The sequence below is a fragment of the Variovorax ginsengisoli genome (assembly GCF_030811835.1).
GTDB classification, from domain to species: Bacteria; Pseudomonadota; Gammaproteobacteria; order Burkholderiales; family Burkholderiaceae_C; genus Variovorax; species Variovorax ginsengisoli_C.
This window is the reverse complement of sequence record NZ_JAUSRO010000003.1, coordinates 57,349-112,807: the sequence shown is the minus strand read 5'-3', so window position 1 is coordinate 112,807 and position 55,459 is coordinate 57,349. Positions and strand designations below refer to the sequence as shown.

The 55,459-nt window shown below is 66.2% G+C and carries 57 protein-coding genes and 1 riboswitch (2 of these 58 running past the window's edge); of the genes, 20 read left to right on the top strand and 37 right to left on the bottom strand.

Translation table 11 applies throughout. The annotated features are described in order from the left end of the window. From J2W36_RS04820 to J2W36_RS04805, 4 genes are all read left to right on the top strand, one after another. A protein-coding gene (locus tag J2W36_RS04820; protein WP_307688546.1) for an ABC transporter substrate-binding protein crosses the window boundary here: on the top strand, positions 1-801 show its 3' portion. The gene continues 276 nt to the left of window position 1, outside the view; only the last 801 of its 1,077 coding nucleotides appear in the window; its start codon lies off the left edge, out of view; its stop codon occupies positions 799-801. Positions 802-813: 12 nt separating this feature from the next. After that, complete coding sequence (locus tag J2W36_RS04815) at positions 814-1,647, top strand: ABC transporter ATP-binding protein (RefSeq protein WP_307688545.1); 834 nt, start codon at positions 814-816, stop codon at positions 1,645-1,647. Between the two features lie 65 nt (positions 1,648-1,712). Next, a complete protein-coding gene (locus J2W36_RS04810; RefSeq protein WP_307688819.1) occupies positions 1,713-2,516 on the top strand; it encodes an ABC transporter permease in 804 nt (267 codons plus the stop codon). Between the two features lie 140 nt (positions 2,517-2,656). Beyond that, on the top strand, positions 2,657-3,478 hold the full coding sequence (locus J2W36_RS04805; protein ID WP_307688544.1) for a substrate-binding periplasmic protein: 822 nt from the start codon (positions 2,657-2,659) through the stop codon (positions 3,476-3,478). 48 nt (positions 3,479-3,526) lie between these two features. Here the strand turns inward: J2W36_RS04805 and J2W36_RS04800 are convergent, their stop codons facing one another. Beyond that, positions 3,527-4,111, bottom strand: a complete 585-nt coding sequence (locus tag J2W36_RS04800; RefSeq protein WP_307688543.1) for a beta-class carbonic anhydrase — start codon at positions 4,109-4,111, stop codon at positions 3,527-3,529. A 266-nt stretch (positions 4,112-4,377) separates the two neighbouring features. On the opposite strand from J2W36_RS04800, the gene J2W36_RS04795 reads away from it, so the two are divergent. Genes J2W36_RS04795 through J2W36_RS04785 form a run of 3 tightly spaced genes read left to right on the top strand, consistent with a single transcriptional unit; the run spans position 4,378 to position 7,252 of the window. Continuing rightward, positions 4,378-5,592 (top strand): acyl-CoA dehydrogenase family protein, encoded by a 1,215-nt coding sequence (locus tag J2W36_RS04795; protein ID WP_307688542.1) that lies wholly within the window; start codon positions 4,378-4,380, stop codon positions 5,590-5,592. Positions 5,593-5,632: 40 nt separating this feature from the next. Next, positions 5,633-5,977: a DUF3088 domain-containing protein gene (locus J2W36_RS04790; protein ID WP_307688541.1), complete on the top strand. Its 345-nt coding sequence runs from the start codon at positions 5,633-5,635 to the stop codon at positions 5,975-5,977. A gap of 27 nt (positions 5,978-6,004) precedes the next feature. Beyond that, positions 6,005-7,252, top strand: a complete 1,248-nt coding sequence (locus J2W36_RS04785; RefSeq protein ID WP_307688540.1) for an acyl-CoA dehydrogenase family protein — start codon at positions 6,005-6,007, stop codon at positions 7,250-7,252. Between the two features lie 34 nt (positions 7,253-7,286). Here J2W36_RS04785 and J2W36_RS04780 read toward each other — a convergent pair whose 3' ends face one another. From J2W36_RS04780 to J2W36_RS04760, 5 genes are all read right to left on the bottom strand, one after another. After that, positions 7,287-7,880 carry a cupin domain-containing protein gene (locus J2W36_RS04780; protein WP_307688539.1) on the bottom strand — a complete coding sequence of 198 codons (594 nt, stop codon included), beginning with the start codon at positions 7,878-7,880 and terminating at the stop codon, positions 7,287-7,289. A gap of 386 nt (positions 7,881-8,266) precedes the next feature. After that, positions 8,267-8,971, bottom strand: a complete 705-nt coding sequence (locus J2W36_RS04775) for a VIT1/CCC1 transporter family protein (protein WP_370869256.1) — start codon at positions 8,969-8,971, stop codon at positions 8,267-8,269. Next, positions 8,968-9,273 (bottom strand): hypothetical protein, encoded by a 306-nt coding sequence (locus tag J2W36_RS04770; protein ID WP_307688538.1) that lies wholly within the window; start codon positions 9,271-9,273, stop codon positions 8,968-8,970. Before J2W36_RS04770 ends, J2W36_RS04775 begins: the two co-directional genes overlap by 4 nt. A gap of 142 nt (positions 9,274-9,415) precedes the next feature. Further along, positions 9,416-9,604 carry a hypothetical protein gene (locus J2W36_RS04765; RefSeq protein WP_307688537.1) on the bottom strand — a complete coding sequence of 63 codons (189 nt, stop codon included), beginning with the start codon at positions 9,602-9,604 and terminating at the stop codon, positions 9,416-9,418. A 59-nt stretch (positions 9,605-9,663) separates the two neighbouring features. Continuing rightward, on the bottom strand, positions 9,664-10,248 hold the full coding sequence (locus J2W36_RS04760) for a hemerythrin domain-containing protein (RefSeq protein ID WP_307688536.1): 585 nt from the start codon (positions 10,246-10,248) through the stop codon (positions 9,664-9,666). Positions 10,249-10,370: 122 nt separating this feature from the next. On the opposite strand from J2W36_RS04760, the gene J2W36_RS04755 reads away from it, so the two are divergent. From J2W36_RS04755 to J2W36_RS04745, 3 genes are all read left to right on the top strand, one after another. Further along, entirely contained in the window at positions 10,371-10,877 is a 507-nt protein-coding gene (locus tag J2W36_RS04755; protein ID WP_307688535.1) for a universal stress protein, read from the top strand. A 132-nt stretch (positions 10,878-11,009) separates the two neighbouring features. Continuing rightward, positions 11,010-11,753 carry a winged helix-turn-helix domain-containing protein gene (locus tag J2W36_RS04750; protein WP_307688534.1) on the top strand — a complete coding sequence of 248 codons (744 nt, stop codon included), beginning with the start codon at positions 11,010-11,012 and terminating at the stop codon, positions 11,751-11,753. Then, positions 11,746-13,851 (top strand): PAS domain S-box protein, encoded by a 2,106-nt coding sequence (locus J2W36_RS04745; RefSeq protein WP_307688533.1) that lies wholly within the window; start codon positions 11,746-11,748, stop codon positions 13,849-13,851. The genes J2W36_RS04750 and J2W36_RS04745 overlap by 8 nt, the downstream gene beginning before the upstream one ends. 19 nt (positions 13,852-13,870) lie before the next feature. Here the strand turns inward: J2W36_RS04745 and J2W36_RS04740 are convergent, their stop codons facing one another. Then, on the bottom strand, positions 13,871-14,623 hold the full coding sequence (locus tag J2W36_RS04740; RefSeq protein ID WP_307688532.1) for a Crp/Fnr family transcriptional regulator: 753 nt from the start codon (positions 14,621-14,623) through the stop codon (positions 13,871-13,873). A 237-nt stretch (positions 14,624-14,860) separates the two neighbouring features. Between J2W36_RS04740 and J2W36_RS04735 the strand changes: the two genes are divergently transcribed. After that, complete coding sequence (locus J2W36_RS04735) at positions 14,861-15,364, top strand: Rossmann-fold NAD(P)-binding domain-containing protein (RefSeq protein WP_307688531.1); 504 nt, start codon at positions 14,861-14,863, stop codon at positions 15,362-15,364. Between the two features lie 16 nt (positions 15,365-15,380). On the opposite strand, the gene J2W36_RS04730 is transcribed toward J2W36_RS04735, so the two are convergent. The 9 genes from J2W36_RS04730 to J2W36_RS04690 all read right to left on the bottom strand — a co-directional run bounded on the left by J2W36_RS04730 (position 15,381) and on the right by J2W36_RS04690 (position 23,580). After that, the gene (locus J2W36_RS04730; RefSeq protein WP_307688530.1) at positions 15,381-16,079 is read right to left on the bottom strand and encodes a sulfite exporter TauE/SafE family protein; all 699 of its coding nucleotides are present in this window, start codon (positions 16,077-16,079) and stop codon (positions 15,381-15,383) included. A 46-nt stretch (positions 16,080-16,125) separates the two neighbouring features. Continuing rightward, positions 16,126-16,428 (bottom strand): FixH family protein, encoded by a 303-nt coding sequence (locus tag J2W36_RS04725; RefSeq protein WP_307688529.1) that lies wholly within the window; start codon positions 16,426-16,428, stop codon positions 16,126-16,128. Between the two features lie 9 nt (positions 16,429-16,437). Further along, a complete protein-coding gene (ccoG, locus tag J2W36_RS04720) occupies positions 16,438-17,850 on the bottom strand; it encodes a cytochrome c oxidase accessory protein CcoG (protein WP_307688528.1) in 1,413 nt (470 codons plus the stop codon). 12 nt (positions 17,851-17,862) lie between these two features. Next, positions 17,863-18,774 carry a cytochrome-c oxidase, cbb3-type subunit III gene (ccoP, locus tag J2W36_RS04715; protein WP_307688527.1) on the bottom strand — a complete coding sequence of 304 codons (912 nt, stop codon included), beginning with the start codon at positions 18,772-18,774 and terminating at the stop codon, positions 17,863-17,865. 15 nt (positions 18,775-18,789) lie between these two features. After that, positions 18,790-18,930, bottom strand: coding sequence for a cbb3-type cytochrome oxidase subunit 3 (locus J2W36_RS04710; protein WP_307688526.1), 141 nt, complete (start codon positions 18,928-18,930; stop codon positions 18,790-18,792). 14 nt (positions 18,931-18,944) lie between these two features. Further along, entirely contained in the window at positions 18,945-19,574 is a 630-nt protein-coding gene (gene ccoO / locus J2W36_RS04705; RefSeq protein ID WP_307688525.1) for a cytochrome-c oxidase, cbb3-type subunit II, read from the bottom strand. A 9-nt stretch (positions 19,575-19,583) separates the two neighbouring features. Continuing rightward, complete coding sequence (gene ccoN / locus J2W36_RS04700; protein WP_307688524.1) at positions 19,584-21,023, bottom strand: cytochrome-c oxidase, cbb3-type subunit I; 1,440 nt, start codon at positions 21,021-21,023, stop codon at positions 19,584-19,586. Positions 21,024-21,088: 65 nt separating this feature from the next. Continuing rightward, positions 21,089-21,226 (bottom strand): cbb3-type cytochrome oxidase assembly protein CcoS, encoded by a 138-nt coding sequence (gene ccoS / locus J2W36_RS04695; RefSeq protein WP_307688523.1) that lies wholly within the window; start codon positions 21,224-21,226, stop codon positions 21,089-21,091. Next, the gene (locus J2W36_RS04690) at positions 21,226-23,580 is read right to left on the bottom strand and encodes a heavy metal translocating P-type ATPase (protein WP_307688522.1); all 2,355 of its coding nucleotides are present in this window, start codon (positions 23,578-23,580) and stop codon (positions 21,226-21,228) included. The genes ccoS and J2W36_RS04690 overlap by 1 nt, the downstream gene beginning before the upstream one ends. 102 nt (positions 23,581-23,682) lie before the next feature. Between J2W36_RS04690 and J2W36_RS04685 the strand changes: the two genes are divergently transcribed. Beyond that, entirely contained in the window at positions 23,683-24,126 is a 444-nt protein-coding gene (locus tag J2W36_RS04685) for a universal stress protein (RefSeq protein ID WP_307688521.1), read from the top strand. A gap of 29 nt (positions 24,127-24,155) precedes the next feature. Here J2W36_RS04685 and J2W36_RS04680 read toward each other — a convergent pair whose 3' ends face one another. From J2W36_RS04680 to J2W36_RS04670, 3 genes are all read right to left on the bottom strand, one after another. Beyond that, a complete protein-coding gene (locus tag J2W36_RS04680; RefSeq protein ID WP_307688520.1) occupies positions 24,156-25,613 on the bottom strand; it encodes a PepSY domain-containing protein in 1,458 nt (485 codons plus the stop codon). A gap of 10 nt (positions 25,614-25,623) precedes the next feature. Further along, entirely contained in the window at positions 25,624-27,780 is a 2,157-nt protein-coding gene (locus tag J2W36_RS04675) for a TonB-dependent receptor (protein WP_307688519.1), read from the bottom strand. A gap of 85 nt (positions 27,781-27,865) precedes the next feature. Further along, a riboswitch (cobalamin riboswitch) is annotated at positions 27,866-28,087 on the bottom strand. Positions 28,088-28,101: 14 nt separating this feature from the next. Continuing rightward, the gene (locus J2W36_RS04670; protein ID WP_307688518.1) at positions 28,102-28,545 is read right to left on the bottom strand and encodes a winged helix-turn-helix transcriptional regulator; all 444 of its coding nucleotides are present in this window, start codon (positions 28,543-28,545) and stop codon (positions 28,102-28,104) included. Positions 28,546-28,680: 135 nt separating this feature from the next. Here J2W36_RS04670 and J2W36_RS04665 point away from each other — a divergent pair, with 135 nt between their 5' ends. Continuing rightward, on the top strand, positions 28,681-29,871 hold the full coding sequence (locus J2W36_RS04665; protein ID WP_307688517.1) for an MFS transporter: 1,191 nt from the start codon (positions 28,681-28,683) through the stop codon (positions 29,869-29,871). Here J2W36_RS04665 and J2W36_RS04660 read toward each other — a convergent pair. The 11 genes from J2W36_RS04660 to J2W36_RS04610 form a co-directional block, all read right to left on the bottom strand. Next, the gene (locus J2W36_RS04660) at positions 29,851-30,894 is read right to left on the bottom strand and encodes a branched-chain amino acid ABC transporter permease (protein ID WP_307688516.1); all 1,044 of its coding nucleotides are present in this window, start codon (positions 30,892-30,894) and stop codon (positions 29,851-29,853) included. The two genes, J2W36_RS04665 and J2W36_RS04660, sit on opposite strands and share 21 nt — an antisense overlap. Positions 30,895-30,898: 4 nt before the next feature. Beyond that, a complete protein-coding gene (locus J2W36_RS04655) occupies positions 30,899-31,759 on the bottom strand; it encodes a branched-chain amino acid ABC transporter permease (RefSeq protein ID WP_307688515.1) in 861 nt (286 codons plus the stop codon). 16 nt (positions 31,760-31,775) lie between these two features. Next, a complete protein-coding gene (locus J2W36_RS04650) occupies positions 31,776-32,477 on the bottom strand; it encodes an ABC transporter ATP-binding protein (protein WP_307688514.1) in 702 nt (233 codons plus the stop codon). Next, the gene (locus J2W36_RS04645) at positions 32,474-33,193 is read right to left on the bottom strand and encodes an ABC transporter ATP-binding protein (RefSeq protein ID WP_307688513.1); all 720 of its coding nucleotides are present in this window, start codon (positions 33,191-33,193) and stop codon (positions 32,474-32,476) included. Before J2W36_RS04645 ends, J2W36_RS04650 begins: the two co-directional genes overlap by 4 nt. Before the next feature lies 1 nt (position 33,194). Further along, positions 33,195-34,448, bottom strand: coding sequence for an ABC transporter substrate-binding protein (locus tag J2W36_RS04640; protein WP_307688512.1), 1,254 nt, complete (start codon positions 34,446-34,448; stop codon positions 33,195-33,197). 43 nt (positions 34,449-34,491) lie between these two features. After that, the gene (locus J2W36_RS04635) at positions 34,492-35,565 is read right to left on the bottom strand and encodes a maleylacetate reductase (protein ID WP_307688511.1); all 1,074 of its coding nucleotides are present in this window, start codon (positions 35,563-35,565) and stop codon (positions 34,492-34,494) included. Between the two features lie 7 nt (positions 35,566-35,572). Continuing rightward, positions 35,573-36,550 (bottom strand): Bug family tripartite tricarboxylate transporter substrate binding protein, encoded by a 978-nt coding sequence (locus tag J2W36_RS04630; RefSeq protein ID WP_307688510.1) that lies wholly within the window; start codon positions 36,548-36,550, stop codon positions 35,573-35,575. Between the two features lie 18 nt (positions 36,551-36,568). Next, positions 36,569-38,032: an aldehyde dehydrogenase family protein gene (locus J2W36_RS04625; RefSeq protein WP_307688817.1), complete on the bottom strand. Its 1,464-nt coding sequence runs from the start codon at positions 38,030-38,032 to the stop codon at positions 36,569-36,571. A 101-nt stretch (positions 38,033-38,133) separates the two neighbouring features. Beyond that, positions 38,134-39,141, bottom strand: coding sequence for a hydroxyquinol 1,2-dioxygenase (locus tag J2W36_RS04620; RefSeq protein ID WP_307688509.1), 1,008 nt, complete (start codon positions 39,139-39,141; stop codon positions 38,134-38,136). Positions 39,142-39,167: 26 nt separating this feature from the next. Continuing rightward, a complete protein-coding gene (locus J2W36_RS04615; RefSeq protein WP_307688508.1) occupies positions 39,168-39,680 on the bottom strand; it encodes a cupin domain-containing protein in 513 nt (170 codons plus the stop codon). A 147-nt stretch (positions 39,681-39,827) separates the two neighbouring features. Beyond that, a complete protein-coding gene (locus J2W36_RS04610) occupies positions 39,828-40,775 on the bottom strand; it encodes a LysR family transcriptional regulator (protein ID WP_307688507.1) in 948 nt (315 codons plus the stop codon). A 250-nt stretch (positions 40,776-41,025) separates the two neighbouring features. Between J2W36_RS04610 and J2W36_RS04605 the strand changes: the two genes are divergently transcribed. Continuing rightward, positions 41,026-42,111: a ThuA domain-containing protein gene (locus J2W36_RS04605; protein WP_307688506.1), complete on the top strand. Its 1,086-nt coding sequence runs from the start codon at positions 41,026-41,028 to the stop codon at positions 42,109-42,111. 34 nt (positions 42,112-42,145) lie between these two features. After that, the gene (locus J2W36_RS04600) at positions 42,146-44,359 is read left to right on the top strand and encodes an outer membrane protein assembly factor BamB family protein (RefSeq protein WP_307688505.1); all 2,214 of its coding nucleotides are present in this window, start codon (positions 42,146-42,148) and stop codon (positions 44,357-44,359) included. 25 nt (positions 44,360-44,384) lie between these two features. On the opposite strand, the gene J2W36_RS04595 is transcribed toward J2W36_RS04600, so the two are convergent. Continuing rightward, positions 44,385-45,167, bottom strand: coding sequence for an IclR family transcriptional regulator (locus J2W36_RS04595; protein WP_307688504.1), 783 nt, complete (start codon positions 45,165-45,167; stop codon positions 44,385-44,387). Between the two features lie 249 nt (positions 45,168-45,416). Between J2W36_RS04595 and J2W36_RS04590 the strand changes: the two genes are divergently transcribed. Then, positions 45,417-45,800, top strand: coding sequence for a VanZ family protein (locus J2W36_RS04590; protein ID WP_307688503.1), 384 nt, complete (start codon positions 45,417-45,419; stop codon positions 45,798-45,800). Between the two features lie 41 nt (positions 45,801-45,841). Here the strand turns inward: J2W36_RS04590 and J2W36_RS04585 are convergent, their stop codons facing one another. Then, positions 45,842-46,750: a LysR family transcriptional regulator gene (locus J2W36_RS04585; protein ID WP_307688502.1), complete on the bottom strand. Its 909-nt coding sequence runs from the start codon at positions 46,748-46,750 to the stop codon at positions 45,842-45,844. A 171-nt stretch (positions 46,751-46,921) separates the two neighbouring features. Here J2W36_RS04585 and J2W36_RS04580 point away from each other — a divergent pair, with 171 nt between their 5' ends. The 4 genes from J2W36_RS04580 to J2W36_RS04565 are packed head-to-tail and all read left to right on the top strand — an operon-like array spanning position 46,922 to position 50,024. Next, the gene (locus tag J2W36_RS04580) at positions 46,922-47,887 is read left to right on the top strand and encodes a 2Fe-2S iron-sulfur cluster-binding protein (protein WP_307688501.1); all 966 of its coding nucleotides are present in this window, start codon (positions 46,922-46,924) and stop codon (positions 47,885-47,887) included. A 25-nt stretch (positions 47,888-47,912) separates the two neighbouring features. Then, entirely contained in the window at positions 47,913-49,172 is a 1,260-nt protein-coding gene (locus J2W36_RS04575; protein WP_307688500.1) for an aromatic ring-hydroxylating dioxygenase subunit alpha, read from the top strand. A 5-nt stretch (positions 49,173-49,177) separates the two neighbouring features. Beyond that, positions 49,178-49,693 (top strand): aromatic-ring-hydroxylating dioxygenase subunit beta, encoded by a 516-nt coding sequence (locus J2W36_RS04570; protein ID WP_307688499.1) that lies wholly within the window; start codon positions 49,178-49,180, stop codon positions 49,691-49,693. 10 nt (positions 49,694-49,703) lie between these two features. Continuing rightward, positions 49,704-50,024 (top strand): non-heme iron oxygenase ferredoxin subunit, encoded by a 321-nt coding sequence (locus J2W36_RS04565; protein ID WP_307688498.1) that lies wholly within the window; start codon positions 49,704-49,706, stop codon positions 50,022-50,024. Positions 50,025-50,034: 10 nt separating this feature from the next. Here the strand turns inward: J2W36_RS04565 and J2W36_RS04560 are convergent, their stop codons facing one another. The 5 genes in view from J2W36_RS04560 to J2W36_RS04540 are tightly spaced (at most 15 nt apart) and all read right to left on the bottom strand, a layout consistent with a single transcriptional unit that may run on beyond the window. Then, positions 50,035-50,355: an EthD family reductase gene (locus J2W36_RS04560; RefSeq protein WP_307688497.1), complete on the bottom strand. Its 321-nt coding sequence runs from the start codon at positions 50,353-50,355 to the stop codon at positions 50,035-50,037. Then, the gene (paaZ, locus tag J2W36_RS04555; protein WP_307688496.1) at positions 50,355-52,445 is read right to left on the bottom strand and encodes a phenylacetic acid degradation bifunctional protein PaaZ; all 2,091 of its coding nucleotides are present in this window, start codon (positions 52,443-52,445) and stop codon (positions 50,355-50,357) included. The genes J2W36_RS04560 and paaZ overlap by 1 nt, the downstream gene beginning before the upstream one ends. Positions 52,446-52,460: 15 nt before the next feature. Continuing rightward, positions 52,461-53,261, bottom strand: a complete 801-nt coding sequence (locus tag J2W36_RS04550; protein WP_307688495.1) for an ABC transporter ATP-binding protein — start codon at positions 53,259-53,261, stop codon at positions 52,461-52,463. Then, positions 53,258-55,129, bottom strand: coding sequence for a branched-chain amino acid ABC transporter ATP-binding protein/permease (locus tag J2W36_RS04545; protein ID WP_307688494.1), 1,872 nt, complete (start codon positions 55,127-55,129; stop codon positions 53,258-53,260). Before J2W36_RS04545 ends, J2W36_RS04550 begins: the two co-directional genes overlap by 4 nt. Beyond that, a protein-coding gene (locus J2W36_RS04540; protein ID WP_307688493.1) for a branched-chain amino acid ABC transporter permease crosses the window boundary here: on the bottom strand, positions 55,126-55,459 show its 3' portion. Its footprint extends 695 nt past the window's final position; the window shows 334 of its 1,029 coding nt (coding positions 696-1,029); the start codon falls outside the window, past its right edge; its stop codon occupies positions 55,126-55,128. The genes J2W36_RS04545 and J2W36_RS04540 overlap by 4 nt, the downstream gene beginning before the upstream one ends.

The following is a 55,459-nucleotide window of genomic DNA, read 5'->3' as shown; positions in this document are numbered from 1 at the left end:
CCGCAGTACGTGGGCAAGATCGCGGCACCGCAGATCATTCCGCTCGTTGGCACGGGCGAGATCGATTTCGGCTCGCGCATGGTGCCGCTGGTGATCTCGGCCATCGCCTCGGGCGCCGACCTGAAGGTGGTGGCCGCCGGCGGCAAGACGCTAGAGGAGGCGCCACACATGAAGTACTTCGTACGCAAGGACTCCGGCATCCGCACGCCCAAGGACCTCGAGGGCAAGACCGTCGGCTTCAACAGCTTCGGCGCCTGCGCGGAGTTCGTCACCAAGAAGTACCTGCGCGAGAAAGGCGTGGACGTGACGAAGATCAACTTCCTCGTCGTGCCCGACGAGCAGGCCGAGCAGAGTCTGGTCACCGGCAACACCGACCTGGCGATCATTCATGCGCCCTTCTCCGGCCGTGCAGACCGCGCCGACCAGCTGGTGCGGCTGTGGAGCGACTACGACCTCGACGGCGGCCTCGGCGGCATGGCGCCGTACAGCGCGCACGGAAAGTTCATCCGCGAACATCCCCAAGCCGTACGCGACGTGGTAGTCGCGCTTGCCAAGGCCGGCAACTGGGTCAACGCCAACCCGGAAGAGGCACGCAAGCTGGTCTCCAAGCGCATCAACATGGCGATCGAGAACGTCGACCGCTATGCCTACGTGCAGGACCTGGTGGTGACCGAGCCACCGATCCAGTACTACATCGACATCCTGCAGTCCGAGGGCAAGATCGCGCCTGGCAAGGTCGCGATCAAGGACGTCTACACGAACGAGTTCAATCCCTTCGCTGCCACCCCGGCGAAGACCTGAAGAGGAAGCCGGATGACCGTCAAGATCTCGGCGCGCGAGCTGCGCAAGGACTTTCCCGCGCGCGGCGCACACAAGCCGGTACGTGTGCTCGAAGGCGTCGACCTCGACGTGCGCGATGGGGAGTTCCTGTCGGTGCTCGGCCCCTCGGGTTGCGGCAAGTCGACCTTCCTGAGCATCCTGGCGGGACTCGCGACCCACACCGGCGGTGCCCTTCGTATCGATGGCAGAGCACTTGCCGGCATCAACCGCCACCAGGGCGTGGTGTTCCAGGGCTATGCGCTCTTTCCGTGGCGCACGGTACTCGACAACATTGCCGTCGGCCTTGAAATCCGCGGCGTCGGCCGCGATCAGCGGCGGCGCACGGCGCAGGAATACCTCGAGCTGGTCGGGCTGCAGGGCTTCGGCGACAGCTATCCGCACGAGCTGTCAGGCGGCATGAAGCAGCGGGTCGCCATCGCCCGCTCGCTCGCCTACGAACCCGATGTGCTGCTGATGGACGAGCCCTTCGCCGCACTCGACGCACAGACCCGTGAGATCCTCCAGGGCGAGTTGCTGCGCATCTGGGAGCGCAACCGCAAGACCATTGTCTTCATCACCCACAGCCTGGACGAGGCGATCTTCCTGTCGGACCGTGTGGCGGTGATGACACAGCGCCCGGGCCGCGTCAAGGACATCATCGACATCCCGCTCGAGCGGCCACGCGCGAGCGAGATCCGCAACTCACCTGCCTTCGTCGCCCTGCGCCAGCGGGCGTGGGATGTGCTGAAGGACGAGGTGCAGTTCGGCGTGCAGGGTCGCACTTCGGCGGCACGCGTCGAAGCACGCAGCACGGAGTCCACGCGATGAGCGCCGTTGACCCGACTCGCGAATCCGGGGCACTGGCGAAGATCACCCGCGCCGAGAGCGTCGGCATGCTGCGTCGGCTGGCACCGCTTGGTCGTCGTCTGCGCGATGTCGGCCGCATCGCCGAGCGGGGGTTCGGCATCCTGCTCTTGCTGGCCGTGTGGGAGGCGCTGCCGCGGCTCGGCGTCGTGAGCGATGCGTACCTGAGCCCGCCCTCGGCCGTGCTGCGCAGCATCGTCGAGCTCGCAACGCAAGGGCTTCTGTGGAAGCACGTCGGTGCCAGCCTGCAGCGCTCGCTGTGGGGCTTGTTGCTGGCCATTTCGACCGGCGTGGTGCTGGGCCTTTCGATGGGCAGCTTCCGCCGACTCGAAAACATCGTCGATCCGGTGCTGCAGCTGTTCCGCCAGACCTCGGCCTTCGCGCTGTTCCCGGTCTTCATCCTGTTCCTGGGCATCGGCGAGCTGTCGAAGATCGCAATCATCTTCTGGGCCTCGTTCTGGCCCGTGCTGCTCAGCACGATCGGCGGCGTCAAGCAGGTCGACCGGCTGCTGATCGACTCGGCGCGCTCGATGGGCGCATCCTCGCGCTTCGTGTTCCTCAAGGTGGTGCTGCCTGCCGCGTTGCCGTCCATCTTCACCGGCGTGCGGCTGGCCGGCGCCTATTGCATCACCGCGCTGGTCGCGGCCGAGATGATCGGCGCGCATTCAGGGCTCGGCTTCCTGACGCTGAACTCGCAGGAGACCTTCCAGATACCGACGATGTATGGCGGCATCCTGCTGCTCGCGCTGCTGGGTCTGGCGTTGAACTACCTGCTGGCGCTGCTGGAGGGCCGGCTGCTGCGCTGGCGCAAGGGATTGAGCCTGGAGCGATGAACCACCCCCGATGCGCCTGCGGCGCCTCCCCCTCAAGAGGGCGACACCGGCGGCCCGGCAAAGCCGGCTCCGCGGTGTCCCGGGTCTTTGTTCGCGCCGGTCTCGCAGGGCGAGGGCCGCGCGCGCGAATTTTCGGTGTCGTGATCGCGGCTTTGCTCGTTGCCGGCCTGGGCATGGTGCTACGGCCCGCGCCGGCGCTGTCGTCCCTGCCGCGTGGACCGGTGCTCGATCGGGCGGTCGAGCGGGGTGTGCTGCGGGTGGGTGTGCGCAGCTATCCGCGTCCGGCACCGCCCGAGGCGCCTACGCCGCCGGAACCCGACAGTTTCGACGCGACGCTGGCCGCCAGGCTCGCCGAGTCGCTCGGCGTGCGGCTGGAGTTGGTGGGCCTGGCGCCTGCGGCGCAGGCCGGTGCCCTGCGCGAGGGCGCGGTCGATCTGCTTCTGGCGGGCGTGCCGGCTCCCGCTGCCGGCGAAGAAGCGTTCCTTGCCGCGGGTCGCTACGACCCGGGGGGAGCCACGATCGTGGCTCTGCGCAAGGGGCGCATCCAGAACACGGACGGTCTGCGCGGCGCCACGGTGTGCACGGCGCAGGGTTCGGCCCATGCGAACCTGGTGGCCCGGCGTTACGGCGCATTGCCCAAGCCGTACCCCTCGGCCGTGCATGCGGTGTCGGCCTTCATGGCTGGCGAATGCCCGGCACTGGTCGAGGACGACGAGGTGCTGGAGCGATTGCTGCGAGACGAGCAATGGCGTTTCTACCGGCCCATCGTGCGCTCGATGACTGCCGGTAACGTGCCGCTCGCCCGCCTGCGGTCCGCCGATGAGGCGTCGCGCAACTACCTCGCCCAAGTGCTGCGGCGTTGGAGCGAGGACGGCACCCTGGACCAAGCGCGCACGGCGCGCGCGGGCAACCTGCAGCTGGAAATCACCCTGCTGAAGGACGGGTTGGTCTGCCATTCCTGAGACGCCTGCGGTGAGGCCCGAGCCGTGCCGTCTGCGCACCGGCTAGCGTCACTGCAGCAGGACCCGGCCCGCCTGAGCCGCCTCCTCCACCTCGACCAGGCGCCCCGTTTTCACGTCGTAGATGTAGCCGTAGATGGGGATGTCGCGCGCGACGAGTGGATGTTCGCGGATGCGCTGCACGTCTTCGAGCACCGCCTTGCGCGGATCGGCGATGGTGAGCCAGCGCAGGTAGCGCCCGGCCGAGGAGCCCGGCCCCTGGCCAACGTCATGCCAGCCCTGCGCGTCGATCGTGGCCGTGTCCAGGCTCTTCTCGAGCAGCCCCGAGATGATGTCGTCGGTGAACAGCAGCATGCCGCAGTCGCTGTGGTGTACGACAAAGTATTCGAGCGTGCCCAGCAGCTTGTGGGAGATCACGAGCGAGCGGATCGCGTCGTCGCTGGCGCGCCCGCCAGCGTTGCGGATCACATGCGCGTCGCCCTCGGACAAACCGGCGTATTTCGCCGGGTCGAGTCGCGCATCCATGCAGGTCAGGATGGCGAAGCGCCTTCCAGGCGGCAGCGCAAGGCTGCCTTTGTCGCCGAACTCGCAGACATAGCGCCGATTGGCGGCGAGGACTTCGGGGCGTACGGACATGGAAAGCTCCTGACGTGATGGGATGGAACGAAAAGTACGCCAAGCACGCGCCGATGGATTGAAAGGATTTCGCACTTGCTTATCTGGTTTTCGTTGCGCCGATAGCACCACAGGGACCGCTTCGCCATATCCGCCCCACACATATGCAAGCGCACAAATCTTCGTTCGCTGCGCAGGTGCCGCGGGCCTAGAGTGGCCGAACACGGTTGGGCACAGCACGCGCCCCTCCCTTCATCGATCCATGCCTTTTCGGTCGGAGCCTGCTCATGCCATCGTCCACCACTTCTCGGGTCAAGGCCACGCCGCTGCTTGAACCCGATCTCTCCGATCCGTGGGTCGCCAAGGCGGCCGAGCTGCGCCAGGCCTTTCATGCCGACGCCGTATCGCGCGACCAGGCCGGCGGCCGACCGCTCGCGCAGGTGCGCCTGCTGCGCGAGAGCGGCCTGCCAGCGGCGCGCATCGGCGCCGCGTGGGGCGGCGGCGGCGCCTCGTGGCGATCGGTACTGCGCGTGGTCCGCGAATTCGCGAAGACCGATGGCTCGCTGGCCCATCTCTACGGCTACCACCATCTGCCGCTGCATGCGGTGATCGCCCGCGGCACGCCCACGCAGCGCGACCGCCTGCTGCGCGCCTCGGTCGAGGCCCAGTGGCTCTGGGGCAACTCGGGCAACGCAATGTCACCGACGTCCAGCGCACGGCGCGACGGCGGCGCCTGGGTGGTCGACGGCTTCCGCCCGTTTTCGTCCGGATCGCACGTCGCCGACCGGTTGCTGATCGGCTGGGAGAACGAAGCCGGACAGCGCCTCGCAGCAGTCATCCCCGCCGACCGCACGGGCGTGATCATCGAAGACGACTGGGACGGCATTGGCCAGCGCCAGACCGGCAGCGGCACCGTGCGTTTCAAGGCCGTGCGGGTGAGCGACGACGAACTCCTGGGCCAACCCGGCGATCGCCTCACACCCTTCTCATCGATCACCACACTGCTGCAGCAGAGCGTGCTGCTCAACGTATTTCTCGGAGGCGCCCTGGGTGCGCTGGTGGAGGCACGCGACTACACGAACACTCGATCGCGGCCCTGGATTCATTCCGGCGTCGAGAAGCACACCGACGATCCCTGGGTGCAGCGCAAATATGGCGAACTGGTCATCCGCGCCCTGGCGGCGACCGAACTGGCCGAGGACGCTGCCGAACAGCTCGATGCCGCCTATGCGCAGGGACAGGACCTGAGCGAGGCGCGCCGCGGCGAGGCGGCAATCGCCATCGCGACGGCCAATCTCTACGCGGGAGAAGTCAGCCTTGCGGTTTCGAGCGAGATCTTCGAGGTGATGGGCGCACGCTCGGCCACCACGAGCAACGGCTTCGACCGCTTCTGGCGCAACACACGCACACACACGCTGCACAACCCGGCCGAATACAAGAAACGTCTGCTCGGCCAATGGCTGCTGACCGGCGCCCCTCCAGAGCCGGCGCTCTACCGCTGACCTGGGCATCCTGTCCTTCTACTGTCCACCAAGCAAACTCATGAGCCGCGACCGCCTCTTCCTTCTCACCCCAGGCTTCACCGACCCCAAGCGCCCCGGAGAACGGTTCGTCTGCCCCGATTGCATTCCGGTCGAAGGCCTGCTGGCCGCCGCACCGGAGCTGAGCGTCCGGCTGGACATCTCGCACCATCCGTTCGCCCGCCCACGGGAGGAGGTGATCGCCGCGCTCGATGCCGACCACCAAGGGTTGCCGGTCCTGATCCTCGGCGACGAGCAGGCGCCACCGGCCGATGCGCGCGCGCTGGGCACCACGCGCTTCGTGACCGACACGCGACGCATCCTCGACCTGCTGGCCGAGCGCCACGGCTTCCCCAAGGTTCATTGACCGGAAACACCCTTCCCAGATTGCGACATGTCCGCTTCCATCGCCTACCTCCATCCCGCCTCCGACGAGGCGCCGCCGCTGTTCGAACCCGACACGCGCAATCCTTTCCTGGCCCGCGCAGTGGTGCTGCGCGAACTGTTCGCCCGCGATGCGATCGCGCGCGACCAAGCCGGTGGTCGGCCCATCGCGCAAATCCGCCTGCTGAAAAACCACCGGCTGCTGTCGCTGCTGCTGCCGCGCGAGATCGGTGGCGACGGCGAAGCCTGGTCCACCGCATTGCGCATCACGCGCACGCTGTCGCAAGTCGACGGCTCGCTCGGTCACCTGTACGGCTATCACCACAGCAGCCTGTTGAGTCCGAGGCTGCGCAACGAACCCGAGAAGACGTTCGACCTGTGGCGCCGCTCGATCGCCGACAACTGGTTCTGGGGCAACACCTCCAACAGTTTCTCGAAAAGCCTGTTCGGCGTGCGTGAGGGCGACGGTTTCGTGCTCGACGGCTTCAGGCCCTTCACCTCGGGTTCGCACGTTGCAGATCGGCTCGCGATCGCCTGGGAAGACCCGCAGAACGGCGAGCGTCGTTTCGCCACCATCCCCGCCGATCGCGAGGGGCTCACGATCGAGGATGACTGGGATGGCATCGGACAGCGCCAGACCGGCAGTGGCCGCGTCACCTACCGCGGCGTGCGCGTGCACGACAGCGAGGTGCTTGGCGATCCGATACCACTGAACCCGACCGGCGCACCCGTCGAGGCCTGGCGTACCGTCACGCCGCTGCAGCAGCAGAGCGTGCTGCTCAACGTGTTCGTCGGCACCGCACAGGGCGCGCTGCGTGCGGCGCGCAGCTACACGTTGCACAAGTCACGCCCCTGGATCCACTCCGGTGTGCAGCGCCACACCGACGATCCATGGGTGCAGCGTCAGTACGGCGAGCTGTATGTGAAAACGCAGGCCGCCACGGCACTGGCCGACCGTGCGTTGCACGCGCTCGACACCGTCGCAGCGCAAGGCGAGGCGCTCACCCACGAGGAGCGCGGCGAGGCGGCCGTGGCCATTGCGGCCGCAAACGTGCTCGCCGGTCAAGTCGCGCTCGAAGTCACGAGCGAAATCTTCGAGGTGATGGGCGCACGCTCGGCCGTGCGAGCCGAGGGCTTTGACCGCTTCTGGCGCAATGCGCGCATCCACACGCTGCACAACCCCGCCGAATACAAGACGCGCAACGTGGGCCGCTGGTTCGTCAGCGACGCGCCACCCGAGCCCGGCACCTTTCAATGAGTCGGACCTCTGCTGCGCCACAGCACGCAGCAGGCTATGAATCCGTCTGCGCAAGATGCCCTGTCAGCCGTAGCACCTCGTCTACGAAATCGTCCATCGGCGGCAGCGGCAGCGGCAGCCCATTGCGTGCCGTCGATCGTGCGGCGGGGCGCGGCGCCTCGACGAACAGCCGCAACGCATCGAGTTCGGGCACATCGCCTGCATCGAAGCCGTAGCGTGTGCCGGCCGGCAGCGCGACCCATTCGCCCGCTTCGCAAAGCAATCCGAAAAAGCCATGAGCGGTTCGGATGTGGAACAGACCTGCTCCTTCGACGAAGCAGCGCACTTCGGCCGCGGCGACCACCGCCTCGTCACGCAGATGTCGCCGCAAGGCCTTCCAGCCGATGTCGCCAGGCGCCAAGCGGATACGTTCGATGCGATGCGCACCGAAGCGCTCACGCAACGAAGCCAGATCGCCATCGGGTGCGGCCAGCAGCACATGCAGCGACAGGTCAGAGGCGATGGCTGTTGCCGCATCCCAGCGCCCCCAGGCAATGCCGGCACGAGCCAGGTCGCGCGTGATGAGTTCATCGCACACACGCGTCTCGCCCCAGTTTGCGTTGTGGTCGAAATGCACCAGCACACCCATATGGAGATCACCCTTGCTAAAAAAAGCGGACCCGAAGGTCCGCGGAACATCGTCGGTACGACGAAGAGACACCCCCCAGGAAACCTGCGATGGCATGCCCCGAATATAGGTAGCCTGCGAGGCCACACCAACAACCCATTCGCGATAAGCGCATGACCTCGGTATCTAAGCGCGTTGCGGCGCGTCGAAATACCAGAAGGAGAGCTGAACCAGAAGCGGTGTCACCAGGGAACGAAAGTCGGGCGCCTTGACCAAGCGGCCGATCGATCAGGTTCTGCACTGCCGGCAAAATAGGCCTCTGCAGTCTGCTTGCACGCTGTGTCCGCCCCGAAGCCGCTGTTGAACTCAGTCGGATCAAGCACGCCGGACCCACGATGGACAGCCGCTCAGGCCACTCCGGAGAAAAGCGAGCCCGCAGCCGCGGTCACGCCCATGGCGAGCACACCCCACAGCGTGACGCGCCATGCGGAAGGCAGAACTTTCGCACCGCCGGCGCGTGCGGCGATCGCCCCGAGCGTGGCGAGAAAAACGATCGACAGCGCTGCCACCCAATTCACCAGATGCGGGCCACTCGCCAACGAGGCGACGACCAGCGGCATCGCCGCGCCGACCGTGAAACTGGCCGCCGAAGCCATCGCAGCCTGCAGGGGTCGCGCACTCAGGGCATCTGAAATGCCGAGTTCGTCGCGCGCATGCGCGCCCAAGGCGTCGTGCGCCATCAGCGCCTGCGCGACCTGACTTGCCAATGGATGCGAAAGGCCGCGGCCCACGTAGATGGCCGTCAGTTCGCGCATTTCCGCCGCTGGATCTTCGGCAAGTTCGGCGCGTTCGCGGTCCAGGTCGGCATTCTCAGTGTCGGCCTGCGAATGCACGGACACATACTCGCCGGCGGCCATGGACATGGCGCCAGCGATCAGGCCGGCCAAGCCGGTCATGACGATGCTGCCGTGGCTGGCGTGCGCCGCCGCCACGCCGACGATCAGACTGGCGGTGGAGACGATGCCGTCGTTGGCACCGAGCACCGCAGCACGCAGCCAGCCGATACGCGCGGTGCGATGACGTTCAACGTGTCGCCGGGCGATGCCTCTCACGACAAGGCCCCCGCCACAGAGACGGCCAAGCCCCTGGCCAGGCCGTGCAGTTCGGACGATCGAATCACCCCGCCTTGCAGCACGGACAGCATCGGCTCGACGATGGCCGCATGCATGTCGAAGGCCCCGTGATCGAACGCGTCATAGGTGGCCCACACGACGGCCGCGAGACCGGCGGCGGCGCCAAAGATCGCCAAACCGGCCAGCAGGCATGTTGCCTGCGGTTCTCGAACGCGCTTGGCCGGGGCGACTTGGGCTGGACGAGGTTGCAAGGAGGTTGGGTCGGGTCTGCCGGTGTTCATGCACTTTCCTGTTAAGTGCAGGTCGCTGCTGCACCTGCAGCCTCCAATGATCGATGACGAAGCTTGGGCCTTTCTTAAGAAAGACGACTGTCGGGAGAAGATCGACGCATTGACGGCGTATCGGAAGGCAGCCGTTTCCGGTTCACCGCGGACCTTGCGCCTTGTGTGTGATGAAAGCCAGGCTTTCCGGTGCATCGCCGCGCTCGTTGAGCCCCGCGAGCACCAGAACACCGGTGGCCAGAAGGGTCGCGACGCCAAAAGCCACCAGCTGGAGCATTTGCTTGAGCAGATGTTGACGGTGCGGCTTGGCTGCAGGTTGTTGTGAGTTCATGGTTTTTGAATGGTCGGTCCGGCGTCAAAAAGGCTGCCGTAAGGGCTGCCAAGGAACTGTCAAAGCGCCGGCCCCAGCCCAATGGGGGCGGGCACCACATTCACGATGCGCGTGAAGAGCGCGTTGTATTCGAAGTCCGCCACATGCCCGGTCAAGGGGTCGCGGTTCTGCGCAAAGGCTTCGTCCAGATCGCGCCAGTCGTCCTCGGTCAGCACGCGCTCGGCCAGTGGCAGTATCTCGCGCTCCTCCAGCGCCATGTGGCCCAGGTAGAAGTCGACGTACTCGCCGACCGTTTGTTCGAAGGCCTCGCGTCGCGACTCGCCCATCATCTCGAAGGCGAGCAGCGCATGCTCGACATCGCGGATCCTGCGCTCGCCGCGGGCATGGTCCTCGTCCAGCTTGTCCAGCAGGTCGCGCGAGATCGGCGTGCGGGCGCGCAGCCTGGGAAACAGCAGTTCGGTTTCCTTGCGGTGATGGCGCTTCTCGGGAAATTCGTCTACGTAAAAGAGCATGGCGCGCAACACCGCGAAATCGGGCAAGGTACCTTTGCGCCGGTGCTGCTCGAGCAGCTGCACGATGGAGCGGAGCATGGCCGACAGTGCGGCGTGTTCCTGGCGAATGATGCGAACAGTGGCTTGGGTCATGCGGTTTCCTCTGCAAGCCTCGAGGGTCGCTCTTTCTCCGTGCGCAGCCTTGATCGAAATCAAACCACGCTGCGTAGCGCTCCGGATACTGACGCCATCCATTCAACACACGGAGTCGCGCCATGTACCAACGAATTCTTGTTCCCATCGACGGCAGTTCCACGTCCAGCCGCGGGCTGAGTGAGGCCATCCGATTGGCCAAGCTCACCGGCGGCCGGCTGCGCCTGGTGCACGTGATCGACGAGTTGTCGTTTGCCCTGGCCATGGATGCCTACGCGGGCTACGCCGGCAACTGGCTCGAGGAGTTGCGCGCCAGCGCTGCCAAGCTGCTCCAGGCCGCGCAGGCCGAGGCTGTCGAGGCAGATGTCGAGGCCGACACCGTGCTGCTCGACCGCTTCAATGGGACGGTGCACGACCAGATCATCGCGGAGGCCGAAGCCTGCAAGGCAGAGCTGATCGTGATCGGCACCCACGGGCGCCGTGGCATCGGCCGCTGGGTGATGGGCAGCAGTGCCGAACACATCCTGCGCATCTCGCCCGTGCCGGTGTTGCTGGTACGCGCGCCCGAAAGCGCTCATACCGAGCATGAGCGCTTCGCGCTGCCCAGCGGCACCCTTGCCGGCCAGTGAGGTTTCGCCAGCTCGGTGCCACAACCGTCGGTGTGGTGATCGCCGGCAATAGGGCTGCCAGGGGCGTGTGCGTGCTACGCTCCCGGCGAAGCGGAATGCCTGCAGCATTCCCGCCCTATTTCCTTGCTCACCATGAAATCTGCCTTCCACATCGCGGTGCTCGACGACGATGTTGACATCACGCTGCTGCTGGCCAATTACCTGCAGGGCCACGGCTTTCGCGTGACCCAGGTGCACAACGGCAGCGCACTGATGGCGCTGATGGACAACGATCCCGCGGATCTCGTGCTGCTCGACCTCGGCCTGCCGGGCGAAGACGGCTTCTCGATCGCGCGCCGCGTGCGCGAGAGCTGGCGTTGCGGTCTCGTCATCGTCACGGGCCGTGGCGATGCGGTGGACAAGGTGGTGGGCCTGGAGGTGGGTGCAGACGACTATGTGACCAAACCCTTCGACCTGCGCGAACTGGTCGCACGCGTGAAGGCCGTGCTGCGGCGCACGACACCGGAGACGCCAGTTGCCCCGGCCCCTGCATCGGCAGTGCTCGCCGCAGCGCCGTCGGACAAGCTGCGCTTTGCCGGCTGGCAACTCGACACCGCCGCTCGCAGCCTCAGGAACCCGAATGGCGAAGACGTCACGCTGACCAGCGGCGAATTCGACCTTCTGAAGGCCTTTGCACGCCACCCTGGCCGCGTGCTGTCGCGCGACTTCCTTCTGGAGCAGACACGCGGACGCGAAGCCGCACCCTTCGACCGTACCGTCGATGTACAGGTCGGACGCCTGCGCAAGAAGATCGAGGCGGACTCGGACGATCCGCAGATCATCAAGTCGGTGCGAGGCGCGGGCTACATCCTGGTGCCACCGGTTTCCCATGGCTGACGCTGCGCACGACCCGCCCTCCCCGCCAGACGTGCACATCCACGGGCTGCCGTCGGGGATCGAGGAGAGCAGCGTCTTCCGTTCGCTCTTCCTGGCCTATCCCGATTCGCTGCTGCTGGTGGACCAATCGGGCCGCATCATGCAGGCCAACCCTTCGGCAGCGGCGCTGATGGGCTACACGGTGAGCGAACTTCTGGGCCTGAACGTCGACGTGCTGGTGCCCGACAGCATCCGTCCGCGTCACGCCTCGTACCGCGAAGCCTATGGCCGTGCGCCCCGTCCGCGCCCCATGGGCACACAGATGGAGCTGGTGGCCAAGCGCAAGGACGGCAGCGAAGTCATGGTCGAGATCGCGCTCAGCCCGCTGCAAGACCATGGACTGCCCTTCGTGGTGGCGGCCATCCGTGACATTGGCGCCTACCCACGCGTCAAGCGGGCGCTTCAGCGTGCCCGTTACAGCGAGCATCTGGCCCAGCTGGGGCGCCTTGCGGTGGACACACGCGACCTGGAGGTGGTGCTGCTCCACGTCCCGGAGATCATCACCACGGCACTTCAGGTCGAGGTCGCCATGGTGTGGCTGCTCGATGGCAACCGCCTCGAATTCAAGGTGGCCAGCGGCGTCGGACTGCTTGCCGGCGAGGAAATCGGTGCACGCATCGACAACCGGCCCGATACCCCGTCTGGCTTCGTCTTCGCTCAGGCGCGGCCGGTGGTGGTACCGGACTATCGCCTGGAGCACCGCTTTGCCGTACCCCGCGCATACCTCGAAGCCGGCCTGATCAGCGCACTGGACGTGCCGCTGAGTGATCGCGGGCGGGTCATCGGGATGCTGTCGGCGCGTTCGAAGGAACCGCGGCGGTTCGGCGACGAGGAAATGCGTTTTCTTGAATCGCTGTCCAGCCTGCTCACCACCAGCTTGCAGCGGGTGCAGACCGAAGAGGCGCTCAACCACGCGCAGCGGCTTGAAAGCGTCGGCCAGCTCACCGGCGGCATCGCGCACGACTTCAACAATCTGCTGACCGTCATCCAGGGCAACCTGCAGGTGCTCGAAGAGCTGCCCGCGCTGGCACCCAACGCCTTGGTGCAACAGTTGCTGAGCGCTGCCAAGCGCGCCTCGCGCCGCGGTGCCGAGCTCACCGGCAAGCTGCTGGCGTTCTCGCGACGGCAGAGGCTGCAGCCGAGCGCCGTCGACACCTCGGGACTGTTGCATTCGCTGGCCGACATGTTGCGTCGCACGCTGGACCAGCGTATCCGCATCGAGATCGACACCGCGCGGGACTGCCCACCCGTGATGGCGGACCCGGGGCAGTTGGAGTCGGCGTTGCTCAACATCGCGATCAACGCGCGCGACGCCATGCCCGAGGGCGGCACGCTGCGCTTTCGCACCGAGGCCTGTGGCGCGCTGCCCCCTGCGCTGCACAATGCATCGAACAACGACGCCACCACGCATTTCGTCGCCATCTCCATCACCGACAGCGGCACGGGCATGTCAGACGATGTGAAGGAGCGCGCCTTCGAGCCCTTCTTCACCACCAAGGAGGTCGGGCGCGGCACCGGGCTGGGCCTGAGCACGGTCTATGGTTTCATCAACCAGTCCCGCGGCGCGGTGGCGATCGACAGCACGGTGGGACAAGGCACGACCGTGACGCTCTATCTGCCGCAGCAGGCGCAGCCGCAGCCGCCGACACGGGCAGAAGAGCGCGCCGATGAAACGATCCCCCTCGGGCTGCGCGTGATGCTGGTGGAAGACGACGCGGAAGTCCGCAAGGTGATCGAGATCTTCCTGGTCACGCTGGGCTGCGAGGTGGTCACAGCCGCCACGGCAGAACAGGCCCTCACGGCGCTGGACGCGAGGACGGGGCCGTTCGACCTGCTGCTGAGCGACATTGCCCTGGGCGCCGGCATGCGCGGCACGCGCCTGGCCGCGGAAGCGCAGAAACGCTTCCCGCAGTTGTCGGTGCTGCTGATGTCGGGCTTCTCGTCGGAGCTGCTCGAGGCCGACCGCGAAGTGCCGCCGAGTTGGGAGCTGTTGCCCAAGCCTTGCACGCGCTCCGAACTGGCGCAAGCCATGGCAAAGCTGCTCGCTGCCCGCCACTGACCCACGCAGCGGGCCTGCCCTATTGGAGCATGGCGGGCGCGGGCGCCAGACAGCGCTGAACGAAGGCCGACAGCGCGCCCACGTCAGGAATCTGCACATCGCGCCGGCCCTTGGTGGCGAAGCCGATCACGTTGTCGCGTGCAAGGCGCGAGAGCGCACGACTCACGCTCTCCAGTGTCATGCCCAGGTAGTTGCCGATCTCGGCGCGTGTCATGCGCAGCGTGATCTCGTCCGTGCGCATGCCTCTTTCGGCCAAAGATTCGGCCCAGTGGCGCAGGAAGTCGGCCACGCGCGCGTCGGCGGGCAGCGTGCAGACGGACATCAGCGAGTCCCGGTCATGCGCGATCTCGCGACTCATGGCGGTGTGCAACACATGCAGCAAGGCAGGATGCCTGGTGCAGGCTTCCAGCAGGGCCACATAGGGCACCACCCAGATCTCACCCGTATCCATGGCCACTGCATCGCACGCATAACGGGTGCCTGCGATGCCATCAAAGCCGAGCCAGTCGCCGCGGAACTTGAGACCCACTACCTGCTCGCGCCCATCGATCGAGAGGTTCACGATCTTGAAGAAGCCCGAGTTCAGGATGTAGAGGTTGGCGAAGCGCTCACCGGCCTGGTAGACCACGTCGCCCGTATGCACCACGCGGCGCTGCGGCTTGAGTTGCTCGCAAAGCAGCTTCAGGGTGTCCGCAGTGTGTTGACCCGCAATGGCATTGCCTATGGCGGGCAGGACGGGTGCGGGCGTCGAAGGGGTGGCGGTATTGAGCATGTGTGGACTCCTTGAAGGTCTATCGCGTGTCGTTGGAGGGATGCTAGAAAACTGCCGACAACGCAGTGACAACAGCCGGAGTCGATCGGTAACGCTCCGTGAATGCTGTGTGTCCGGCGTGTATCAGACGCCCGCGGTGCGACAGAAGTCACGCGCGCAGCACCAGCGCCTTGACCTGCATCAAATCCAACGCCTCTTGCGTCCTTACTCTTGGCAGGTCACACATTGCCCACTGCCATGCCTCTGTATCCCAAGACCCGTGCCATCGATGCCGCACCGCAGCTCTCGCCGTCGGAGGTGACCCACCTGCTGAGCCGAGCGCGACTGCTCCAGCATGCCACCCGGGACGGCAACACCCCGCTGCCGTTGCGTGGCAAGAACCTGGGGCTGTTATGCGAAACGCAGCCCGACGAGGCACAGGCGCTGTTTCGCAGCGCAGCCGAAGAACTCGGCGCGCGCGTGGCCATCACGCACTCGGGCCTGTCGCTCGCAAGCACGGCACAGGAGGTGCAGAACACAGCCCGCATGCTCGGCCGTCTCTACGAGGCCGTGGAGTGTCAGGGGCTGGCTCCCACGCTCGTGGAATGCATCGGTCTGCACGCCGGCATTCCGGTGTTCGACGGCGCAGCCATGAAAGACCACCTGATCGATCACCTGGCGCAATTGCTCGACGACAGCACTTCGCTGGAGGACAACAGGCGCTTCGTCCTCCAGGCATTGCTGCTCGAAGCCATCGCCTGAGTCGCCTGGGCGTGGCTCAGCGGCACCAGGCGTCGAACTGGCGAATGAGGTCGGACGCCACCGCTTGCGCCGCCACGCCAGCCAGCAACACGCCGGCCAGCCGCGCGCCCCATGTCTGGTGCGCGCCGCCCGCCCGGCGAAGCCGCTGCCAGAGCCAGGGACCGAGCAGCAAGGAAGTGCCGCTGCCCAGCGCAAACAACGTCATCGACATCGCGCCCTGCAGCGGTCCATTGCCGAGGCTGGCGATCATCAGCGCCGAATAGAGCAACCCACAGGGCAGCGCGATCCACAGCAGGCCGGTGGCCAGCACGCCCCGCCATGTGCGGCCGGCGAGCGGTCGCAGACGCGATTCGAGGCCACGGCCAACGCGTTGCGCCCACAGCGGCTGCCGCCCCCATACAGCCAGCATCACCCCCCAGGTGAACACGAAAACGTGCAACAGCACCCACAACGGGCGAAGCGCCGCCACCTGGTTGCTGGCCTGGGCCAGGCTGTCGACGCTCGCCGCGGCGAGCGCGCCTGCCGTCGCATAGCTGACGATGCGGCCAAGATGAAACGCAGCCGATGCCGCGACCGCCGAGCCGGCACCCTGCCCCGCGCGTGCGAGCGGCACGATCCGGATCACCGCCGTCGATGCCGCGCCGCACATCGCCACGCAATGCGGCCCGCCGGCCAGGCCCATCAGCAGCGCGGCGCTGGCGAGCGCAACCTGCATGCTCAGACCCGCCGCAAGCAGCCCTGGCGCACCATGTGCAGCCCGGTCACGGCACGGCTTTCCGGGCCGGCAACGGCACGGCTTTCCGGGCCGGCAACGGCACGTCGTCCGCAGGCGTGGCAGCGTGGTTGCGGCCGGTCAGCGCGGGCAGGAGCTTCTTCGCGGCCAGGGTCTTGTTAATCTCGACGCCTTCGCGGTAGTAGTCCTCTGACACCAGCGCGTCAGGGTTGTGCCACGCGAGCCAGAAGGTCACGAAGCTCGCGACCACCACCGCGGCGGGCCCGCCAATCACCATCCACAACAGCGGATACCGCCACCAGGGCTTGCCGTTTGTCGTTGAAGCGTTCATATCGATCTTTCAGCGCGGCACCAAAAAGGCCGCTTTCTCTGACACCTGCGCGCCACCGCCTTCTTCGCGGATGGCGAAGTGGACCGTGTGCGAGCCGGCGGACACGGCGCCATAGGGCACCTGCAGACGCACCGCAACCCAGCGCGATTGGGCGGCATCGACCACCACCGGCTCGTCTGGCGACACACTCAGTCCCTCCAGCCCATCGGCAGTGATGCGGTAGTGCTGCGGCTTTTCGGTGGCATTCATGATCTGCAGGCGATAGACGTTCTCCAGCCGTCCACCCTCGGCAATGCGCGCGAGCGAGGCGCGGTCACGCACCACATCGACCTTGAACGGCGTGCGCGCGACCAAGCTGGCCAACAGGCCCGCCACCAACAGCGTGAGCACAGCGGTGTAGACCAGCACGCGTGGGCGAAGCACACGGTGCAGCAACTGGCGGCGCGACCAGCCGGCCTCCATGCCGTTTTGCGTGTCGTAACGGATCAGCCCTGGCGGGTAAGCCATCTTCTGCATGACGGTGTCGCACGCGTCCACGCACAGGCCGCAGCCGATGCACTCGTACTGCAAGCCCTTGCGGATGTCGATGCCGGTCGGGCAGACCTCCACGCACAGGCCGCAATCGATGCAGTCGCCCAGCCCCAGCGAACGCGGGTCCGGCCCTTTGCGGCGCGGCGCGTGGGGCTCGCCGCGCTGTGGGTCATAGGTCACGATGAGCGTGTCGCGGTCGAACATGGCGCTCTGGAAGCGTGCATAGGGGCACATGTACTTGCAGACCTGCTCGCGCATGAAGCCGGCGTTGCCGTAAGTGGCAAAACCGTAGAAGAACACCCAGAACATCTCCCACGAGCCGGTCTGCGTCTGCAGGAAGGCCAGGCCCAGCTCGCGCACCGGCGTGAAGTAACCCACGAAGGTGAAGCCTGTCCACATCGCGATGCCGATCCAGACGATGTGCTTGAACCACTTCTTGACCAGTTTTTCGACCGACATCGACTCCTTGTCGAGCCGAATGCGCGCGGTGCGGTTGCCTTCGATCTTGTGCTCGACCCACATGAAGATTTCGGTGTAGACGGTCTGCGGGCAGGCATAGCCGCACCACAGCCGCCCTGCCACTGCGGTGAATAGAAACAGCGACAGCGCGCTCACCACCAGCAACCCCGAAAGATAGATCAGGTCCTGCGGATACAACACCAGCCCGAAGATGTAGAAGCGGCGGGCCGCCAGGTCGAACAGCACCATCTGCCGGCCGCCCCACTCCACCCATGGCAAGCCGTAGAACAACAGTTGGGTGAGGAAGACCATGGCCCATCGCCAGCGCGCGAACATGCCGCGCACCGTGCGGGGGTAGATCTTCCTGGAGGCCTCGTAGAGGCCGATCTCCTCGCTGCCGGCGCTGACAATGGGAATGATCTTCCGGGTCATGGCGGGGCGCCGTCAGGGCGTTGCCGCGTTGTTCGAGAAGCCCCAGACGTAGGACGCCAGCACACGGATCTGCGCGTCGGACAGACGCCCTTCCTGGGGCGGCATCTCGTTGTGCTTGCCCGCATTGATCATCTGGACAATGGCAGCCTCGCCGTAGCCGTGCAGCCAGATCCTGTCGCTCAGATTGGGCGCGCCCACGGCCTGGTTGCCGACGCCACCGATGCCGTGGCAGGCGGCGCAGGCCGTGAACTTGGACTTTCCGAGGCCAGCGCGCAGCGAGTCATGCGGTTCCCCTGACAGGCTCAAAACGTAGTTGGCCACGTTCTTCACGTCGTCCGGCGTGCCGACCGCCGCTGCCATCGGCGGCATCACGCCGATGCGTCCCTTGGTGATGGTCTCGACGATCTTCTCTGGCGTTCCGCCGTGCAGCCAATCCTTGTCCGTCAGATTCGGGAAGCCCTTGCTGCCGCGGGCGTCGGAGCCGTGGCATTGGGCGCAGTTGTTCATGAAGAGGCGCTCGCCGATCGCCCGGGCCTGCGGATCACGCGCGACCTCCTCGAGCGGCATGGCGACGTACTTCGCATAGACAGGCGCCAGCTCCTGCGCAGCCTGGGCCATGGCGCCCTCGTACTCGCTGCGCGAACTCCAGTCGGACTGGCCCTTGAAGCTGCCGAGGCCCGGAAAAACGAACAGGTAGCCCAGTCCGAAGACGATGGTCAGCACGAAGAGCCCAACCCACCACAAGGGCAACGGGTTGTTGGCCTCGCGCAGGTCTTCGTCCCAGACGTGGCCTGTGGTGTTGTCCGCGCTGGCGACCACCCGCTTGCGGGCCGTCAGCCATAGCAGGAGCGCGCAGGCGAAGATGCTCACCAGCGAAATGATCGCCACATAGTTCGACCAGAAATGGTTGATGAAATCGCTCATCGTCGTACTCTTTCGTCAGTCCCGCTCGAACGGCAAGCGGGCCGCTTCTTCGAAGGCTTGGGTGTTGCGGCGCGAACAGGCCCAGACCACGATTCCGATGAAGACAATGAAGCAGGCGACGGTGGCCGCCACGCGCAAGGTGGTGATGTCGATCATGTTCTTGTCTCTCGCTACTTGAGCGCCAGGCCCAGGGATTGCAGGTAGGCCACGGTGGCTTCCATCTCGGTCTTGCCGCTGACCGCCGCAGCCGCGCCGGCGATTTCCTCGTCCGTGTAGGGCACGCCCACACGGCGCAGGGCACGCAGATGGGCGGGCATCGCCTCGGCATCGACCTGCGTCTTCTCCAGCCACGAATACGCCGGCATGTTCGACTCGGGCACCAGGTCGCGCGGATTGTTCAGGTGAATGCGGTGCCATTCATCGCTGTACTTTCCACCCACGCGATGCAGGTCGGGGCCTGTGCGCTTGCTGCCCCACTGGAACGGATGGTCGTACACGAACTCGCCGGCCACCGAGTAATGACCGTAGCGCAGCGTCTCGGAACGGAAGGGGCGGATCATCTGCGAATGGCAGTTGTAGCAACCCTCGCGCAGGTAGACGTCGCGGCCGGCCAGTTGCAGCGGCGTGAGCGGCTTGACGCCCAGCACCGGCTCGGTGGTCGACTTCTGGAAGAACAGCGGCACGATCTCCACGAGGCCGCCGATGGCCACCACGAAGAGGATCAGCACGATCATCAGCAGGTTGTTGGTCTCGATCTTCTCGTGGGTGAAACCGGTGGGTGTGTCTTGTTTCGGGTTCATCGTGGGTCCTCAGGCGTGGGCCATCACCGGGGGCGGAATTTCCGCACGCACCGAGTAGCCCGAGATGACGGTCATCCAGACGTTCCATGCCATCACCAGCATGCCGGACAGGTAAAGAAGGCCGCCGATCAGGCGCACCACATAGAACGGGAAGGTGGCCTTCACGCTCTCCACGAAGGTGTAGGTGAGCGTGCCGTCGGGGTCGATCGCGCGCCACATCAGGCCCTGCATGACGCCGGCAATCCACATGGCGGCGATGTACAGGACGATGCCGATGGTGGCCATCCAGAAGTGCACCTCGATGGCCTTCACACTGAACATCTCGGTGCGGCCGTACATGCGCGGGATCAGGTAGTAGAGCGACCCCATGGTGATGAAACCGACCCAGCCGAGTGCGCCCGAGTGCACATGGCCGATGGTCCAGTCCGTGTAATGGCTCAGGGCGTTGACGGTCTTGATGGACATCATCGGTCCCTCGAAGGTCGACATGCCGTAGAACGACAGCGCCACGATCAGGAAGCGCAGGATCGGGTCGGTACGCAGCTTGTGCCAGGCGCCCGAGAGCGTCATCACGCCGTTGATCATGCCGCCCCAGCTTGGCGCGAGCAGGATGAGGGAGAACACCATGCCCAGCGACTGGGTCCAGTCCGGCAGCGCCGTGTAGTGCAGGTGATGCGGACCTGCCCACATGTAGGTGAAGATCAGCGCCCAGAAGTGGACGATGGAAAGCCGGTACGAATACACCGGGCGGCCGACCTGCTTGGGGATGTAGTAGTACATCATTCCCAGGAAACCCGCCGTGAGGAAGAAGCCCACCGCGTTGTGGCCATACCACCACTGCACCATCGCGTCCTGCACACCGGCGTAGGCCGAATAGCTCTTCATCCAGCCTGCCGGAACTTCAGCGCTGTTGACGATGTGCAGCAGCGCCACCGCGATGATGAAGGCGCCGAAGAACCAGTTCGCCACGTAGATGTGGCGCACGCGGCGCATGCCGATGGTGCCGAAGAACACGATGGCGTAGGCCACCCAGACCACCGCGATCAGGATGTCGATGGGCCATTCGAGCTCGGCATACTCCTTGCCGCTGGTGTAGCCCATCGGCAGGCTGATGGCGGCCGCCACGATCACCGCCTGCCAGCCCCAGAACACGAAGGACGCGAGCTTCGGTGCGAAAAGGCGGACCTGGCAGGTGCGCTGCACCACGTGAAAACTGGTGGCCATGAGCGCGCAACCGCCGAACGCGAAGATGACCGCGTTGGTATGCAGTGGCCGCAGCCGCCCATAGCTCAGCCATGGAATGCCGAGGTTGAGTTCGGGCCATGTCAGCTGGGAGGCAATGATCACGCCCACCAGCATGCCGACCACGCCCCATACCACGGACATGAGGGCGAACCGCCGCACGACCGTGTCGTCGTATACAGCGGCGGGAGGGTTCGGTTGTTGCATCGTCGTGCCCTTGAATGAGTTGGAGGCAGTTTCGATGCACCCCTCCTCGGAGGGGTTGATGCAAATCAATCGCCGCGCAGAATGCGGTCGCCTTCGGCCTCGATGTCCTCGAACTGGCCACGCTCGATCGCCCACCAGAGCCCGCCGAGGATCGCCAGAACCAGCATCACTGACAGCGGTATGAGCAGGAAGAGGATGTCCATCAGTGGCCTGCGTTGCGGTGGATGGTGCCCCGCGCGAGGCGCGCCGCATTGAGCACCACGACGAGCGAACTCATCGCCATGCCCAGGCCGGCCAGCCACGCGGGCAGCCAGCCGACGACCGCCAGCGGCACGCACAGCGCGTTGTAGCAGGCAGCCCAGCCCAGGTTCTGGCGCACCACACGCAGCGTGCCACGCGCCTGCGCAATGGCCTCGGGGATGGTGGCGAGCCTGTCGCCCAGCACCACGAAGTCCGCACGAGCGCGTGACAGAGGTACCGACCGCCCAAAGGCGAAAGAGGCGTTCGCGCGTGCCAGCGACGGGCCGTCGTTCAGGCCATCGCCGACCATGGCGATCCGCCGCCCTTCGGCTTGGAGGCGCCAGAGCACATCGAGCTTTTTCTCAGGGGTGCAGTCGCCCTGCGCAAAGTCGATGCCCGCGCGTGCCGCCACATCCTTGGCAGCGCCGTCACGATCGCCAGAGAGCAGCCGCACCTCCAGGCCCTGCGCACGCAACGCCGCCACGGCAGCAATCGCGTCGGGGCGGAGCTCTTCGGCCAGAAGGAAGCTGGCGACCCAACCGTCTTCGTCGGACACATGCACCTGTGCCGCGTCGACCGCCAGCGGCGCGACATTGCAGAAGGTCGATGCACCCAGGCGTACGCGCCTGGCTGCCTGCACGCCCGCATTCGGCCGGCGCATGAGGCCCTCGAGCCCCAGGCCCGCCGTCTCGCTGACCTGCGCCACGTGCCAGCCGGGTGACGCGCGAAACTGCGCCTGCCAGGCATTCGTGAGCGCGAGCGCCACGGGATGCAGGGACTGCGCCGCGAGCGCTGCTGCCATCTCCAGCGCATCGCCAGGCCGCAGGCCTGGCCGGCAGTAGACCCGCTCAAGGCGGGGAATGTCGCCGGTCAAGGTGCCGGTCTTGTCGAACACCACCGTGTCGACCGTCGCCAGCGCCTCCAGCGCCTGCAGGTTCGACGTCAGCACGCCACCACGCGCCAGGGCGCCAGCACTCGCGAGCATCGCGGCCGGTGTCGCCAGCGAGAGCGCGCAGGGGCAGGTCACGATGAGCACCGCGACCGCCACCATCAGCGCCTTGCCCGGATCCGTGTGCCACCAGAAGAGCGCCGACAGCGCCGCCGATGCGAGCACCGCAGCGAGAAACGGCCGCGCCACCCGGTCGGCCAGCAGCGCCAGGCGTGGCTTGCGCAAGGCAGCGCTTTCCATCAACCGTACGATTTGCGCGAAACGCGTGCCCTCGCCCACCGATTCGACCCGCACCTGCACCACGGCAGACAGGTTGTGGCTACCGGCGAGCACGCGGTCTCCGCAAGGGTGCTCCACGGGCCGGGACTCTCCCGTCAACAGGGCTTCGTCGGCGCTGGTGGCACCGTCGATCACCGTGCCGTCGGCCGGAAAGGCTTCGCCAGGACGCACGCAAACCACGTCGCCCACGGCGAGCCTGCGTACGGCCACACGGGCCCAGCTGCCATCGGCCGCGAGGCGATCGATGCTGTCGGGCAGCCGGTTCATCAGTGCCTCGAGGGCGCCAGCGGTGCGGTCGCGCAGGCGTGCCTCGAACCAGCGGCCGGTCAGCAGGAAGAACACGAACATCGTCAGCGAGTCGAAATAGACCTCCCGCCCCAGCGCCCCGCTCGCATCGAAGGTTGCCGCGCTGCTGACGGCAAAGGTCACGAGCACGCCGAAGGCAACCGGCAGGTCCATGCCGACACGCCCCATGCGCAAGTCGCGCCACGCGCTGCGAAAAAACGGTCCGCATGAGAACAGCACGACCGGCAGCGTGAGCACCCAGGAGGCCCAGCGCAGCAACTGCGCGGCATCGGCGGTCATGTCGCCCGGCCTGGCAATGTAGGCGGGGTACGCGTACATCATCACCTGCATCATGCACAAGCCCGAGACCAGCCAACGCCACAGCGCCATGCGCAGATCACGCGAACGCTGTGCGCTTGCGAACTGGCTGCCTGAGGGAAGCAAGGGGTAGCCGGCAGCAGCAGAAGCCTCGAACCAGCGGGAAGGCCGGGTGGCTGCAGCCGACCACACCACCTGCGCCCGCTGGCTCGCCGCGTTGACCTGCACGTCGATCACGCCCGACACCTTGCGCAGCGCTGCTTCGACAGTGAAGGCGCAGGCAGCGCAATGCATGCCCTGCACCATGACCTGCGACGTCCACTCCCCGCTGGCCGCTTCGCCCTGCGCAAGCTGGCCGAACGCGGGCCATTCGGCCGGATCGTCCAGCGCCTGCCAACGCGCGTCGGCGGGCGGCGCGAACCCGGCTTGCACGGATGCGGGGGAAAGCGCAGGGAGTGGGGGAAGCGGGACGAACGCGGCTTGCATTGAGGGAGGCTAAGGGTCATCCTCGCCCGCCTCCTTGATCTGCATCAATGTGCAGCGCCGCCGTCTGCCTAAGCTCACGGCACACTTTCAAGGAGACTCTGGATGTTCAAACGTATCCTTGTCACCACCGACGGCTCCAAGCTCTCCCAAAAGGCAGTCACGACTGCCATTGCCCTGGCGGCCCAACACGACGCCAATCTGGTGGCGCTCAACGTGATCCCGCGCTATCCACGGGACTACTTCGAGGGCTCGATGGCTTTTTCAGTCGAAGACATCGGCCGCGTGGAGAAACAATGGGCAGACAAGGCGCAGGCAATGCTTGACGACGTGAGCAGCCGTGCGAAGGAGAGCGGTGTGCGTATCAAGACGGTGACGGCCAATTCCGACCTCGTGGCGGAATCGATCATTGCAGCGGCCAAGAAGCAGAAGAGCGACCTGATCGTGATGGCCTCGCACGGCCGCAAGGGGATCAAACGGCTGCTGCTGGGCAGCGAGACACAGCATGTGCTGACGCATTCGACGGTGCCGGTGCTGGTGCTCCGATAGCGCCACAGCCTGGCGGTCGAAGTGCCCTCCTACCGAATGAGACGGCGCCACCCCAGCACCAGGCCGGTCACCGACACGACCAGCCCCATCAACGACAAGGCCCACATGGTGAGGTACCACCACGTCGTTTTCAGGAACAGCGGGAAGTCCAGGCTGTGCAAGCCGTTGAAGAGCCAGCGCCGCAGCCGGCTGTCGGCGGTGCTCGTGGCCAGCAGCTGGCCGCTGACGGCGTCGACGTGGTACCACGTTGCCGACGCGTCGTGCAGCACGATGCGCCACACCGGAAGCACCACGGGCACGTGGCGTGCGTACCAGTAGCGGTCGGGCGCCGTCAGCAGCACGGGCGGATCAGCGTCCACACCGGGATGGGCAAGCCGCACGGCCTTCCACAATTCGCCGGCACGCACCGTGAGGGGCTGCCCGCTGCGCGCGTCGACGGCACGGTGCCCGCCCGGATCCGACAGCACCCACACCGGCTCGCCCGCGAACCATGTCGCCTCCACCGCTTTCACAGAGCGTGCGCCAGCCGGCATGCGCTGCAGGACCGCGATGTCATGGGTGAACACCTGTCCAGCCTGTCCGAAGCGCGCAGCCGCATCGCCAGGGGTGCTGTGCGACAGCCAGCGCCCCGGTCCCATGGACACCCAGCCGCTGAAGACCCACGTCAGGATCGCGATGCCGCCCACCAGACCCAGCAGGTGGTGCCAGGCCATCCATCCACGGTACGGCGTCACGGCAGTGCCACGGTAGCGGCGCCGCAGCCGGACCCTCAAGGTACCGACGATCAGGCCCGTCGCTGCCGACACCATCGCCAGCGCCGAGGTCCACAGCACCAGCTGGCGCCAGAAGTCGGCGTGCCGTCGAATCGGCGCGTACGTGTAGTAGTGCAGCAAGGTACCGAACACCGTCCAGCGCCGCTCGAAGGCGGTCGAGTCGCGGACCACCTCGCCCGTTCGGGCCGACACGTACAGTTCGGTTCCCGCCGCGTCGTCGAGCGCAACGCGGTGCAACGGCCGCGCCTTGTCGAAGCTGCTGGCGTTGGGAAGCGTCCACGGATCATCGACCTGCGTCTCCTGGTAGCGCGCGGTCGCACCGCCGAATGCCTGCGCAATCGCTTCGGCGCTGCGAGGCGAGAACGCGGGCAGCGCGGTACCGGAGGCGGAGACCACATGGTGGCCGCCACGCGCATCGATCACCCGCCACACGACCGCGTCGGCGCTGCGCTCCAGCGTGACCTTGCGCGGCGCGTCGACGCCAATCTGCGCCAATGCGCTGGCGGGCGAAGCCCGCACCTGTTGCAAGTCCAGCGCCGGCAGGCCTTCGAGCCTTTCCTGCGGCGTCAGCGTTGGAAAACGGACGTGCAGCATCACCAGCCCGGAGATGAACCAGAGCACGAACAGCAGGCAGCCGGCAATGCCCAGCCAGCGGTGCGTCAGGTACAGCGCGTGCCGCAGAGGCCGCCAGATCGCACGCAGCGGTGTGCGCATGTGTCGGCTGTCAGAAACGCACGTGGGCAGACAGCTCCACCGAACGCGGTCGGCCGAGGACCCACTGGTTGTTGCTGTTGTAGAGCGTCTGCGCGTACACCCGGTCGGTCAGGTTGTACGCGTGCAGCGCCAGCACCGTTCCCGGACGCACGGCCCAGCGCAAGCTCGCGTCGGCCACCGTGAACGACGGGGCGCGGCTGCTGTTGGCGTTGTCCACCTGGCGCGGCCCCACATACCGCACGCCGAATCCTGCCTCCCATTTCGGCAGAAAGGCCCAGGTGGCCCAGGCGTTGGCCATCTTCTCGGGCACACCCGGGGGCGTGTTGCCGTTGCGCGAGACGACCCGGTTGGCCACCACCTCGTTGAAATCGTCATACCTGGCGTCGAGCAGCGCGCCGTTCAGATCGAACCGCAGCCGGGACGTCGGCGCGTAGCTCAGCGATGCTTCGATGCCGCGCGAGGACTGCGCGCCGACCTGCTGGTACCGGGTGGCGTCCACCGCATCGCGGATGAGCAGCTTGTTCTTTTCGATCCGGTAGGCCGCCAATGTGAATTCGCCTTTGCGGCCGTCGAACAGCTGCTTCCATCCCACCTCCGTCTGCTTGCCGGTCGACAGGTCGAACTGGCTTTGCTGCAGCGTCGTGTTCACCACACCGCCCAGCGGGTCCGCCGCCGTGGCGTACTGCGCATAAACAGAGCTGGTCGGCGTCAAGGCATACACCGCGCCGATGCGGCCCGAGGTGTGGGTGAAATCCTTGTGCACGTCGGGATCGACGCGCTTGGTGTCCTGCTTGGCGTAGTCGATCGAATCCCAGCGCAGCCCACCGACCAGCGCCAGCGTCTCGGTGAGCTTGAACTGGTCTTCGGCAAAGAGCGAACGCGTGTCGGTCTGGGTGGTGAAGAGCTCGCCGACCGTCAAGCCCGATGTCGGAAAGCTGCCGGGAACGAAGTTATAGGGGTCCAGCGACTGCGCCGCAGCGCTGTCGTTGCGCGTGCGGTCGTACTTCAGCCGGTTGATGTCGAAGCCCACCGTCAACGTATTGGCAAAGCCGCCGATCGCGTGCTTGAGCGTGGCGTCGAAACGATTGCCCACCTGATCGAGCGTGTAGTCGATGCCGATGAAGCCCGACCGTGTGATGCGGCCCGTGGCAGGCACATAGGCGTAGTTCTCTGCGTTCTGCCAGTGGCGGTCGGAGGCGATCCGGTAAAGCGAATTGCGCAGCGTGACGGCCGACGACGGCGTCCACTCGGCATCGAGCCGCGTCCACTGGTCGCGAAACTTCAGTTCGGCATCGCTCACGTTGAAGTTGGCATTGCGCAGGGCCGGGTCGATGCGTCCGTTCACCAGGGGCATGCCGAAGTACGGCGACGGCGCCTGCTTGCCGTCGTCATGTGACAGCGTGAAATGCAGATCGGGCGTGACGTCCAGGCGCAAGGCACCCGCGGCCACCAGCGACCGGGAGGCGCTGCGGTCGACGTCGCCGTCGGAGCGGTTGCGCGACAGGTCGACACGGTAGGACCATTGCTCGTTGATCGCGCCGCCGCTGCCGAAGGCGGTGCGCACGGTGTTCTGCGAGCCGTAGGCCAGCCGCACTTCGTTGCTGATGGGCGTCTGCGTCGGCTTCTTGGGCACGGTGTTGATCGCCCCGCCAATGGCGCCCTCGCCGAAGAGTACCGACGCCGGGCCGCGCAGCACTTCGATGCGTTCGGCCTGCCAGGGATCGAATGGAAAGGTGACGGTGCCGCCCGACACGTACTGGCGCGTGCCGTCGTAGAGCCGCATGACGGAGGTGTTGCCGGCAAAGCCGCGTGCCGCCAGGGCACCGCCCGCGGACGATGACGACTGGGTGATGCCCGTCGCGCGGGACGCCGCATCGGCGATCGACTGATCGCCGCGCTGGCGAAGGGTTTCGCCTTCGATCACGTCGACCGAAGCAGGCGTTTCCATGGCGGTCAAACCCAGCCGGCTGCCCGTCGCCTGCGGGGTGGTGAGCGTCTGGGGCGTTTCGATGAAGACGCCCGATTGCACCGTGACCGGCGCCAACGTGGCGTTCTGTGCGTGCGCACCAGTGGCCACAGCCAGGGTCGCAACCGCACAAGGGACATGGGAAAGGGAGAATCGCGCGAACGCGCGCACGGCCAGGCCGTGGCGGTGGGAGTAGGTCATTTTGGATACCGGAACCATGCGTCCTCGCTGGCATCCCCGCCAGGTCTGGACATTACGGCCGATGGCGCCCTGGCAATCACGGCGCGCATCGACCACTTCGTTGGCCGGTATCCGGGCTGGGCGGAAAAAACGCCTCCGACCTTCCCAGCCATCGAAGATGGCCAGTGGTCATGTGAGAGACGCCGAATCCGAGGATTCTTCCGACGACCGTTGCGGGGGCAGCGCAGGTCAGGTCATCGACCCTCCTGCTTCCCGTTGAACTGCATTCCAGAAAAGGTCCGCGAGCACCAACGCGAGGATTCTATGGCAGCGCAGACCCGTTCACTTGTCCAGCACGACCACATCGCCAGGCACCAGCCTGCCGCCACCGGCACTCGACACCTCCAGGCGCGCGACTGGTTTTCCAGTGCTTCGTTCGACCAGCCGCGAACGGCGCTCACCCTTGCGAAAAAGATGGCCTTCGCCCCACTGCCTCAAGCTCACGATGACGGGGAAGAGCAACTGGCCCTTCGCGGTCAGCACGTACTGCTGATACGCAGAGCCATCGGCGGCGGGCTGGACCTCCAGCACACCGTCCTCCACCAACGCCTTGAGACGGCTTGCCAGGATGTTGCGCGCCATGCCCAGGCTGGCCTGGAAGTCTCCGAACCGGCTCACGCCATCAAAGGCATCCCGCACGATCAGCAGCGACCAGCGGTCGCCCACAACGTCCAACGCCCTTGCCACCGGACAGGTCGCCGTGTTCATCCGCTTTCGTTCAGCCATCGATATTGCTCCCGTGGACGTCCGCATGAACGCCTGCAAGTTGCATTTTAAAACCGATGGGGTAAGCTCCTTCTAGTTTTAATTTAAAACCAGAATCCCATGATGCTCTCATCCCACCACGACAGGACAACGACCATGCCGCGGGCATTGGTCGGTCTCTTCGCATGCACCAGTGGCGCCAGCGTTGCCAATGTGTATTTCGCGCAGCCTTTGCTCGATGCACTGGCGACGGACTTCGGTGTCGCACTGGGTGCCATCGGAGCGGTCGTGACAGCTACACAGGCCGGGTCGCTGCTTGCCCTGCTCCTGCTTGTGCCGCTGGGAGACCAGTACGACCGCCGGCGGCTCGCTCGCCTGCAACTGGCGGGCCTCATCCTCGCCTTGATGTTCGTGGCCTCGACGCAAAGCACCTGGGGCCTGATGACCGGCATGCTGGCGGTGGGGCTGCTGGGCACGGCAATGACGCAGGGAATGATCGCCTACGCAGCGAGCACCGCATCCGCCCATGAACGTGGACGCGTGGTGGGCGCTGCACAAGCCGGCGTGGTCATGGGCATCCTGCTGTCCCGGGTCTGGTCGGGCGCGGTGGCCGACCTGGTCGGCTGGCGTGGGGTGTATGCAGGCTCGGCCGCTGTCATGGCCATTCTGGGGGTGCTGATATGGCGTCAGTTGCCTGTGCAGACGGTCCAACGCTCGCGCTTGCCTTACTTCAGCCTGGTGCAGTCGACCCTGGCCTTCCTGCTGACGGACCGCACGTTGCAGGTCCGCGGCATCCTGGCCTTGCTGATGTTCGGGGCCTTCAGCATCTTCTGGAGCTCGCTGGCGTTGCCGCTCACCGCAGCCCCACTGTCGTTGTCGCATTCAGCCGTGGGGGCGTTCGGGCTGCTGGGCGCCGTCGGCGCCTTCTTCGCAGGGCGCGCAGGACGCTGGGCCGATCGCGGCTGGGCGCAGCGCACAAGCGCAGGTGCACTCGTCCTTCTGTTGCTCGCATGGATTCCCCTGCGGTTCCTGGACACCTCCCTTTGGTGGCTGGCCATCGGCATCCTGCTGCTGGACGTAGGCTGCCAAGCGCTGCATGTCACCAACCAGGCCCTGATTCTGGTGCGGCCGGCCGCAGCGCATGGTCGCCTGATCGCCTGCTACATGCTCTTCTACGCCTTGGGCAGCGGCGCGGGTGCGCTGGCATCGACCGCCGTCTATGCCCGGGCCGGTTGGTCCGGCGTGTGCATGCTGGGTGCGAGCGTGAGCATGCTGGCGCTCATCGTCTGGGCAGCGACTTCCTCTCGCCAGTGCGCGCCGGAGCCCTCAACCGGGGCGTGCCCGTGATGGGCTGCGAACGCGTGGAACCAGTTGCCGGCGAACAGGAAAAATCGACAGGCCCCAGCGTTCCTGCGCGTAGCCCCAAAGGCCCTGCTTGAAGAAGAGCGTGCAAATGACGGCCAGCAGGCCCAGCCCGAGCAGGTACCAGGTACCGTAGTCGCTGAAGAACTTGCCGAGCGCCCAGAAGATGAGCGCACCGACCAGCGGGCCTTCGATGCGGCCAATGCCGCCGATCACGACCATGAAGATGGCGAAGGCCGACCAGTTCACGCTGAAGGCCGCGTCGGGGCTGATGCGCAGGTTGCCAACGAAATACAGCGCGCCCGCGAGCCCGGCGCCGAAGGCCGCGACCACATACACCGCCAGCTTCATGCGCGCGACCGGGACGCCCTGCGATTCCGCCGCCACCTCGTTGTCGCGGATCGCGAGCAGTGCCAGCCCGCGCTTGCTGCGCAGGAACAGATAGACCAGCGCGATGGCCGCCACCACGCAGGCCAGCGCCATCCAGTAGGTCGTGCTTTCTCGTGTCGCCTTGTCGATGCCGCGCAAGGCCGTGAGCGTGGTGCCGGAGCCGCCGCCGACCGCCGAGACGTTGGCGAACGACAACCGAAAAACCTCGGCGATGACCCAGGTGCCGATCGCGAAGTACCCACCGGACAGCCGGAACGCCACGAAGGACACGGGAATCGCCACCAGCCCCGCCGCCAGCGCACCCAACGGAATCGCGACGAAGGGGTTGATGCCGGCGAAATTGCCGAGCATTAGCATGACGTAGCCACCGAAGCCGAAGAAGGCCTGCTGCCCGATGCTCACCATGCCGCCGTAACCGGCCAGCAGGTTCCACATCATCGCAAAGATGAAGTAGCAGGCGATCTCGACGAACTCGCGCATCCAGCTCGACTCGCCCCAGAAGGGAAGACTCGCCGCGATCAGGACGAGCGCAATGCCAATGCCGAGCGCGGCGCGGCTGACGCGCGTGCCGCGGATCACGTCGAACTCGGGGTGGGTCGGTGCAGTCGACAGGTTCATCGATTCAGCCTTTCGTCTTTGGAAAAAGGCCCTGCGGCCGCAGCACCAGCACAGCCAGGAACACGATGTGCCCGAACCAGATGCCCCAGCCCGGGTCGAGCCGGAAGCCGATCTGCTGCGCCAACCCGAGAATCATTGCGCCGGCCATCGTGCCCCAGAAGGAGCCCATGCCACCAATGATCACGGCCTCGAAGGCGAACAGCAGCAACAACGGCCCATCCGACGGCGACACCGTGGTGCGCATGCCCTGCAGCGCGCCCGCGATGGCGATCAGCACGAAGGCAATGGCCGTCGCCAGCGCATAGACCTTGCGGGCGTCCAGGCCCATCAGCCCGGCGATCTCGGGGTCGTCCGACACGGCGCGGAACGAGCGGCCCAGCGCCGTGCGCGCGAACAGCCATTGCAGCAGTGCGGTCGCGATGATTGCCACCGCGAGCACAACCAGCGGCAACACGCCCAGCGACATCGCGTCGCCCACCTGCACGCCCTGGGTGGCCAGCGTGCCGATCTCGACCGCGCGCGGATCGGCAGAGAACAGCTCGAGCAGCAGGTTCTGGATCACGATCGACAGGCCGAAGGTCACCACCAGCGAAGGCAGCGGGTCCTTTCCCAGCGTGCCGTTGAGCACGTAGCACTGCAGCGCATAGCCGAAGCCGAATGCGAGCGGCAGCACGGCCAGCGCGACCCAGCCGGGTTCGCCGCCCGTCAGCGCGATGCCGCCGATCACCGCAAAGGCGGCCAGGATGATGAAGTCGCCGTGGGCCGTGTTGGTGAGCCGCATCACGCCGAACATCAGCGACTGGCCGAGCGCGAACAGGGTGTAGAGGCCGCCCAGCAAGACGCCCTGGACAAGGGTTTCGATCATGGTGTGTGGTGCCGATTCAGACGCCGAAATAGGCCTGTGCGATCTGTCCGCGCGTGAGCGCATCGGAGCGGCCCTGCAGCGACACCCGCCCCTCCTGAAGGCAGTAGATGCGCTGCGACACGCGCTGCGCCATCGTCACGTCCTGCTCCACGATCACCACCGTCATGCCTTCGCCGGTGATGGTCGGCATGGCCGCGTAGATCTCGCGCACGACGATGGGCGCCAGGCCGAGCGACAGCTCGTCGCACAGCAGCAGTTCGGGGTTGCTCATCAGCGCGCGGCCGAGCGCCACCATCTGCTGCTGGCCGCCGGACAACGAGGTCGCGGGCTGCCGGCGCTTCTCCTGCAGGATTGGGAACAGCGCGTACAGGCGTGCCAGGTTCCATGGCCCCGACCGGCGCGTGGTGGCGCCCATCAGCAGGTTCTCCTCCACGCTGAGGCTCGGGAACAGGCGCCGGCCTTCCGGCACCAGCGCCAGGCCACGCCGGACGATCTCGCCCGCAGGCAGGCCGCCGATGGCCTCGCCCTTGAATCGCACGGCCTCGCGCGGTGCGCGCACCAGGCCCGCCAGGCACTTGAGGAAGGTCGATTTGCCGGCCCCGTTCGCGCCGATGACGGCGACCAGTTCGCCCACCGCCAGTTCGAAGTCGATGCCGAACAAGGCTTGCGCGTCGCCGTAGAAGGCCTGCAGGCCCTGTGTGGTGAGCAGCGCGGTCATGCGTCGATGCCCATGTACACGCGCTGCACCTCGGGGTCGTTCATGACCGCGTGCGGTTCGCCTTCGGCGAGCTTCTGGCCGAAATTGATGACAAGCAACCGATCGGCCAGCGCCAGCAAGGCATGCACGACATGCTCGATCCAGATCATGGTCACGCCCTGCGCCTTGATGCGCTTGAGTTCGTCGACCAGTTGCCTGGCCTCGTGCTCGGTCAGGCCGCCGGCTATCTCGTCGAGCAGCAGCAGGCGGGGCCGCGTCGCCAGTGCGCGCGCCAGTTCCAGCCGCTTGCGGTTGAGCAGCGTGAGGCTGCCTGCCGGCTTGTTGGCATGGGCCATGAGCCCCGTCTGGCCCAGCACGTCGTGCGCGGTCTGCCACGCCTCGTCCTCGGGCTGCTGCCCGCCGAAGCAGGCGGCGGTCACCAGGTTCTCGAACACGCTCATGTTGCCGAAGGGCTGCGGCACCTGGTAGCTGCGGCCGATGCCCGCATGGCAGCGCTGGTGCGGCTTGAGCGCGGTGATGTCGCGCCCCTCGTACTCCACACGGCCGGCATCCACGCGCACGTCGCCCGAGATCAGGTTGAAGAGCGTCGTCTTCCCCGCGCCGTTCGGCCCGAGGATGCCGAGCGTCTCGCCCTGCTGCACCGCCAGCGTGATGTCGTCGGTGACCTGGAGCGCGCCATAGGCCTTGCTGACCGCATGAAGGGCGAGAAGCACCATCTCAGAGCAGCTTCAGCGTTCCGCCGGTCGGAATGTTCTTCGCCAGTTCGTTGTTGACGATGGTCAGCTCGACCTTGTACTTGCTGCCCTTGTTCCACTGGCCCAGCACGAGCGGCGTCTTGCTGACGTTCTTCATCGGGCCCGCGCCGCCCCACTTCACCGGGCCGACCACCGAATCGATGGCCGTCGCTGCCACCGCATCGCGCACATCGGCCGGCTTGAGCGACTTGGCGCGCGACAGCGCGCTGGACGCCACCTCGAACAGCGCATGCGCAAAGCCGATCGGCTGCGTCCACTGCTTCTTCGTGCCCGCCTCGTAGGCCTCGGCCAGCGCCCTGGCGCTCTGCTTCGTCAGGCTCGACGTGTAAGGGTGCGAAGGGCTCCACCAGACTTCGGTGGACAGGCCGTGCCCGAGATCGCCCAACGCCTCGATCGCACCCGGGAACAGCAGCGCCTTGCCCAGCGTGATGACCTTGGGCTTGAAGCCCTGCTGCTTCGCCTGGGTCAGGAAGGTCTTGGCGTCCGGCGGAATCACCACGCCGGTGACGATCTCCACGCCGTCGCGCTTGAAGGCCGCGATCTGTGCCGAGAAGTCCTGCGTGCCGTTCTGGAAGCGGCCGGGGTCGGTGAGCGTGAAGCCCATCTGCGCCAGTGGCTTCGGGAAGCCAAGTTCCTTGTCGCCCCAGGCATTGCCATCGCCGTCGTTCGGAAACAGCCCGCCCACCTTCTTGTTGGTGGTCACCGTCTTCCAGCCGCTGGTGTAGGTGCCGATGACATCCTCCAGACCCCAGAACAGGTGGTACGTCCAGTTGAAGCCCTTGGCCGGATCGCCCTTTCGGCCGAAGAACCACGGCTGCCAGGGCACCACCGTCGACACGCAGGGCACCTCGTTGAGTTCACACGCGTCGCTCACCGGGTTGGCCGTCTCGGGCGTGCCGGCCGTCAGGACCAGTGCCACCTTGTCCTTGAGGATCAGGTCGTTCGCCACCTCCCCCGCACGGTTGGGGTTGGACTGGCTGTCCTTGAGCACGATCTGCACCGCGTACTGTCGGCCACCGACGCTGATGCCGTCTTTGAAGGCCGTCTTCATCTGTTCGATGACCCACTTGTCGGCCTCGCCGAAGGGTGCGAGCGGGCCGGTCTGCGGCGACACGTAGCCGATCTTCAGCGTATCGGCCGCGAACACGAGCGGGCTCGCGCCGGCCGCCACCAGGGCGGCACCGGCCTGGGTGAACTGTCTGCGATTGAGGGTCATGGCTGTCTCCTTGTTATTGAGTCTGCGAACGGGAAATGCGGAATCAACCGGGGGGCGCACCGGCCCAGGCACGCTGCAGCAGCGCACGCAGGGCGTCGCGCTCGGCAGGGCCGAAGGGTCGCGGATTCCAGTACGGGTTCTGCACCGCGATGTCGGCCGCACGATCGATGTCGTCTTCCTTCATGCCGATGTCGCGCAGCGCGATGGGTGCGCCGTTGGCACGGGCCAGGTCCTGCACGCCCTGCGGGGCGGTCGGCGTGCCCAGCGCACGGGCGATGCGCGCCATCGCCTGCGGTGCCGCCGCGGCGTTGAACGCCAGCGCATGCGGCAGCACCACCGTGTGTACCTCCGCATGCGGCAGGTTGAAGCTGCCGCCCAGCGTGTGGCACAGCTTGTGGTGCAGCGCCATGCCGACGCTGCCCAGCACGCTGCCGCAGAGCCAGGCGCCGTAGAGCGCATCGCTGCGCGCGTCGATGTCGTCGGCCTGGGCACGGATCGCCGGCAGCGCGCGCGCCAGCGCTGCAATGCCCTCCTCGGCCATCAGGTCCATCACCGGATTGCCATCCCGCGCGTAGAGCCCTTCGGCCGCATGCGCGATGGCGTTGATGCCGCTGGTCACGCTCAGGCCCACCGGCAGCGTGCGCGAGAGTTCGGGGTCGTAGATGACGGTACGCGGCAGCACGCGGACGTCGTTGCCGGTCTTCTTCAGGCCCTGCTCGGTGAGCCCGTAGATGGGGGTCATCTCGCTGCCCGCGTAGGTGGTTGGGATGGCAACGATCGGCAAGCCCGAATCGAGCGCGATGGCTTTGCCCAGACCGGTGGTCGAGCCGCCGCCAATGGCCACGGCACAGTCCGCGCCCAGACGCTGCGCCTCGGCGCGCGCCTCGCGGGCCGTCTCGATCGGCACGTGCATCACGGCGCGGTCGAACACGCCCGCCGCACGGGCGCCGAGCATGTCGGCCACGCGCTCGGCCTGGCCGCGTTGCTCGGGCGTGCAGAGCACCAGCGCGCGGCGTGCGCCCAGTGCGTCGATCTCCCGCGCCAGGTGTTGCAGCGCGCCCGCACCGAACACGACGCGCTGCGGACGGGTGATGTGGATGAAGTCGCGAGCGCTCATCGCCTGCCTATTCGAGGCTGAGCTGACGCTCGCGCACCAGCCGCGTCCACTTGGCCTGCTCCTGCTTCAACGCGGCGCCGAACTCCTCGGGTGTGTTGGCGATGCCGGTCAGGCCCTGCTCCTGCAGTCGCGCGGCAAAGGCGGGGTCGGCGACGATCTTGTGGATCTCGGCCTGCAGCCGGTCGACGATCGGGCGTGGCGTGCCGGCCGGTGCCAGCATGCCGACCCAGGAATTCACCTCGAAGCCAGGGTAGCCGCTCTCGGCCACGGTCGGCGTGTCGGCATAGGCACTGACCCGCTTCGCCCCGGTCTGCGCCAGTGCGCGCAGCTTCCCGGCCTTGACATGGGGCTGCGCCAGCACGGCCGACAGGAACATCATCTCGACCTGCCCGCCCAGCAGGTCCTGCTGCGCCGGGCCACCGCCGCGGTAGGGGATGTGCGTGACGAAGGTACCGGTCTCGGCCTTGAAATACTCGGCCGTCAGATGGTTGCTGGAGCCCGGCCCGACGCTCGCGTAGTTGTAGCGGCCGGGCTGCGATTTGAGCAGGCTGACGAAGCTCTTGAGGTCCTGGGCCGGCACCTTGGGGTTCACCACCAGCACCAGCGGATTGCTCGCGATCTGCGTGACGGGTATCAGGTCCTTCGCCACGTCGAAGCTGAGCTTGGGGTAGACCAGCGGATAGGTCGCATAGCTGTCGAACACCATCAGCAGCGTGTAGCCGTCGGGCGCGGCGCGGGCGACTTCCATCGAGCCGACCGTGCCGCCGGCGCCGCCCCGGTTGTCGATGATCACGGTCTGGCCCAGCGCCGCCTGCAGCCGCGGCTGGATCTGCCGCGCCACGTTGTCCACGATGCCGCCGGGCGGAAAGGCAACGACCAGCCGCACCGGCTTGCTCGGCCAGGCTGGCGTCTGGGATTGCGCTGGCATCGACGCGCCCACGAGGAGTGCGCAGGCCACCAGGCAACGAAGAAGAATCGAATTCATGGCGAGTTGGCTCCGGGTTCAGCGCTTGAAGTGCGGTGGAATCTGCGCATCGACATTCACCCAGACGCTCTTGACCTGCGTGTACTCGCGCATCGCATCGAACCCCATCTCGCGGCCGTAGCCGCTCTGGCCCACGCCGCCGAAGGGCGACCCCGGGTTGACGCGCTTGTAGCTGTTGATCCAGACCATGCCTGCATGCAGGTCGCGCGCCATCTTGTGGGCACGCTGCAGGTTGGACGTCCACAGCCCGCTGCCCAGCCCGTAGTCGGTGCCGTTGGCGATTTCCATCGCCTCGGCGTCGTCCTTGAAGGTGAGCACCGTCACGAACGGGCCGAACACTTCTTCCTGCGCCACACGGTCGCGGTAGGAACGTGCACGCACGATGGTCGGCTCCACATAGCAACCGCGCGCCAGTTCGCCACCCGGCGCCTTGCCGCCGACGAGCACCTCGCCCCCCTGCTTGCGCGCCACGTCGACATAGGCCAGCACGCGGTCGCGGTGCAGCGCGCTCGTGAGCGGGCCCATCTCGGTCTCGGGGTCGAGCGGGTTGCCGAGCCGGATCGACTGCGCCAAGGGAATGAACTTGTCGAGAAAGGCGTCGGCAATCTTCTCGTGCAGCACCAGCCGTGAGCCGGCGATGCAGGCCTGGCCCTGGTTGTGGAAGATGGCCCAGGCGCTGCCATTGACGGCGGCCGGCAGGAAGGCGTCCTCGAACACGATGTTCGGCCCCTTGCCGCCGAGTTCGAGCTGCACCTTCTTCAGGTTGCCGGCGCTGGCCTCGACCACGCGGCGACCGGTGGCCGTGCTGCCGGTGAACGCCACCTTCGCGATGCCCGGATGCTCGGCGATGTACTGCCCCACCACGCTGCCGAGGCCCGGCACCATGTTGACGACACCGTCGGGCAAGCCGGCCTCCTGCATCAGCTCGGCGATCCGCAGCGAGCTCAGCGGCGTGATCTCCGAGGGCTTCATCACGATGCAGTTGCCCGCCGCCAGCGCGGGTGCCATCTTCCAGCTGGTGAACATCAGCGGGAAGTTCCACGGCACGATCTGGCCGACCACGCCCACCGGCTCGCGCAGCGTGTAGTTGAGGAAACCAGCCTCGACCGGAATCGTCTCGCCCTGGAACTTGTCGGCCATGCCGCCGAAGTAGCGGAAGCAGGCAGCGGTGCGCGGCACGTCGAGCGCGCGCGAGTCACGGATCGGATGACCGGTGTCCAGCGATTCGAGCTGCGCCAGTTCCTCGGCGTTGGCCTCGATCAGGTCGGCGAGCTTCAGCAGGATGCGGCCACGGTCGGCCGCGGCCATGCGGCTCCAGGCCGGGAAGGCGCGCGTTGCGGCGGCCACCGCACGGTCGACATCGGCCTTGCCGGCCAGCGCCACATCGGCGATGGTCGTGTTGTCGTGCGGATTGAGCGTGGCCAGGGTTTCGCCGGACTCGGCATTGACGAAGCTCCCGTCGATGAAGAGCTGGTGGCGGATGGAAGCTGAAGGCATGGGTGATCCTCTCCCTCCCAGTCGGCAGGAGGGTGGCGGTGAGCGGCGATGGCGAGCGGCGTCGGCGACGCCGCAGGCGGGGGGCGTCAGAACTGGACAGGGACCTCGGGGCTCTCGCCCTTCTGGATTTCATAGACCAGCGTCGGCGAACCGTTCTCCCACACCAGCAGCATCGAACGCTTCGGGCTGTAACCTTGGTGGCGGCAGTAAGCCGGCATGGCCGACATGTCACCGGCCTTCATGATCACGCGCGCCATCGGCTTGCCGGTGCTCTTGTCGGCGCAGTCCCAATGGATCTCGTCGGTCATCTGGAAGAACCACTCCACACGATCATTGCCGTGAATGATCGGCAGGATGTGCTCCTCGGTGGTCGGGCACATGAAGCTGTGCTTCACCACCGAAGTGAAGCTCGGGTTCCACGTGACCTGCGAGCGGCTCAGGAAGCCGAACAGGCTGAACGCGTGCACGTCGTTCTCGAAGCCGGGCTCCGGGTGAAGCTCGGGCTGCGCCTGCGACACGTCGGCGAACGCCCGGTTGACCGGTGCGCCGCTGGCATCACTGCGCAGATCCAGGTCACCCTTGAGGCCGACGCAACGCGTCGCGAGTTCACGCGCGCGGGTGACCTTGGCCGTGTTGTTGCCGTTCTTGCGACCGTAGGGCGAGCCGGTCTCCTGCGGCGCCGAGAACGGGTCGAAGGTTTCATTCGTCCAGTCGTCGAGCATCGCCTCGAAGGTGGCGCGAATCTGCGCCGTCGGAAAGTTCTCCAGCAGGTCGATGCCCGCTTCCTTCATCGTGCCGTTGAAGCTGCCGGCATAAAGGTCGACCGACTGGTAGTGATTGACCGTGCCGAACACATGGTCGAAGTTGACCCAGCCATAGAAGAAGCCCCAGGCCACGTCGCGCATCAGCGCGCGCAGGTAGTTGCCGGCGTCCATGGTGTGGCTCATGGGTCGACCGTCGCGTGTCTTCCAGGTGATGTGGACGAAGTATTCGTCGCGTCGGAAGTCGAAGCTGCCGAGCGAGAAGTCCTTGTAGCCGAGCGATGCGTTCGGCTGCGATGCGATGACCTTGGCGAGTTCTGCAGGTGCGTTCATGGTGTTCGTCTCCGGTGTTCGGTCGTTCAATGCGTCTGGCAGATGTCGGCCCACTTTTCGACCGAGAGTTCGCCCTTGCAGGTCTGCAGCACGATGACGCCCGGTTCGCCGGGCGTGCGGAACTGATAGGCCGTGTTCTTGGGCAACAGGCCCTGGTGGCCGCGCGACAGCTTCATCCAGCCCATCTTCTTGCCCACCGGCTCACCCTGAACCAGGACGGCACCGTTCTTGTCGGCGTCTTTCAGGGTTTGCGACGCATCGAGCTGGACCAGGTGCACCTCGACCTCCCCGTCCATGACCAGTGCGAACTCGTCGTGCGCGCAGGTGTACCAGGGCGACGTGCCTTCGGCACGCAGCGTTTCGAGAACGTAGATCTGGTTCTGGCCAAAAACGACCTTCTCGTAGGGCGCGCTGTGGTTTGCGATCTCGAAGCAGTTGGAGAAGGCGTAGTGCCGAACGTCGTCGGCGATCGGCTCGACACGGCCTTTTTCATACTGCTTGAGCGAGCCGAACCGGGTCTGGTAAGCGATTTCCGTCATGAGTGTGTCTGCGTGGCGTTGAGCACATCGGTGTGCGATGGGTTGAACTCTAAGAGCCACGCCTGCTCGGGGGTAGGCCCCGAATGCAGACCGCATTGTTCGCGAAATCCGGTCAATCGACGGGGTTAACCCGCAAGCGACACCGTCTCAGTCGGTGATCACGTCGGGGGGCAGGATCCCTTTTGCAATCATGTCTGCGTCCCACTGCGGCACTTTGCTGAACGCGCCGGCAATGTGTTCGATGAAGAGTCGAAGCTTGAAGTCGTTGCGCGAGGTGCCCGCATAGACCGCGCTCAGCGAGAACGACGACAGCAGGTGATCCGGCAGCACCACCTGAAGGTCGCCGCGCAGGATCGCGTCGCCTGCCACCAGGGTCGGCAGGCACACGATGCCCGCGTGCTCCAGCGCGTACTCGCGCAGCAGATGAACGCTGTTGGTCAGCAGCGCCGCATTCATGTAGAGCGTGACATGCTCGGGGCCATGGTGGAACGTCCACCGGTCGCGCGTCGGGTAGCCCGAATAAAGGCCGAGTGCGTGCTTGTGCAGGTCACGCGGGCTCTTCGGCACGCCGGCCTTGCGCAGGTACGCGGGCGTCGCGCAGAACACGCGCCGCACCGGGAACAACGGGCGCGACACCAACTCGGTGGAGGCAGCAGGGAAAATCTGCAAGGCGCAATCAACGCCGACCTTGACCGGATCGACCACGGCATCGCTGACGATCAGCTCGAGCCGGATATCCGGGTAGTTCACCTGGAACTCGTGCAACAGCGCGGCGAAGTGGCCGAGCACGAAGCCCGTCAGCGCATGGATGCGCAAGATGCCTGCAGGCCCGGCGCGCGCGCCGCGCATCTGGTCCATGATGTCGTTGGCCCGCCCCACCAGATCGGTGCAGTCGCTCAAGAAGGCCTGGCCCACCTCGCTCAGCCGCACGACCCGCGTGCTGCGGTGGAACAGCGGCGCACCCACATGCTCCTCGAGTTGCTTGACGCGGCTGGTAACCACCGACCTTGCCAGACGCAGCTGCCGTGCCGCTTCGGCAAAGCTTTGGGTCTGCGCGACGCGCACGAAGATCTCGATGTTCTCAAGCCGGTCCATAAGGACCCAATGTAGCCGCAACCCCACGGCCTGGGGCGGCGAGTTCGATGCGAGGCGCGACCTCCTCTCCGATTAGGAAGGGATTTCCATAATGAAAATAAATTCCATTTCTTATAGGATGCCGAGGCCGGTTTCCTCCCTTGCGCTCTGAACGCCTTGCGGCGTCGATGGCATGCAGCCATGCAGGAAGTGCGAGACCGTGCCGTGCACTTCGTCCGCCCTTGCATCGCCCACTCCAAAGGAGACCTCATTGAAATCCCCCGCATCGTTGAGTTTCAACCTCGCCTCCACTGCTGCGCTCGCGCTGGCCCTTGCTGCATGCGGCGGCGATGGCGATGGCGGCGGCACGGCGCCTGCAGCAAGCACGCCATCAGCTACCCAGCCAGCCGAAGCAGAGACGACGCCGCCCACCACCACGCCGGTCACAACAGCCCCTACCGACCCGGTGACGCCCACCGACCCGGCCGTCGAGGTCGCCGACAAGAGCTTTGACGTGTACTACAACGTGTGCCGAGGGACGGATCCCAAGTGCTACAACAACTGGGGTGCCTTCGCCACCACGCCGGACCGCGTCCTGATCTATTCCCGGACGGCAGGACCGCGGCACGCCAACCTCGGAACGCCGATGGCCTCGGGCCTGAACCCGACGATGAATTCCGACAACATCATGCAGGCCGGCTTGGTGAGGATGCTGGGCGATGCCGGCATCACCGCAGACTGGACGGAGGACGTCGCCGTTCTGGGAAGCCGCATCAACAACTACAAGGCCGTCATCTTCGCGAGTTCGAATCGCGACACCTTGTGGAATGAGGCGGTGCCCACCAGCAACGATGCGGCACGCACGGCGCTTCGCAACTACATGCGACGCGGCGGCGGATTCGTCGGACTGCACAACGCTTTCGGTGCGGAATACAACTGGCCTTATTACGAGGGCCTGCTGGGCAATGCCAACTTCTACAACCATGGCCCGAACCGCTCGGGAGACGTGCAGATCATTGCCGACGACCCATCGACGCAAGACGTGCCTGCGCGCTTCACGTTCCAGGACGAGTGGTACAACCTCGCGCCGTTTCCCACCAACGTGAAGTTCCTGGCCAAGGTGGACACCGCCACGTTGCAACCGCTGACCGCGGCGCCTCATCCGGGTCATGCGGATTTCCATCCGGTGGCGTGGTGCCAGTACTACGACGGCGGCAGGGCCTGGCTGTCCACACTGGGCCACAACACCCATTCGTTCATTGCGAATTCGACGGGACCGGGTGCCGATGCGTTCCAGAAACTCGTCGTCCAGGGCGTCAAGTCTGCGATGGGCCTGACGCCTTTCTGCACCGAGTGATCGGCCTTGCCGAACACCGATCACGGAGACCACCATGAAACTCAAATCCCTGGCAGCGTTGCTGCTGTCATGCGGCGTTATCGCGTCACCCCTGCTGCTGCATGGATGCGGCGGCGACGACAGTCCGAGCCCGAGCGCCGGCTCGAATCCGGTCCCCGGCACGGGCAGCGAAGGCGGGGCCAGCACCAGCCCGCCATCGACGACCCCAGCCGTTGCCGCAGCGCTGAAGGACTGCTGCACGCCGGGCGATCAGGACTTCCCGAAAGTGGGTGGCAACCTGGGCAACCAGAATTATTCGATGCTCCAGAAGATCGGCAAGGCACAGGTCGGCCAGCTCGGTGGCGCCTGGGTCAACAGGATCGAAGGCGGATTGACCACGGGCACCAACCAGAGCACCACGGTCGTGGTCGACGGCGTGATCTACATCGAGTCCGCGCTGGGCAATGTGATTGCAGTGGACGGCAAGACGGGCGCGACCAAATGGAAATGGACCACGCCGCACGGCGTGGTCACGCGCCGGGGCGTGGCCGTGGCCAAGGAACTCGGCCTGGTCTACACGCTCGCCGGCGGCAATCGCCTGATCGCACTGAACAAGGACACCGGTGAGGTGGCCTGGACCAAGCAGTACCCGGGCAGCACCGAGACGGGCTTTGTCGGCGCCGTCCAGAAAGTGGCGCTGGTCTACCACGACAAACGGCTTTACATCGGCACCAACGACGGCAACCGCGGCGCCGCCTTCTCGGCCGACGCGATGAACGGCAGCGTGCTGACGGCCTTCTGGGGTGTGCCACGGGCGGGCGAGCGCGGCTACGAGACCTGGGGTGGCGCGCCGGAGTCGGACCGCACCGGTGCCACACCCTGGATCCACCCGGCGATCGACCCCGAACTCAACCTCGTGTACTGGACCTTCGGCAACACCCGGGGCGGCTCGTCCCAGAACGGGTCGACCCGGCCGGGCCAGAACCTCTTCGCCAATTCGATCGTCGCACTGGACCTCAAGACCGGTGAGTACAAATGGCACTTCCAATCGGTGCACCACGACATCTGGGACATGGACAACGTCATGGCGCCGGTACTGGCCGACGTGAAGATCGAGGGACGGGACCGCAAGGTCGTGATCTACGGCAGCAAGACAGGCATGTACTACATCCTGGACCGCAAGGACGGCAGCGCTCCACTGGGCATCGACGAGGTGGCGGTCAAACAGGACGTTCGACAGGCCACATGGCCGACACAGCCCATCCCGCGCCAAGGCGCGTGGACCGAAACCTGCGTGGTCGACCAGCCGCTGGGCACCGCCGTGCCGGGAGACCCGAACCGGGCGGTGCCCAACTATGCACTCGGCTGCCTCTACGATCCGCACTGGGACGTGCCGACACTGTCGGCGCCGGGCCATGGCGGGGGTGCGAACTGGAACCACCAATCGTTCAGCCCGGCCACAGGGCTGGTCTACACGGGCACAGGCTATGTGGCGGCGGCCCATTCACTGACCGAAGCCTCCAACGGCCTGCGTCCGCCGGGCGAGTACATGACCGGCGGCATCGTGGCCGTCGACCCGAGCACCAACCTGGTCAAGTGGAAGAAGTACATGCCCTACTCGCTCGCGCACGGCAATGGCATCCTGACCACCGCCTCGCGCGTGCTTTTCATCGGTCAGCCCGATGGCAATCTGCTGGCGATGGACGGCGACACCGGCGACGAACTGTGGCGCTTCCAGACGGGAGCGGCCATCAGCGCCAGCCCGGTCAGCTACGAGATCGACGGTGAGCAGTACATCGCGGTGTACGCCGGCGGCACCGGCATTCCCTACGGCGATTCGGCAGCGCGCGGCGACCACCTGTGGGCCTTCAAGGTGGGCGGGACCGTGCCACCCGCGGCAACGCCAACGGCGCCGGTCGTGCGTCGTCCGGTGTCGGGCAACGCGGTCGAAGGCGCAGCACTGCCCACGCCCTATACCGTCTACCTCGCCCGCGTGCAGACGGCCGCCAATGCGCCTGGCACGGCCGAATCGACGGCGGTGAATGCCATGACGCCGACCTGGATGCGGGTGCCGGTGAACACCGCCGTGACCTTCACCAATCCGGCAGACAACGCCAACACCCACTGCGCGACTCAGTTCTTCGAAGGCCGGTTCAACTTCCGATTGGCGCCGGGCGCTTCGGCGCAGCACATCTTCGATACGCCGGGCGAGTATTTCTACAACGACTGTCACAGCCCGCGGCCGACCGGCAAGATCGTCGTCTACTGAGTCCCACGACCGGCCATCGCGTCGTTCAGGCGGCGCGCTTTCTGAGCAACGCAGACGCGCCGCTCGCGCCTGCGAGCTGCTGGGTGGTTTCCAGCAGCGCAGGCGCCAATGCGAGCATGCGCTGCTCGGTCAGCCGCACCAAGGGGCCGGCTATGGTGACGACACCGATCACCGTGCCCGTGCTGTCGCGAATGGGCGCGGCCATGGCCGTCATGGCTGGTGCAAAAACCTCGATGATCATGCTGAAGCCGCGCTGGCGCGCCGCTTTCAGGTGACTGAGCAGCGCCTTGACCGAAGTGACGGCACGCGGCCCGAAGTCCTCCGGCTTGCCGAACCCCTGGCGTGCGACCAGTTCGAGCGCGCGCTCGTCGCTCATGGTGGACAGCCACGCATGACCCGCCGAGCTGCAGGACAGGTTGACCGAGAGACCCATGTCGGGGTCGTAGCGCAGGCCGCGTGTTGCGCCCTGCGCCTTGGCCACGAAGATGAGCTCGTCGCCGTCGACCACGCCCAGGCGCACCAGTTCGCCCGACTCCACGGCCAGCCGGTCAAGCAGTGGTTGCGCAACATCGACGATGCCACTCGCACTGAGAAAACCCAGGCCGAGCGACACGAGCTTGATGGTCAGCACGTAGTCGCCGTGGCTCTGGTCCTGCCGCACGTAGCCGCAGCGGATGAGTTCGGACAGCAGCCGGTGGGCGGCGCTCAAAGGCAGCTGCAGATCGGCGGCCAGCGCCGACAGGGCCTTGCCATGGGGATGGGCAGCGAGGTGCTCCAGGACCTTCAAACTTCGCTCGAGGGCACTCATCGGAATTCTTTCTGTGGATGTCTCAGATTACACCGTGCATGACAGCGACAAGCCAGGCGGCCCGCACGCCTCGCGACTGTAGCAAATGCCCAGGCCCATCGCCCCTCTGATGGAAAACATTTCCAATCAGTATCGCCAAGGGTTCCTACGCCGATCCATGTTGCGATCATTGCGCAGCGCTAAGCTATCGTTTTGCCCAACAGGACCCCGCTGCGTGAATCCCTCAGCCACGAACCCGAAGCCCGTGCCATGCGCCTGACCACATGGCGTTGTGCGCTGGCCCTGTGCATGGCCATGGTGCTGGTGCTGTCGCTGATGCCCCCCTCCTCCAGCATCCCCACCACGGGCTGGGACAAGAGCAACCATATGCTGGCGTTTGCGGTGCTCGCGCTGTTGTCGCACTGGGCCTGGCCTGGACGCACGGCAAGGGCACTGATTGCACTGCTGGCATTCGGCGGCCTGATCGAAGTGCTGCAGTCGTTCACGCCAGACCGGTACGCGGATTTCGCTGACCTGGTGGCCGATGGCATCGGACTGGCCGCAGGGGAAGTCATCGCGCGAATCGCCGTTCTCTGCAGGCCTGAATGGCGTGCGTCGGGCCGGCACGCCAGTTCCGCCCGGGACCCGGGCTGACGCATCTGCGCACTGCAGGTGTGCGTTGGCCGCATGGCTCGTCACAGCGCATCGGCATGGAGTTCGACGATCAGGCCACGCAACCACTGGCTGGCCGGGTCCTTCTGGTACTTGGCATGCCAGAAGAGGTTGATCGCGATCTGCGGCAATTTCACCGGATGCAGCACGTGACGCAAGCCAAAGGGCTGGGCCATGCGCTCGGCCAGCCGTTCGGGCACCGTGGCGATCAGTTCCGTGCGCTGGAGAATGTGCCCGATCGCCACGAAATGCGGCACCTTGAGCTTGACGCGGCGCTGCGGTGAGGCGTTGTCGAGGATCTCGTCGACCTGCCCGTGGCCGGTACCGGCTGACACCACGGCCACATGCTCGGCCGCATAGAAGTCGGCCTGCGTGATCCGCTTCTTGTCGAGCGCGTGCCCGGCTCTGAAAAGGCAGACATAGCGCTGGGCGAACAAGCGCCTTTGAAAGAAGCCCGCCTTCAACTGCGGCAACAACCCGATGGCAAGATCCACCTGCCCCGCCTCCATCGCATCCCTGAGGTTGACGGCGGTATTGCGCACCGTGCTGATCGACACCGCGGGCGCGACCACCTGGATACGCTGCATCAACTGCGGCAGGAAGTAGATCTCGCCGATGTCGGTCATGCCGATGGTGAAGCTGCGCTTGCTGGTTGCCGGATCGAACGAACTGCGCGCGTTGACGGCACCATGGATCATTCCCAGCGCATAGCCGATCGACTCGGCAAGCTGGTCCGCAAACGGCGTGGGCTGCATGCCGCTGGACGTGCGCAGGAAGAGTTCGTCGCCAAAGAGCTTTCGCAAGCGGGCCAACGCGTTGCTCACCGCAGGCTGGCCCAGCCCGAGGTTCTCGGCGACCTTGGAAACCTTGCGCTCCTTCAACAGCTGGTTGAAGACCACCAGCAGGTTCAGGTCGATGTCCTCGAGTTCCATCCATCCTCCATTGCACGCTTATTTCACTATTGATTTCAGTGATTAAGCGCATTGATCTCATTGCATTGACTGATTATCTCCCGGCACCGACGATGCATGCCGGAATCAGCCGCAGGACCCTTGACGGTCACCGGCCCGGCCCACGAAAGACAACGAGACAAGCAGAACAAAATGGACATCGTCGTGCATCCCCTGCAGCGCACCATGAGCGTTGAACCAGGCGTCAATCTGCTCGAAGCCCTGCGCGCCAACGACGTGCCCGTGTCGTACAGCTGCCTGGCTGGGCGCTGTGGCACCTGCCGCTGCCGGCTCATCGAAAGCCCTGCGCACCGGCCCGCCCTCGCGGACGACGAGGGCTACGTCCTCGCCTGCCAGACCTTTGTCACCGCGCCCTGCATCGTCGAGATTCCCGAACCCGACGAGGTGGTGGTGCACACCGCGCGGATCATCAAGGCGACCGTGGTGGCCATCGAGGACCAGAACCACGACATCAAGCGCCTAAGCCTGAAGCCGGCCAAGCCGCTGGACTTCTCGCCTGGCCAGTACGCCCAGCTGCAGTTCACGCCGGCACACATCCGGCCCTACTCCATGGCCGGGCTGCCGCAGGATGACACGCTGGAGTTCCACGTGCGACGGGTGGCCGATGGCCAGGTCACGGGCTACATCGCCGACACCCTGAAGGTGGGCGACGCCGTCCGCGTGAGCGGCCCGCTCGGCTCGGCCTATCTGCGGCGCAAGCACGAAGGCCCGATGCTCTGCGTGGCCGGCGGCACGGGCCTGGCCCCGATTCTGTCGATCGTGCGCGGCGCCATCGCCACGGGCATGCGCAACCCGATCCACCTCTACCTGGGTGTGCGTTCAGAGCGCGACGTTTATGGACGCGCCTGGCTGCACGACCTGCAGCGGCAGCACCCGGACCTGCATGTGCACGTGGTCCTTGCCGCCGGCCACGCCGCCGACTGCCGCAGCGGCCTGGTCACCCAGGCGATTGCACAGGACTGGCACAGCCTCGAAGGTTTTCGTGCCTATCTGTGCGGTGCGCCGCCCATGGTCGAGGCCACGACGCTGCTCGTGCGGCAGCTGGGCGTGAAGCCGCCACAGATCTACGCCGATGCGTTCTATGCGACCGGCCCCTGAGAACACCCACAAAGGAGACTTCCCCATGCCCGCCTCCCTCGCCACCTTTCCCGTGAAGATCCACTGGGAATCCGAAGGCACCAGCCGCATTCCCTTCATGGCCTACACCGATGCCGCGCAGCACAGGAAGGAACTCGAGCGGTTCTTCTACAACCGGCACTGGAACTACGTTGGACTCGAAGCCGAGATACCGAACGCAGGCGACTACAAGCGCACCGTCATCGGCGAGCGATCGGTCCTGATGGTGCGCGACGCCGAGGGCGACATCGGCGTGGTCGAGAACGTCTGCGCCCACCGCGGCATGCAGTTCTGCCGCGAACGCCACGGCAATCGCAAGGAATTCGTCTGCCCCTACCACCAGTGGAGCTACACGCTGCAAGGCGACCTGCAGGGCGTTCCCTTCCGCCGAGGCGTCAAGCAGGACGGCAAGGTCAACGGCGGCATGCCCGCAGACTTCAAGACCGCCGACCATGGGCTCAACAAGCTCAAGGTCGCCACGCGCGGCGGCGTGGTGTTCGCCAGCTTCGACCACGACGTCGAGTCGCTCGAAGACTTCATGGGTCCGGAAATCCTCGGCTACTTCGACCGTCTCTTCAACGGCCGCAAGCTCACCATCCTCGGCTACAACCGCCAGCGCATTCCTGGCAACTGGAAGCTGATGCAGGAGAACATCAAGGACCCCTACCACCCCGGCCTGCTGCATACGTGGTTCGTCACCTTCGGCCTCTGGCGTGCGGACAACAAGAGCGAGCTGAAGATGGACGCCAGGCATCGCCACGCGGCAATGATCTCCACGCGGGGCCAGTCGGGCAAGGCCGAACAGGTGACCCAGGTGTCCAGCTTCAAGGAAAGCATGGAACTGCACGACCCGCGCTTTCTCGACATCGTGCCCGAGCCCTGGTGGGATGGACCGACCGCGGTCATGATGACGCTGTTTCCGAGCGTCGTGCTGCAGCAGCAGGTCAACAGCGTCTCCACGCGCCATATCCAGCCCGACGGCCACGGGCACTTCGACTTCGTCTGGACGCATTTCGGTTTCGAGGACGACACACCCGAGATGACCCAGCGCCGCCTGCGCCAGGCCAACCTGTTCGGCCCTGCCGGCTTCGTCTCGGCCGACGACGGAGAGGTCATCGAGTTCTCGCAGCAAGGCTTCGAGCAGAAGCCCTTTCACCGCACGCTCGCCGAGCTAGGCGGGCGCGAGGTCGGCAACACCGACCACATGGTGACCGAGACGCTGATACGTGGCATGTACCAGTACTGGCGTGAAGTGATGGAGGCATGAACGACATGACGCCCACTCACACTCCCGCTTTGCCCGGCGCTGCGCCGCAGATCGGCTTCGAGGACTACGTTGCGATCGCTCGGCTCTATGCCGACTATGCCCAGGCCGTCGACTCCGGCGACTGGGACCTGTGGCCCGAGTTCTTCACCGAGGACTGCATCTACAAGCTGATCCCGCGCGAAAACCATGAGCGCGGCTTCCCGCTCGCCACCCTGTTCTTCGAAAGCAAGGGCATGCTGAAAGACCGCGTGTACGGCATCCGGGAAACGCTGTTCCACGACCCGTACTACCAGCGCCACGTGGTCGGCGCCCCGCTGCTGCGGGCTGCGGGCAGCGACCGCTTCGAAGCCGAAGCGAACTACGCCGTGTTCCGCACCAAGCTCTCGCAGGCATCGACCGTGTTCAACGTCGGCCGCTACATCGACGTAATCGTGCGCACGCCGCAGGGCCTCAAGTTCGCATCGCGCTTGTGCGTGTACGACAGCGAAATGATCCCCAACTCCATCATCTATCCGATCTGAGGCACCCCACATGAGCGATACCCCATGGACCGACGTGGCCGGTGAAGACGAGGTGCCCGCGGAGGACGTCGCCGGTTTTCAGGTGGAAGGGCGCGACCTGGCGCTCTACAAGGTCGACGGCAGCATCTTCGCCACAGACAATACCTGTACCCACGGCCACGCAAGGCTGTGCGACGGCTTCCTGGACGGCTACGAGATCGAATGCCCGCTGCACCAGGGCAAGTTCGACGTCCGCGACGGACGCGGCACCTGCGCGCCGATCACCGCCGACCTGCGCAGCTATCCGGTGCGCATCGAGGGCGGCCGCGTGTTCCTGCAGTTGGGCGACTGAGCGCCCGCCTTCAGTTGCCGAGCACCGTCGATATCTGCGTGACCGGACGGATGCCGGTGTAGTTGGCGACGTCCTTGGTGATGTCGCGTGCATGCGGCGTGAAAGCGGCATAGAACGCCTCGGCCGATGCAAAGTACATGTGCACCGCCGCCACGAAGGCCGGTGTACTGCCCGGCACCGGGCCGGACACGCCTTCGTCGATCTCGACCTTCTGCAAGGCGCTTCCCAGCCGTTCGCGAATCATCGCGATGTGGCGGTTCACGTAGTAGTCCATGTCGAAGTGGTACCCGTCTGCATGCGGGTAGAGCACGCTCACCTTGATCACTGCCATCACCTTTGACTTGTTGAAATTGCAGGGTCGCCGTCGCTCGTGCCGGCTTGCTTCTTCGCGACGAGCGTCAGGATGTCGTAGCTTGCCACCACCGCATCGTCCTGGTTGGTCACGGTCACGTCCCATGCCACCACGCCTTGCCCCTGTCCGTTGGCATCGCTGCGGTTGCGGTCGATCTTGCGCTTGCAGGTCAACCGCGCACGGATCGTGTCGCCGATGCCGACCGGCTTGATGAATCGCAGCGTGTCGAGCCCATAGTTGGCCAGCACCGGGCCCGGCGCCGGCGAGACGAAGAGCCCCGCCGCAGCCGACAGCACGAAGTAGCCGTGCGCAATGCGCTTGCCGAACGGCGACGCCCTGGCCGCGATGTCGTCGAAGTGCATGTAGAAATAGTCGCCCGAGATACCGCCGAAGGCCACCAGATCGGCCTCGGCCACGGTGCGTCGGTGCGTGAGCAGCGAATCGCCGATGCGCAAATCCTCGAAGTGCTTGCGAAACGGATGCAGCTCGCTTTCGTGCAGCGGCGCGCCGCGCACGTATTCACCCGTGATGGCCGACAGCATGGCGGGCGAGCCCTGCACGGCGGTACGTTGCATGTAATGCCAGACCGCGCGAACGCCGCCCAGTTCCTCCCCGCCCCCTGCCCGGCCCGGCCCGCCGTGCTTGAGCTGTGGCAGCGGCGAGCCGTGCCCGGTCGACTCGACGGCCGCCTCGCGGTCGAGCACCAGCAGGCGCCCGTGCAGCCGCGCCGCCACGGGAACCACGTGCGCAGCGATCTTCGGATCGCGCGTGACCAGCGTGCCGACCAGGCTGCCGCGCCCGCGCGCAGCCAGCGCCAGGGCTTCGTCCAGGCCGTCATACGCCATGAGCGTGCTGACGGGGCCGAAGGCCTCGACGTCGTGCACGGCATCGTGCGTCAGGGGCTGCCGGCTCAGCAGCAGCGTGGGCGCGAAGAAGGCGCCCTCGGAAACCCCTTCGCCGACCGGCACGAACCCGTCGGCAGCCCCGTAGAGCTGCTCGGCGCCCTGCAGCAACTGCGCCACGCGCGCCTGCACGTCGTCGCACTGTGCGTGCGACGCCAGCGCCCCCATGCGCACGTCCTCGCGCGCCGGATCGCCCGTGACCACCTTGGCAAGCCGCGCCCGCAACCGGGTGGCGACGGCATCGAGGTGCTGGCGCGGCACGATGGCCCGCCGGATGGCGGTGCACTTCTGCCCGGCCTTGGTCGTCATCTCGCGTGCCACTTCCTTGACGAAAAGATCAAACTCCTCGTCGTCCGGCGACACGTCGGGCGCCAGAATGGCGCAGTTCAGCGAATCGGCTTCGGCGTTGAACGGCACCGAATGCCGCACCAGGTTCGGATGCACGCGCAGCGTGGCCGCGGTGTCGGCCGAGCCGGTGAAGGTGACCACGTCGGAGCCGTCCAGGCGATCCAGCAGGTCGCCCGTGCCACCGATCACCAGTTGCAGGCTGCCGTCGGGCAACAGGCCCGACTCGACCATCAGGCGAACCGCCGCTTCGGTCAGGTAGCTGGTGGCCGTCGCCGGCTTGCCGATGCAGGGCATGCCGGCGAGAAAGCTCGGCGCGAACTTCTCAAGCAGCCCCCACACTGGAAAGTTGAAGGCGTTGATGTGCACCGCCACGCCGTGGCGCGGCACCAGGATATGGGTGCCGGCAAAGCCGCCCTTCTTGCCGAGCGACTGCACCGGACCTTCATGTACGAGGTTGCCCGAGGGCAATTCATTGCGGCCCACGCCGGCATAGGCCGCCAGCGTGCCTGCGCCACCTTCGATGTCGATCCAGCCGTCCGCACGCGTGGCTCCGGTGTGGGCAGACATCGCGTAGAGCCGCTCCTTGTGCGTCTGAAGGTACTTGGCGAGCGCCTTCAGGCGTTCCGCACGCTCCTGGAAGTCCATGCCGAGCAAGGCAGGCAGGCCCGCGCTGCGTGCGTGGTGCAACGCCTGTTCGAAGTCGAGCGCTTCGCGGTGGGTGCTGGCGACCACCTTGCCGTCGATGGCGCTGCGCAAGGGCTGGGCGGCTTCCCGTCCGATCCACTGGCCAGCGATGTAGCTTTGGAGCGTGGTTGTCATGAATGGGTTCTTCGGTCAAATATGAGGAACAGAAACAGAGACGGCGTTGTCGGCTTGGAGGCTGGGTGTGGCGGACGTGATGGGCCTTGCATCCCGGTTGCCGATGCCCAGGTAGGTGTCGATGATCCGGCGGTCATGCAGCAGGTCGGCGGCAGGCCCTTGCAGCGCCACGTGCCCCATCTCCAGCACGTAGCCGCGGTCGGCCACCTGAAGGGCAGCACGCGCGTTCTGTTCGACCAGCAGCACCGAGACCCCCTGCGTGCGCAGCGACGACACCACCTGCAGCACCTCGCGCACGATCAACGGCGCCAGGCCAAGCGAAGGTTCGTCCAGCATCAGCAGGCGCGGCCTGGCCATGAGCGCGCGTCCGATGGCCAGCATCTGGCGCTCGCCACCCGACAGCGTCGACGCACGCTGGGCGCGGCGCTCCCGCAGACGCGGAAAGATCTCGAACACCTCGGCCATGCGGGCCTTCTGGTCGCGCTGGCCTTTGCGCCAGCGGTAGAAGCCACCCAGCAGCAGGTTGTCTTCCACCGACATCTCGCCGAAGAGCTCACGCCGCTCGGGAACCAGGGCCACGCCCCGCGCCACCATGGCCTCGACGCTGGGCCGCGCGATGCGCTCTCCGTCCAGCGCGAGCGTGCCCGTGGACGGCAGCAGCCCCATGGCTGCGCCCAGCAGCGTGGTCTTGCCCGCGCCGTTCGGCCCGATCACGGTGACGATCTCGCCGGAGGCCACCTGCAGCCCCACGCGATGCACCGCCTCGACGCTGCCGTATGCGACGCTGAAGTCCTGCAGATCCAGCAGCAGCGTCATGCGGCGCCTCCCAGATAGGCGTCGAGCACGCGCGGATCGGTCTGTACCTGCGCAGGTGTGCCCGCTGCAATCACGGTGCCGAATTCAAAAACCGTGATGCGATCGGCCAGGTTCATGACGAACTCCATGTCGTGTTCCACCACCAGGATGCCGAGGCCCTCGGCGCGCAGTTGCGCCAGCAAGGTGGCGAGCGCCTGTTTTTCCAGATGTCGCAAGCCGGCGGCGGGCTCATCGAGCAGCAGCACGGCCGGCTGGCCCGCGAGCGCACGCGCGATCTCGACCAGGCGCTGCTGACCGAGCGGCAGCGACGCCGCAGGCGCATCCGCCAGTGCAGCCAGGCCGCAGCGCACGATCTGCCGATGGGCTTCGGCCCGCAGTGCCGCTTCTTCTGCGCGGTCGAGTCCCAGCATCGACGCCACCCAGCCGCGGCGGGCACGACGGTGCGCCCCGAGCGCGACGTTCTCCGTCACGCTGCGTTGACCCAGCAGCCGCACATGCTGGAAGGTGCGGCCCAGGCCGGCCGCAGCGAAGTCGCGCGACGGCAGACGGTGCATCGCCTGCGCCATGAACCGGACCTCACCCTCGGTCGGGTCGTCCACACCCGAGATCATGTTGAAGAAGGTGCTCTTGCCCGCACCGTTCGGCCCGATCAGCGCATGAATCTCGCCGGCGCGCAGGTGCATGTCGACGGCGTTGTTGGCGACCAGGCCGCCAAAGCGCTTGGTCACCTGCCTGGCTTCGAGCACCACGGTACCGGCCGCCGGCAGCGTGCGCTGCGCGAGGGTGGCGGCCTGTGCAACCACGCGCGGCGGTTCGTTCCTGAACACTCGCCGTCCCACCCGTGCCAGCGTCGGCCACAGACCATCGGCAAAGCGTTGCAGCACCAGCAGCATCAGCAGGCCGAAGACGATGACCTCGAAGTTGCCGCTGCTGCCCAGCAGGCCGGGCAGCACGTCCTGCAGCTTTTCCTTCAACAGCGTGATGACGGTGGCGCCCAGCACCGCGCCCCAGAGGTGACCGGCGCCGCCGACCACCGCCATGAACAGGTACTCGATGCCGATGTTCAGGTTGAACGGCGTCGGGTTCACAAAGCGCTGCATGTGGGCATAGAGCCAGCCCGAGATCGCCGCCAGCAGTGCCGCGAGCACGAAGAGCTTGACCCGGTAGCGCGCCGTGTCCACGCCCATCGATTCGGCCATCACGCGGCCGCCCTTCAACGCCCGGATGGCGCGGCCTTCGCGCGAATCGAGCAGGTTGTGCAGCAACCACAACGCCAGCAACAGCACCGCCCACACCACCGCGCCCAACGCCCGAGGCGAAGCCAGCGACACGCCGGCCACCACCAGCGGCGGTACACCGGTGATACCAGTCTGGCCGCCCAGGAAGTCCATGTTGCCGAACAGGTAGTAGAGGCTCAAGCCCCAGGCGATGGTGCACAACGGAAGGTAGTGGCCCTGCAGCTTGACCGTGACCGCGCCCAGCGTCCAGGCCACCGCGAAGGTCAACACCAGCCCCAGCGCCAGGCCCACCCACGGCAGGCCCTGCAGGCCGACGATGCCGCCCAGTGCGGCCACCGCCACCGGCGATGTGCAGACCCACGCGGTGGCATAGGCGCCTAAGCCCACGAAGGCGGCCTGGCCGAACGAGGTCATGCCGCCGATGCCGGTGAGCATGACCAGCCCGGCTGCGACCAGCGAATAGAGCCCGATGTAGGTGGCCACCACCACGGTGAATTCCGGCAGGAAGCCCCAGGCAACGGCCAGCAGCGCGACGGCCGCGACCGTGGCATGGCGGCGCGAAACCAAACCGTGCGCCGCGGGCGTCGGGGACACAGCTTCGCTCGCCGGTGGCGTCGGAACGGCGCTCATTCCTCGTCCTCCACATGGTGGCTGCGCAGCGACCGCCACCACAACACCGGAATGATCAGCGTGAACACCAGCACCTCCTTGAAAGCACTCGCCCAGAACGACGAAAAAGATTCGAGCTGCCCGACCAGAAGCGCACCCAGCAGCGCCATCGGATAACTGGCCAGGCCGCCGACGATGGCGGCAACGAAGCCCTTGAGGCCGATGAGGAAGCCCGTGTCGTAGTACACCGTGGTCAGCGGCGCGACCAGCAACCCCGACACCGCGCCGATCAGTGCGGCCAGCGCAAAGCTCAGGTCACCCGAAAGCTCGGTCGGAATGCCCATGAGCCGC

Coding starts and splice junctions, on each gene's coding strand:
- J2W36_RS04815 (WP_307688545.1), top strand. CDS start 814: ATGACCGTCAAGATCTCGGCGCGCGAGCTGCGCAAGGACTTTCCCGCG.
- J2W36_RS04810 (WP_307688819.1), top strand. CDS start 1,713: ATGCTGCGTCGGCTGGCACCGCTTGGTCGTCGTCTGCGCGATGTCGGC.
- J2W36_RS04800 (WP_307688543.1), bottom strand. CDS start 4,111: ATGTCCGTACGCCCCGAAGTCCTCGCCGCCAATCGGCGCTATGTCTGC.
- J2W36_RS04795 (WP_307688542.1), top strand. CDS start 4,378: ATGCCATCGTCCACCACTTCTCGGGTCAAGGCCACGCCGCTGCTTGAA.
- J2W36_RS04790 (WP_307688541.1), top strand. CDS start 5,633: ATGAGCCGCGACCGCCTCTTCCTTCTCACCCCAGGCTTCACCGACCCC.
- J2W36_RS04785 (WP_307688540.1), top strand. CDS start 6,005: ATGTCCGCTTCCATCGCCTACCTCCATCCCGCCTCCGACGAGGCGCCG.
- J2W36_RS04780 (WP_307688539.1), bottom strand. CDS start 7,880: ATGGGTGTGCTGGTGCATTTCGACCACAACGCAAACTGGGGCGAGACG.
- J2W36_RS04770 (WP_307688538.1), bottom strand. CDS start 9,273: ATGAACACCGGCAGACCCGACCCAACCTCCTTGCAACCTCGTCCAGCC.
- J2W36_RS04765 (WP_307688537.1), bottom strand. CDS start 9,604: ATGAACTCACAACAACCTGCAGCCAAGCCGCACCGTCAACATCTGCTC.
- J2W36_RS04760 (WP_307688536.1), bottom strand. CDS start 10,248: ATGACCCAAGCCACTGTTCGCATCATTCGCCAGGAACACGCCGCACTG.
- J2W36_RS04755 (WP_307688535.1), top strand. CDS start 10,371: ATGTACCAACGAATTCTTGTTCCCATCGACGGCAGTTCCACGTCCAGC.
- J2W36_RS04750 (WP_307688534.1), top strand. CDS start 11,010: ATGAAATCTGCCTTCCACATCGCGGTGCTCGACGACGATGTTGACATC.
- J2W36_RS04745 (WP_307688533.1), top strand. CDS start 11,746: ATGGCTGACGCTGCGCACGACCCGCCCTCCCCGCCAGACGTGCACATC.
- J2W36_RS04740 (WP_307688532.1), bottom strand. CDS start 14,623: ATGCTCAATACCGCCACCCCTTCGACGCCCGCACCCGTCCTGCCCGCC.
- J2W36_RS04735 (WP_307688531.1), top strand. CDS start 14,861: ATGCCTCTGTATCCCAAGACCCGTGCCATCGATGCCGCACCGCAGCTC.
- J2W36_RS04730 (WP_307688530.1), bottom strand. CDS start 16,079: ATGCAGGTTGCGCTCGCCAGCGCCGCGCTGCTGATGGGCCTGGCCGGC.
- J2W36_RS04725 (WP_307688529.1), bottom strand. CDS start 16,428: ATGAACGCTTCAACGACAAACGGCAAGCCCTGGTGGCGGTATCCGCTG.
- ccoG (WP_307688528.1), bottom strand. CDS start 17,850: ATGACCCGGAAGATCATTCCCATTGTCAGCGCCGGCAGCGAGGAGATC.
- ccoP (WP_307688527.1), bottom strand. CDS start 18,774: ATGAGCGATTTCATCAACCATTTCTGGTCGAACTATGTGGCGATCATT.
- J2W36_RS04710 (WP_307688526.1), bottom strand. CDS start 18,930: ATGATCGACATCACCACCTTGCGCGTGGCGGCCACCGTCGCCTGCTTC.
- ccoO (WP_307688525.1), bottom strand. CDS start 19,574: ATGAACCCGAAACAAGACACACCCACCGGTTTCACCCACGAGAAGATC.
- ccoN (WP_307688524.1), bottom strand. CDS start 21,023: ATGCAACAACCGAACCCTCCCGCCGCTGTATACGACGACACGGTCGTG.
- ccoS (WP_307688523.1), bottom strand. CDS start 21,226: ATGGACATCCTCTTCCTGCTCATACCGCTGTCAGTGATGCTGGTTCTG.
- J2W36_RS04690 (WP_307688522.1), bottom strand. CDS start 23,580: ATGCAAGCCGCGTTCGTCCCGCTTCCCCCACTCCCTGCGCTTTCCCCC.
- J2W36_RS04685 (WP_307688521.1), top strand. CDS start 23,683: ATGTTCAAACGTATCCTTGTCACCACCGACGGCTCCAAGCTCTCCCAA.
- J2W36_RS04680 (WP_307688520.1), bottom strand. CDS start 25,613: ATGCGCACACCGCTGCGTGCGATCTGGCGGCCTCTGCGGCACGCGCTG.
- J2W36_RS04675 (WP_307688519.1), bottom strand. CDS start 27,780: ATGACCTACTCCCACCGCCACGGCCTGGCCGTGCGCGCGTTCGCGCGA.
- J2W36_RS04670 (WP_307688518.1), bottom strand. CDS start 28,545: ATGGCTGAACGAAAGCGGATGAACACGGCGACCTGTCCGGTGGCAAGG.
- J2W36_RS04665 (WP_307688517.1), top strand. CDS start 28,681: ATGCCGCGGGCATTGGTCGGTCTCTTCGCATGCACCAGTGGCGCCAGC.
- J2W36_RS04660 (WP_307688516.1), bottom strand. CDS start 30,894: ATGAACCTGTCGACTGCACCGACCCACCCCGAGTTCGACGTGATCCGC.
- J2W36_RS04655 (WP_307688515.1), bottom strand. CDS start 31,759: ATGATCGAAACCCTTGTCCAGGGCGTCTTGCTGGGCGGCCTCTACACC.
- J2W36_RS04650 (WP_307688514.1), bottom strand. CDS start 32,477: ATGACCGCGCTGCTCACCACACAGGGCCTGCAGGCCTTCTACGGCGAC.
- J2W36_RS04645 (WP_307688513.1), bottom strand. CDS start 33,193: ATGGTGCTTCTCGCCCTTCATGCGGTCAGCAAGGCCTATGGCGCGCTC.
- J2W36_RS04640 (WP_307688512.1), bottom strand. CDS start 34,448: ATGACCCTCAATCGCAGACAGTTCACCCAGGCCGGTGCCGCCCTGGTG.
- J2W36_RS04635 (WP_307688511.1), bottom strand. CDS start 35,565: ATGAGCGCTCGCGACTTCATCCACATCACCCGTCCGCAGCGCGTCGTG.
- J2W36_RS04630 (WP_307688510.1), bottom strand. CDS start 36,550: ATGAATTCGATTCTTCTTCGTTGCCTGGTGGCCTGCGCACTCCTCGTG.
- J2W36_RS04620 (WP_307688509.1), bottom strand. CDS start 39,141: ATGAACGCACCTGCAGAACTCGCCAAGGTCATCGCATCGCAGCCGAAC.
- J2W36_RS04615 (WP_307688508.1), bottom strand. CDS start 39,680: ATGACGGAAATCGCTTACCAGACCCGGTTCGGCTCGCTCAAGCAGTAT.
- J2W36_RS04610 (WP_307688507.1), bottom strand. CDS start 40,775: ATGGACCGGCTTGAGAACATCGAGATCTTCGTGCGCGTCGCGCAGACC.
- J2W36_RS04600 (WP_307688505.1), top strand. CDS start 42,146: ATGAAACTCAAATCCCTGGCAGCGTTGCTGCTGTCATGCGGCGTTATC.
- J2W36_RS04595 (WP_307688504.1), bottom strand. CDS start 45,167: ATGAGTGCCCTCGAGCGAAGTTTGAAGGTCCTGGAGCACCTCGCTGCC.
- J2W36_RS04590 (WP_307688503.1), top strand. CDS start 45,417: ATGCGCCTGACCACATGGCGTTGTGCGCTGGCCCTGTGCATGGCCATG.
- J2W36_RS04585 (WP_307688502.1), bottom strand. CDS start 46,750: ATGGAACTCGAGGACATCGACCTGAACCTGCTGGTGGTCTTCAACCAG.
- J2W36_RS04580 (WP_307688501.1), top strand. CDS start 46,922: ATGGACATCGTCGTGCATCCCCTGCAGCGCACCATGAGCGTTGAACCA.
- J2W36_RS04575 (WP_307688500.1), top strand. CDS start 47,913: ATGCCCGCCTCCCTCGCCACCTTTCCCGTGAAGATCCACTGGGAATCC.
- J2W36_RS04570 (WP_307688499.1), top strand. CDS start 49,178: ATGACGCCCACTCACACTCCCGCTTTGCCCGGCGCTGCGCCGCAGATC.
- J2W36_RS04565 (WP_307688498.1), top strand. CDS start 49,704: ATGAGCGATACCCCATGGACCGACGTGGCCGGTGAAGACGAGGTGCCC.
- J2W36_RS04560 (WP_307688497.1), bottom strand. CDS start 50,355: ATGGCAGTGATCAAGGTGAGCGTGCTCTACCCGCATGCAGACGGGTAC.
- paaZ (WP_307688496.1), bottom strand. CDS start 52,445: ATGACAACCACGCTCCAAAGCTACATCGCTGGCCAGTGGATCGGACGG.
- J2W36_RS04550 (WP_307688495.1), bottom strand. CDS start 53,261: ATGACGCTGCTGCTGGATCTGCAGGACTTCAGCGTCGCATACGGCAGC.
- J2W36_RS04545 (WP_307688494.1), bottom strand. CDS start 55,129: ATGAGCGCCGTTCCGACGCCACCGGCGAGCGAAGCTGTGTCCCCGACG.